Genomic DNA, 57,671 nt, shown 5'->3' with positions numbered 1-57,671 from the left:
CGTGACAAAATGTTGTTGTTGCGCCGTGAGCAACGTATCCGCCAGCAAGTGATTCATGCCGATGACCGCGTTCATCGGGGTACGGATCTCGTGACTCATATTGGCCAGGAACTGCCCCTTGAGTTGGTTGGCCTGGTTGGCCATATCCCGGGCGCCCTGCAGTTCCTGGGTGCGGACCTCCACCAGGTGCTCCAGCCCGGCCTGCTCGGCCTGCAATGCATCGAGCAAGCGGTTGTACGCCCTGGCGAAGCGTCCCAGCTCATCGGTGCGTGCCTCTGGCAAACGACGCGACAGGTCGTCGCCGCGAGCGGTCTCTTCGATTTCCCGCGCAAACCGGGCCAGCGGCTGCGCCAACTCGCGATGCAACACCCAGAGCAAACCAAGGGCCAGCAGGATAAAGCCGACAATCGCAAAAGGTACCTCGGCAAGAATCAGGCCCAACGCGCCGGCGCGCAGTTGCGCTTGCGGATACAGCGTCAACAGATACCAATCCGGTTGTGGCAGGTGAGCGACGATCATCGGCGTGTCGGCGTCGAAGCGGCCGATCTGCGGGAAGCCGACTGCGGCAGGCAAATCCGCGATCAGTTGCTTGAGCCTGTCGTGGGAAACCGCCCCCAGCGTATTGCCGGAAAGGTCGGCAATGCGCTGACCCTGTGCATCCAGCAACAGGCTGGGATAGCCATTGAGCAACTGCCCGATACGGGCCAATCGCTCATCCAGCTTCAGTTCATAGCCGGTCATGAACAATGGCTTGCCCGATGCATCCCGGGCGACCATCGCAACGCTGATCAACTGGCGGCCCAGCAACGGCTCGTAATAGGGGCCGTCCCACACAACCTCGGGCCCACCTGCCGGCAGCCCCTCGAACAGCGCCCGCAAATGGGTCGCCCGGGCCTGGGCGAAGCCCGAAGGAATATCGACTTGCGTGGAAAAAGCCGCCCCCGCGTCGGGAAAATAGAAAAACGTATCGACGGTCATCGCCTGGCCGGCCGTGCCGAATGCTTCGGCTGCGGAAGCGGCGCGGGCCAACCGCTCAGTGGCGGCGGCAGTGTCCGTGGCGCCCTGCCCGGGCGGGTTGAGCACCCAATGCAGGGTGCTGCGCTGGAAAATATTGCTGCCGAACTCGTTTACCGCGCCGCCGTTCCAGCGTGACATGAGTCGTCTGGCGCCCTCCTCCGCATCGCGAAAATCGTCATTGTCGACACTGGAGAGCAGCGCCAGGCGCTGGCTGAGATCGTCCAGCGCCTTGCCTTGCAGCTGTTCATACGTGCGCCAGGCGCTAAGCCCGGCGGCCACGCACCAACTCAACGCCAGTACCAGCGCCAACACACAGGTAATGCGCAGCGCCAGTGACGCGCGCCACCCCTTCATCACAGGTCGACCTTACTGGCGGCGGCACTGTCGAGCGTGGCGGCCACGCCCATTTTGCGCACAATATCGCGGATCGCCCGTTGCGCAGCCGCGTCGTCACGCAGCGCCACCACCAGCAACCGCGTCACCTTGTCACCCGTTATCGCCTGCGTGGCTTCGCGCCGGCTGGTCAAGCCGAGGATACGCAGCTGCTCCTCAAGGTTCTTCAAGCGCGTCTCGTTGCCATAGGTGCCAAGATCCAAGCGCAGCCCTTCACCTGCCGACAGCCCCGTTACCACGGGCCGGGGCGTCCAGCACCAGGCAATCTGGGTCGGCGGTTGAATACTCGCGACCCCCTGTTCGACGGGTGAACCGAGGGCAGCCAGCCGCACATTCGTCGCGGCCGCCTGGGTATCCATCGCCGCCAACTGTTCGGCGGTGGCACTCAAGCGTGCATCGATGAGATTGGCCTCGCGCTGCATTTGGTCGGCCTGGTCGTACTTGTCCAGCAACACCTGTTCGCCTTCCTGGCGGTACGTCAGTTGGATGCCGATGAGATTCTCACTGCCCATCAAATTGCGCTGGCCGGGGAAATCGTCGGCGCTGAAGGTGTGTTGCCCACCGTTGAACAGCCGCAGGAAGTCCACGAACGCGCGGTCTCCGGTCCAGTGCCGGGTCAGCTTGAAGTTGGCGAAGCTGATCTCCAGGGCGACATCGGCACAGGCCCCCGGCGCCCAGACGAAGCTGGCGCTGGTGGGGAAGTTGAAGTTGTCCAGTACCGTCGAACGGCCACTGCATTGCAGCGTCAGGCGCGTCTGCTGGGGCAGCGAACGGGCACCAAGGTTGACCTGCGACGGCGCGGCGGACAATTCCACCACCGCCGCGGTGGCCTGCAGTATGGCGATGCTCTGCTTGAGCTCCGCCCGTTGCGCCACAAGGCCTTTTTGCTCGGCTTCCAGTGCCTGTCGGCTTTGCTGCTCCGTGGCCTGCTGGGCCTGACTCTGTCGCTCGGCACCGAGCAGATCGTTGCGCGCATGCTGCATGCGGCTGACATAGGCGTAGAACGCACCGGTCAGCGGAATTTGCACACCCAGCGCCTCCCGTCCGCTGTAGCGCTGCACATCGCGTTGCACGAAGGTTTTCACCGCTCCGCTCATAAAGGCCGGCAGTTGACCGCGCTCGCCGTACAGCAACTCGTTGAGCATGACCGGGTCCTGCACGCCCTGAATCGAGCTGAGCAACTGCCCGCTCCAGTCGCCTTGCAGGCGGCAGGCTGCCACTTCGGCGGCGTAATGTGAGGAGAAATCCAACTGGCCGGTGGCCAACGCCCAGACCGCATCTTCACGCGGGTCCGGCCCCTTCAGCGCCTGGATCAAGGCGCTGCGCACGCTGTCGGCTTCCCAGAGCGGTGCGGACTTCACCGACGGATCGGCGCCGAAGCCCCACGTCTCCACGGCCACCTGGAACGCTTGCGCATCGCTTTTCTGCAGATCGGCCACCACACCTTTCATCAACTGCTGGAACCTGGCCAAGGCACGGGCTTGGGTCAACTCGTCGCGCAAGCCGTTGACGCCACTCTCGATCGAACCGCCACTGGCCACGCCCTTGAGCATATCGCCGCCCAGGGCATTGGTGATTTTCAGACTGCCCAGCGCCCCCGCTTCGGCATGCAGATCGTTGTTACTGGCCAGTTCAAGCAAACGATCGAGCGACACCGCGCGGCTCGCCCAAGGTGCCCGCTGCTCGGGCGGGATCAAGGCAAACCGTTCGGCACTGCGATGCAACAGCTTCAGGAACGGATCATTGGGCGTACCGACCACACTCAGGGCCAATTGCCAGTCACTGCGCGTCTTCAAGCGTGTCTGTGCACTGAGCAGGCTGCCCTGGATAAACCGATACCAGGCGTCCTGGGTATCGCTTTGGTACTGATCGAGGAATTTCACCCGCTGTGTCTTCCACAACGCGCTGTCACGGCTGGCGAGGCCGAGTTCATCCATGAACGCAAAAATCGCGCTGTGCCCTTGCAACGTATAGGCACCGGAAAGACTCAACCCCGGGTTATCGCTATCGCTCCAGTATTCCGTCAGCCGGATCGGTTGCAGATTGCCCTGCAGTTCCGCCCAGGCTTTCAGCCACGTCAGGGGGCGCCCTTCAAGCCCCATGCTCTCCAGCTGGCCCAGCAAGGCGGCGCGTTGGCCCTGCATCTGCGCCATATCGGTTTGCCACTCCAGATAGGAGCGATAGCTGCTCCCCAGGGTGACCAGTTGCCCGGCGCTGGTCGCTTCCTTGGAACCGTAGGTCAGGTTCAGGAAACCCACCTCGGAACCCGGCAGCGGCAAGTTATCCATCGACTGGTTATTCAGGCGGGCATCGAGCAGGTTGATCCGGCGCACGAGGAATTCGGCATACGCGGCAATCAGCCGTGGATCGCCGCTGTTCAACGCGCCGCGCAGGTTCTGCGAAATGAAACCATCGAATACCGGCGTGCGTATTTCGCTGTCGAACAACCTCACGTAGTCAGAGCGGTAGTGCTCCTGGACCTGTTCGATATGGCGTGAGAACGGCAGCAAACCATGCCATCCGCCCTGCTGCTGGTCAGATAAGCTGATCAACGCTTGGCGAAACCGACGCAGCGCATCCAGGTCGCTCTCCAGCCCACCGTTGAAGTCCTCGGCCGCTGGCGGCTCGTCCAGCGCGTCGGTGAGCACGGCTTGAGTGTGGTGGTCGGCATACACCAGCAATGCGCCAAAGCCGATACACAGCCCCAGCCAGCCGATGACTGCGGCGTGGGCCAACAGCCTGCGCCAGCGATGCCAGCTATCGATGGGCTGATAGGCGTGGCGTTGCGCAGGCAAAAGCCTGCCCAGCAACTCATGACTGAACCAGCCTTCGCTTGTGCCGTCTGCCTCTTGCCCTTGCGCGGTCAGGAACAGCCCGCAGAGCAGCGGCAACTCACTGTAGGGGTTGGCGTCAAACGCGGGTAACAGCAGATGCTGGAGACGCGAGCGCAGTTCAACGATGCGCTCCGGCAGGCTGAAAGCCTCTTCATCCGGCAGGCCACGCACGCCCAACTCGATGCGCAGGTCGAACAGACGCTGGCCAAGCCCGCTGAACATCTCTTCGAGAAACACCTGCGCCGCCCCCGTGCGCTGTTGGCTGAGCAGGCCAAACGGTTGCTCGCGTTGTGGCGGCGTGAGAGCGCAAGCCCACTGGGTGAAACCCGGCAAGGCTTCGGCACCGGTAATGATGAAATACACCGGCAGACGGGCACCAAAGACCTTCACCAGATCATCCAGGCGGCGGCGCAGATTGTGTCCCTGCTCGGCCAGGCGCGCATCGGAGTCGCTCAACAAGCGCTGGCAGTCGATCACCAGCAGTACACCGTTGAGGGGTTCGCGGCGCCGCGAACGCAGCAGCCAGTACAGCAACCGTCGCCATTCCGGGCCGGCGTCGCTGTTGCCCTCCGCCATGCGGCCGGCGGGGTCAATGATCACGCCACGCTCAAGGAACCACCAATCCAGAGTGCCAGTCGAGGCCGCCGGCTTTCCACCGCGGGTCGAACGCAAGGCCGAGGTCAGCCCGCTGTTGCCCAGCAACCGCCGGGTGCCGCTGCCACTCTCGCCCAGCGTCAGGAACCAGGGCAGCACATACAACGGTGAACCCAATCGACTCAGGCGCGACTGGCGCAACATCTGCACGCCGCTGTTCCAGTCCTGATCAAGCGCCGGCGCTTCATCGCGACGACTCTGGGGCAACTCGCTGTTCATCCGGCGACGCAAGCGCCAGGCATACCAGCGTCGCCCGACCCCGCGCAGGCAAAAAACCACCAACAGCGTCACGATGCAAATCAGCGGCACGTACCACAATGGCCAGCTTTTGTAGAGCGCCAGGCCCCAGAGCAATAGCACGATGCACGCCAGCAGCAGCACCCAGAGCAACAACACCCCTGCTTTCTTCAACATCAGCGCATCTCCAGCAATTGGCTGACTTGTCGACCCAGCGAGAGATCGAAACTGATGTAAAGCACGGTCAACAGAATCAACGGCACCCCGATCAGCAACAGCAGCGAAAGACCGGGCAAGCCCCGGCGCACCACACGCAGGCGCGTTGGCAGGTGGTCCTCGGGTTGTTCGAAGAGATGGCTGTTGGCGTCCAGCGGCACCATCTGCCGATCGAGAATGATCCGCTCCAGGCAAAGCCGACGGTATTGCATCAGTTCACCACCCGGGCGGGTCGCGTAACGCCCCTGGAAACCGCCGAGCAAGGCCAGGCCGAAGACCTCGCGGGCACCGACCGCCGCCTCGGGCAAAGCCTCCAGGCGTTGGAAGAACTCGACACCGGCACGACTGGTGGAAAAATAGTGGCGCTGCAACGGCGCCCGCCGCCATTCGGCCGCCCCGGGCCATTCGCCGGACATGGCCGCTTCGTCGATCCAGGCGACCACTGCGAACAGCGCCTCGCGCACTTCGGCTTCGGCAAAGTGCAGCTCGCGGGCCCGATTCGCGGCGCCATCGAGCTGCACGATGAGCGCCGGCGCAAGCGTCTCATAGGACTGTGCCGGATCAACGAAGCCGCGCTTGGCAGCCTCGAAACTCGACATCCAGCAGTCAGCCAGGCGGGGATTGATCATGTGCGAACCACCACCAGGTCGATACTCAGGTCAGCCGGCGGCTGGGGCAGGAAGAACGCCGCCTGACGCTCCTGCTGCAGCGTTTCCCAACCCTCGCTCAGCGTTTCCAGGCGGAAGTACAACGCGCCGGCCACCCGCGGCAAGCCCTGGGGCGGAACCTGCAGATAGATCAACTCAACCCCGGGCAACGCGCGGTTGACCAGGCCTTGCATGACGCTGAGAGCTCCCAGCTTGCCATCCAACGGCAGGCACTCGGCCAGCCACACCGGATCGACCAGACTGCGCGCCACCAGATAGTAACGATGCCGCGCGCCGAAAAACGCGTCCGGCAATGGAGCCTGATAAAACCCGTCCTGCAGTTGCAGGTGGACCAGCAACTCTGAGCCGATGCTGATCTCATTGAGCTGCTGGCCGATCAGGGCCACCAGTGCGATCGTCGCCGCGCCCGCGTCCTCATGCTTGTAGGCCGGCACCAACAGACGGCCATCCGGGGTTTCGCCGAGCATGTCGCAGACATCGGAAAACAGACTCAACTCACCAACAAGTTGGCGCAGGGTGCCGTAAAGCTGCCATGGCGACACCTGCGGGGTTTCCAGCAAATGCGTCAGCAACGGGCCATAGCGATTCAGTACCGCCAGGGCCATCAGGTGGTTGACCTGGGCCGCGTCGAGATCGCCCCGCCGCGACTCCCCCGGCTGCTTGTACACCGACAACTGCCGCGCCCGGCCGACCAGTTCGTCGCGGACTTCGCGCAAGGTTTGCAGGAGCATCGGCGATGCCGCCAGATTGACCGACGGCGGCACGTAGCGTTGGGCCGGCCGGAGGCGATCACCGTCTAGCTCAAGCCGTGCAATCGGCAGCAGCTCGTAGGCGCTCAGATGCTCCAACTCATCGTCCCAGAACAGCCGCAACACATAGGACATGGGGCGCACCCGCGCTTCCGGGGAGTCGCCGAGACGGTCACCGATCACTTCCGGATCGGCCGCCACGATAAAGCGCGCTTCGGCCCGGGACCCCGCCGACAGTGTCTCGAACACCTGCGCGTTGGCGTCCCCCGGCAGCAAGCGGCGTAGCCCCACAAACAGCGTGCGGCCGCCACTGAATTCGCCGAGGTCAAGTGTGCGCGACTCCAGCATCGCATTGCCCGGATATTCGGCCAGCGTGCCTTCGGCAAAGCGCACCGACAATTGCTCCAGCAGGCACTGTTTGGCAACCAGCGCGGGCTCGTTGATCTTCAGCGAGATCAAACCCCACGGGTACGGATGGTTCAACTCTGTGGTCCGGGTCAGACGATGCTCGATACGCGCATCGTTCTGTTGAAAATGCTGAGGCTGGAGGAACAAGCCCTGGTGCCAATACAACAACTGATCGATATTCATAGGGCTCGGTTTCAGGCAAAAAATTGAAAAAGCGTGGCCACTGCAACGCTCACGGCAAGCAGCTCAGTCCTGTGCGCCGGGCAGGCGCACCTCACCCTCTCGGGGCTGCACCGGCTTGGGCAACGCCAGGCGACTCTCCTTGCCACGCAACAGCGCATCGGGCCCGACGAGCAGGTCAATGGCGATGGGGCGCGGGGTGGCGGTCCAGGTCTTGCTGAAAAACCCTGTCGACGTCACGTCGACGCCGATCTGATAGAGCTTGACGCTGCGCGTCGGGTCCAGGTGCGCGTAACCGGCGGCGATACCGACCATCTTCGCGCCCTCCAGTCGCGGCAGGCTCAACTGGCGGGTCTGGCCCGGCTCGATAAACAGCCGCGTCAGCCCGATCATCCCGGGCGGCGCGCTGTTCATCAGCAGCAGGCTGCTCAGTTGCTGGGAGCTGCCGGTGTAGGCGGAAAACGCACTGATCTGATCGAACTGCGTGACCACCACCAACAGGTTATGCGCCTGGCCGTCGTACTGATTGAGGTCGTTGTCGGCGGTGAAGCTCAGCTCGATGGCGTTTTCGGTGTAGTCCCATTTGAGCGCGGTGAGGGCCTTTTGCTCGGGGGTGAGGTCCTGGCTGCTGCAGGCGGCGAGCAGGATGCACAGGGCCAGTCCGCCCATGGAAAACTTGATGGAGGGCGCACGCCCCGCGCTGCTCACGCCATCACCAGCACAGCAGTCTGGCTCGGCTGCGAAACCGTCCCCATGGTGTTATTGGCGTTGTGCATGGTCTGGCAGGTGACACGCACGGCGGGCTTACCGGCGACCATCACTTTGGTGCTGCCATCGATGAAGATCATTTCACCCTTGACCTTGCCGCTGGTGACGCCACCGGCCACCCCAGCTTCATCGCCACTGGTCATCAACACCTTGCTCGACATATTCATCGCTGGCATGCCGTCCACCAGCACGTCCATCACCAACCCACCCGGGTCCGCGGCGCTGGTATCGGCAGCGTTGGGATAAGGCAATGGCACTGGCCCGGCGGGCGGAACGGGCGTCTTGCAGATATCGGGCACCGTGGACAGCGCCATCGCACCGCCATTATTGAGCATATACATAATCGATCTCACCCCAGCTTGATGCTGTCGCCATCAATGGCAACGCTACGTTGTGCATTCAGGTCCAGCGTGTCGGCCTGCACGCTCCAGTCATCGCGCACACGCTGGCGCAAGGAGCCGGAATAAAGTTCTTCATGGCCTTCGACGCGACGGCGGCTGTCAGCAAAATCCGCCTCGTGGCGCACGGCCTTTTCGCGGTGATAAACGCTGCTGTCGTGGCGCTCGACCCAGTGGTTCTGAAGATGCTCGCCACTCATGGCCAGGGTGCCGACAGTCAGATGGGCACGCTGCATCTGCACACTGCCCTGCTCGGCGCACACCCGTAATGCGAGACCGGCGTCAAGGCTCACACCGTCGCGGGCCTGAATGCTCAACGCGCCGGCGGGCAGGCTCAAATGCAGGTCACCCTCCAGATGCATACGCGCCGGTTGAGCGATGGCGCGTTCCAGCACGCTAAGGATGTAACCGCCTTGCGCGTCCAGGCTGACCAACACCTTGTCCCCCACTGCCGGACGCACCAGGCAACCGAATGCGGGTTTTAGCCAATAGCGGCGGCCATCGCTGCTGACCACGCCGAAACGCTCGCCATCCAGTGCGTTGACCTGCGCATGACGCAATTGAGCAGCGGCATCGCAATACTGCGGGGCTTCATTCATCTCGATTTTCCTAAAGAGGCAGGCTGCCATTGCTCGGCGGCGAGGCGTTCGGTATCTACGGGCTGGATGGCCTGGGGGTTGCTCTGCTGCCAGTCGGCCTGGGTGAAATCAGCGGCATGGGCATTCATGCCGGTCACGTCGGCGGCGACGAACGAGGCGCGTGGCGCAAGCAACGCGGTGCAGTCGGCATAACGCAACAGGGCGCGGTCAAAGCGTGCGCCTGGCATCTGGGCGTCGATCAGGATGGCCATCTCCAGAACGGCATCACTGAAATCGACCGAGTCAAAATGGCTGGCATTGAACAGAGCGCCCTTGAGATGGGCACCGGCAAACATCGGCGCGGTTCCCTTGCTACGGTAGAACGACGCGCCCTCGGCCTGCGCGGCATGAAAATCGGCCCCGCTCAACGACGATTCGTCGAAGGCACACTGCTGCAACGACGCCAGACCGAAGCGCGCCTGATCGAGTTGGCAATCGATCAATCGTGCCTTCGCAAAATGCGCCGACTGGGCATCAAGGCCCGTCAGATCGCAGCGGTTCCATTGGGATTTGCTCAACTGGGCGGCTGCCAGCCTGATACGCGGTACCCGGCACTCCGCGAGTGTAAACGCCTGTAGCTGTGCGCCCGACAGATCCAGATCCTCGCCGTGGCATTGCGCCCAGCTGGTCTTGTTCCAACGCACATTCGTGAACAATGCGCCCTGCAATGAACACCCGTTCATGTACAACGAGTCCGCGGTGCTGTCGGAAAAATCGGCGCCGTCCAGGCGGCAGTCTTTCCAGTGGCTTTGGGTCAGCATGGCGCCATTGAATTGCGCGCCACGCGCATCCACTTGTTCCAGCCGCGCGTTGCTCAAATCGACACCGCGGTAGTCGCCACCGGCCAGATTCAACGCGCGCAAGGGCTGCCAATCAGCCAGCAATGCCCTTAGACGCTCAGCACTTAATACCTCAAGCATGAGTCAGGCTCTCCTTGAGTCGGCAGCGCGTCATCAATGCCTGCTCCAGGCGCACATCGCTGCCGTGCACAGCGTCACTGGCCAAGCCATGCAAGTTGCTGCCACTGAGGTTGGCCTGCTCCAGGCATACCTTGCGCAAGCGGCCGTTAAGCAGGTTGGCGCCAGACCAATCAGCGCGACTCAAGTCACATCCCGACAGGTAGGCACCTTGCGCGACCAGCCCGACACCGTCGGAATCACTCAGGTCGCAACCGCTCAGCAGCGCGTCGTTAAGCCGTGCGCCGCGCAGGCTGGCGTGATTCAGATCGGCGTCTTGAAAACTGGCAGCGGTCAGGTCGGCATCGTCCAGGCGCACACCCGGCAAAACGCAGTGAGCGGCCAGGCGCAGGTTCTGCAGGTTGCACTCGCGCAAGTCCAGGTCGCGGCCCACCACCTTGGCGAAATCGGCTTTGCTGAGGTTGGCGCGGCGCATGTCCGTCGCGTCCAGTGTGCAGTCGTAGAGCTTGGCTTTGTGCAGGTTGCTGTCGGTGAGTCGTGCGCCGCTCAGGTCGCACTTATTGAGGCGTAGTTTGCTTAGATTGGCGTTGCTCAGTTGAGCCTTGTCGAGGCTGCATTCGTTGAGTTGGGCTTGTTGCAGGTTGGCTTCGGTGAAATCAGCAGCGGAGAAATCACAGTTCTGAGCGCGGATATCGATCAAGCTGGTGCCGCAGAACGAAGCGCCTTGGCATAGAACCCTATGAAACATTGCGTCCTGCAAGCGCGCCTTGCTCAGATCCGAAGCACCCAAGTCGCAGTCGATGAACTGACAGTGGCTCAGATCGGCGTTCTGCAGTCGAGTGCCATTGAGCTTGCAGCTCATAAAAGTGGTATTTCTCAGGTCAGCGCTGCTCAGATCGATTTCGCAAAGATCAAGGCTCTCCAAACTGAGGTCTTGCAGCGTCTTACCTGCCGCGTGCAATGCCAGCAGCCGCTCACGGGTCAGACTGCAGTATTCAGGAAGCGGGAGAATGGGGGCGAATTGGATTCGATCAGCCGCCAGCGCTTTGTTCATGGCGCTTAAAACACGGCCTATCTCAGCCTCCACGGCTTGAGACTCTGCTATGGCGGCAGTCAGTTTTTCCTTGGCTTGCGCCTGCTGGTCTGGAGGCAGCTCCAGGCGCTCAAGCATGTCCATGATATCGACCTTCGGTGCTGGCTGTTTAGCACGCGCCAACGCTTGCTCTGCATCTATGCCCAGCCGGGTCATCATCTGCTGGGCATACTCCATGCCTTGGGCCTTAGCCTTGGCGATTTCCGAATCAATTTCCAGCGCCAATGCCTCGGGGTCAAAGGGCTTGAGGGGGCGCATCGGTTCGCGCATCAGAACCGTAAAGTCCGTTTTCGCTGATGGTGGGTAATCGGTGGGGTTGAAAGGCAGGTTCATGCGAGTCGCCATCATCTGAGCGTATTGCATGCACTGCTCATGAGTTGCGCTTAACGCTGCATATTGCGCATCCGCAGCGGCCTGCAAACTGGCGATTATCGGCCCGGAGTCGAACGGGGTTGGTTCGACAGGCGCAACCTTGACCGACTCGACGGGAGGGCGTGGCCAAAGCCGCTCAATCCAGACTTGCGCGTCCAGCACGGGGTCACCCGCTCGCTCGAGGGCCATAGCCAATTTGACGATATCTTGCGCATCTATATCGAGTACCGGTACTTCGACGCGGTACAGCAGAAGAGCACTTTGCGCATCAGGGAACAGCCATACCGTATCCAGGTCCATCGACATTTCGGTAACGGGTACACGCTTATCCGCACGCTCAATAAACAGCCGTGGCCGCAGGCCCGGCAATCGCCCGGCGACCCGGGCCTCGGTAGGGTGCATGCCTGAGATCGACCAGGCTTCGTCGCCACGCCAAAAACCGGCGTTGCATTGGTCCTGCGCCACTTCATCGAACCAGCGCGCATCAGTATCCATCGGTAAGAATGGGGCGCGATAAGCAGTCCAATGCTCGTCAAGGGTGCCCATATACTGGCGGCGCTCAGCGCTTTGTACTGGCAATGGCAAAAAACTCGCCAGGGCTGGCCGATCATCGGGGTCAACAACTGTGGCATTCGCCACTTCCAGTTGTGCCAACGGCATTCCTTGCGCGGCGTCCACCTCCGGATAATGGCCTTTGCCTGTCGGATTATCTGGCCACTTATTACCGCCATAAGCGCTTTCAAAGTCCAACGGCAGGTTATCCAGTTGACCGGTCACAACGGACGTCCAACCCAGAGGCCCTTTGCGCCATTGCCGCGGCGCGAGTACATGCAATGTTTTTTCTATATCCCCCAGACGCACCCGCACCGCCATGCCACCCCGTTGCACATCGGTCAACGGATAAGCCTTACCTTGTACGGCAAATGTGCCTCGACTTTTCTTTAAACCCCGATCAAGCATCTGCTTGCCAAGTCGCTCGGTTAACCAGGCCCAAGTTTCCCCAGCGGCCATTACCTGATCTTCAGCGTCCACCAGCAGACCCAGGGTGACGACCACGCAATGAAGGTCCAGTGGTTTGGCATTGGCGAGCAATAAAAGGCTGGCCTGTTCACATTTGAGCTGCATCGGACTCTCCGAATAGGAAACTTACGCCTCTTTTTTTCCGTATCACGGCGCGGCAGCGGGCGGCGCAGCTGCATCGCCCGCTGCCGCGACCGCATCGGCGGCGCCATCAAGCAGGCCAACGGCGCCGTTTACAACCGCATTGGCTCCGCCCGCGGCCACTTTCACTGCAGCAAGACTTGGGCGTGATGCTAGCTTCAGACTTAACAGGCTGGGGCTGGGGGCTAGTTCAAAACACGGAAATTCCTGTACTTGATCCGAAGTGATCGTTGCACCCACTATAGTGCCGCTGACTCTCATGAACTTATTAAAAAAGGCGTTACCGCAAACTTCTAAGTCCCCATCCACAAGAACATCACCAGTAACATGCACCTGGCCTTCAAGATGTATAATCTTGTCCGACTTTATGACAACCCCTGCCGCATTGATAAGTATGCTATTCCCACCCAGCTTGATCTCATATGAAGTTACATTTTCATGGCAGTAAATATCCGTATTCTTCAACTCCATCTTTGAGTTGGATGCTCGAACTATATGCATTCCTTTCAGGTATTCTGAATTTTTAATACTCGCCTTATGATACTCCCAGGCACTGTTGCCAACGCTTTTCTTATACAAGCTGTAGTCAGCTGAAAGCGAAACCAATCCAAGTTTCACTGACACGCCAACCCCGTAGAGAGAGAGACTTCCGCTGGCTATATTTACGTCACCCTTCAATTGAAGCATTGAAGTTGTAACGTCTAATTTTGTGCTCAGCTTTGGGTTGGTTATTGCGTCTTTGAAATTATCAAATCCGCTTTTCTCTGATGCGCTATTTGTTGTGCTTGGCGCGGAGGCAAGCTTGCTGCTACTTGCGGGAGTGGGAGGCCGATCTTTAAAGTTGGCACCCATCAAACTCTCTGAAGAGCTCGTCCCCGCCACCGGGGCCGGCGCATGCCCTCCCCCTATGGATTGCCAATAAACACCTGGCACCTGATGCTTATACGAACTGGACGCCAGCTGCATATGCTTGTCCGTGCGCAAATGTGCTCCACTGACATCGCCCTCACCCAAGGTAAAACTACAACCGGTGGACGCCCCCATCTTCATCATCGGCCCGGACGGGCTGTCTTCCATCGCAAACAAATGCCCACCGGGAGTGCTCAAGCCACTTTGGGTCGCGTTTTCGCCGGTGACCACATTGGGATTCTCGGAGTTGGGCACACTACCGGTGATCACCGGACGGTCCGGGTCGCCGCCCAAGAACGAAACCAGCACTTCCGTGCCTTTGAGCAGTGGGAAATTCATGCCGTGGCTCGAACCACTGGACAGCGTGGCCATACGCAACCAGGCCGAACCACGCGTCGCATTCTTCTCGCCGCGAATGAACGGGAAACTCACCCTGTAGCAACCATGCTCATTGAGCAGCGGCCGACCGGTATCTTCATCACCATCCACCACCGCACTGAGCACGCCCTGCACATAAGGCCGCGGTGTCACACAGGGTGCGCGGAACTGCACGTCGCCGGGCAAGGCGATAAACCGCGTGTTGATCCCCTGCCCCGGCCCTTCCCCCTCCGAGCCGAGGCCCGGCAACGGCTGATAACCGTCGTGGTGAACTTCAATCACCTGATAACCGGCATTGAACAGCGGACGCGGGTGGCCGACTAACAGCATCGGATAACCGGCGCGCAACCCCGTGGCTCGACCGCTGCCATGAAACTCCCGTTGACGGCAACCGATGGCCTGGGCGCGGCGATTGGCCAACCATTGCCCCTGTTCGAGCGAACCGAAGTGCTCGCCATACAACCCTTGCCCGCCGATAAATACAGACGAACCGGAGACGGCCTCTCGTTGTGCGGTTGAGGCATCTGCGCCAAGGCTGGCAGCTGCCACCGAAGCATTGACCTCTAACTTCAACTGCGCGTTACTCGCGGAAAAGTCCTGGAGCGTGACCCCCGCCGCTTGCCGCACGAGTTTGCGCTCGAAGGTCCGCGCCACCGCCAGGACCCGGCCTACATCCAGTTCCGAATCTTGGCGGCGATAGGTCAGCAGGCTGGGGAGTTGCGGCTGGTACAGTCGGTCGCCACAGAACACCAGCGCCTCGCCGTCAGGCCCCTGCTCAAAGAAGTAATACACGCCGAAATATTCAAGAAGACGTGAAATAAAGGCGAAACTGGTTTCTTCGAACTGGCAGGTAAACGTCGCCTGAGTCAGCGGATCATCGGCCAGCGGCAGGCGGATATCGAAGTCATACGCCGCCCCGGGCAAACCGTTCATACCCGGCCCTTCGACAGTCAGGTCGGCCAACTTGAGCACGTCGCGAATCAGCTCCGGCAGACTTTTGTCCAGCCAGATTTCGGAAAAGCGGAAATGCCGCAACTGCACGAAGCGCGGTTCCAGCACCACGCGGTAGTAGTAATACAAGGAATCGGCGTCGAGATAATCCACCTCCGTGACCACACCCTGATAGGGATGCGGCTGCCCCAACGCATCGCTCAGGGTCAATACCGCCCGGTTGCCCAGCAGCGCTTCGTCGTCGAACAATGGATTGATCGTGGCCAGCCGAACCTCGAAGCGATAGGGCTGAGAGAGCTTTTCCTCGCCCTGCCACTGCTGCACCCATAATGTTTCGAGCAGCAGCGAGGGTGCCAGGCTGGCGAAAGTACAGAGCGCATGATCATTGAGAGCCATCAATCAATCCTTGTTCTTCAGTCGGTAAACGAGCGGTCACTCTAGGGGTTCAAGCAGCGCTTCACGCTCGGGTAAAGACCTGATCGCATCGACGCCTTGCGTGGTAATGACCCACTCGCCGCGCGCATCCACCGCCACATGCAACCCAGCCAGCGGCCGCTGATCGGCAATCGCCCCGAGCAAGACGTCAGACAGGCGCGGTGTCAGGCTTTTACGCAAAATAAAGTCGATATTGCGCGCCCCGCTCTCCACTTCCGTGCAGCGCGCGGCGATGGCGTCGGCGACCTCTTCTGCAAACGTCAGACGGACTTTCGACGACGCCAGCAGACGCTCGCTGAGCCGGCCCAGCTTGAGGCGCACGATGCCCGCCAGTTGCGCGCCACCCAGGGTGAAGAACGGCACGATGGTCATGCGCGCCAGCAGCGCCGGTTTGAAATGCCGGGACAGAGTCGGGCGGATTTTTTCCGCGAGGGTGTCTGGGTCGGGCCGCCCGTCGACGCACAGGTTCTGGATTTCTTCGGTGGCCAGGTTGCTGGTCAGCAGCACCACGGTGTTGGAGAAATCGATCTGCCGCCCTTCGCCGTCGGACAGGCTGCCCTTGTCGAAGACCTGATAGAAAATGTTCACCACGTCCAGGTGGGCTTTTTCCACTTCATCGAGCAACACCACCGAATACGGACGCTTGCGCACCGCCTCGGTCAACATGCCGCCCTCGCCGAAGCCGACATAGCCGGCGGGTGAACCCACCAAGCGGCTGACGGTGTGCTTCTCCTGATACTCGCTCATGTTCACCGAGATCATCGCCTGTTCGCCGCCGAACAGATGTTCGGCCACAGCCAGAGCGGTTTCGGTCTTGCCGACCCCCGACGGCCCGACCAGCAGGAACACACCCAACGGCTGTTGCGGATCGCGCAGGCCGGATTGCGCGGCCTTGAGGATTTCCGCGATCTGCTCGACGGCGGTGTCCTGACCGCGAATGCGCGTCTTGAGGTTGTCGGCCAGGGCCAATACGCCGCCCGCCGCATCGCGCAGCACTTTGCCCAGCGGCACGCCGGTCCAGTCGGAAACCACCTGGGCAATCGCATCGGGGCTGACTTCGGTGAACAGCAACGGCGCGTCGCCTTGCAGTGCGGCCAGGGTTTCACGGGCCTGATCCAGCTCGGCCTGACGTTCCTCCAGCGAGGCCAGTACCTGCACAACCTCGCCTTCGGCCGGAACCGGCAGGTCCTGTGCTTGCAGGGTCAGTTGCTTGCGTGCTTCAAGGACGCGCAGCGCCGCGTCGCGCTCGGCCAGCCAGCGAACTTCCAGCGCAACCCGACGCTCGTCAATCTCAGCCTGTTCGTCGGCGATATCCGTCAGGCGCTGGTCTTCTACGGGGAAACCATTGCCACGGTCGCGCTCCAGCGCGCTCTGTTCACGCGCCAGACCGGACAACTGCCGCTCCATGCGCTCCAACTCGGCAGGCTTGATGCCCAGGCCGATGCGTACCCGGGCGCTGGCGGTGTCGAGCAAGTCGACGGCCTTGTCCGGCAGCAAGCGCCCGGTGATGTAGCGATCGGACAATTCGGCGGCGGCGACGATGGCGTCGTCACGCACGCTGACCCCGTGGACTTTCTCGTAGTGCCCCTTGAGCCCGCGCAGGATCAACACCGCGGTTTTGACACTCGGCTCGTCCAGCTTGACCAGTTGGAAACGACGCGCCAGGGCCGGGTCTTTCTCGAAGTACTTCTTGTACTCCGACCAGGTCGTGGCGGCGATGGTGCGCAACTCGCCACGGGCCAATGCGGGTTTGAGCAGGTTGGCCGCATCCGAGCCACCCGCCGCGCCGCCGGCGCCGATCAGCATGTGCGCTTCGTCGATGAACAGGATCACCGGCGTGGTGGAGGCCTTGATCTCTTCGATGACGCCACGCAGGCGGTTTTCGAACTCGCCCTTGACGCTGGCACCCGCTTCCAGCGCACCGAGATCCAGGCTGAGCAGGCGCGTGTTTTTGAGGAAGTCGGGGACTTCGTCCTGGCTGATCAACAACGCCAGCCCCTCCACCACGGCGGACTTGCCCACACCCGGTTCGCCCACGGCGATGGGGTTGTTTTTACGCCGCCGGGCGAGGATGTCGATCATCTGGCGAATCTCATCATCGCGCCCGAAAATCGGGTCGATGCGCCCCGCCGCTGCCTTGGCGGTCAGGTCTTCGCAAAAGCGCGCGATATTGTCTTCGGCTGCGGGCGCACTGCCGCCGGCGTCGGCCAACGAAGCAGAGGCCGCGCCGGTCTGCAGGCTGTCCAGCGGACCTTCGCTGGAGCCGCCCAACAGTTGAGCGAACTCTGCGGTCAGGGCATCGGTGGAAATCGGCTTGAGCAGTTCGCCGTAACGCGTGCCAGCGCTGTAGTAGCCCAGGCGCGATACCAGCGCCAGCAGCAGCGAACCGCCACGGATCCGCCCGCTGCCGACCACCAGCGAGGCAATCAGCCAGGCGTCCTGAATCCATTCGGTGAGCAGGCCAGCGAACACCGGACGTCCCGGGTTGCCGTTTTTCAACTGCGCCAGGCCCTCATCCAGCAGCGCACGCAAGCGCATCGGATCAATCTCGAAGCGCGCGAGAATGCGCGTCGTATCGGCATCCGGATCTTCCAGCAACTGGCGCAGCAGGTGCTCCAGGGAAATCTCGTAGTGAGCGCGCGCCAGGGTCTGGCCCGCCGCGTTCTCCAGGGCCTTGGTGCTGTACACATTGAGCCGTGCGAACAGCGGTTTGAGTTCTACCTGAATCATCTAGCGAGCCCTCTCTTCGAGCATTGGTCCGTGTTCGGCCGTCAGCATGAATACAACGTCGTCCTGTGTGTCTCCGTCACCGAGCCAGGTATCCAGGCCCAGCCGCTGCCAGCCGCCGCCCAGCGAAGCGCACTGCTGCTTATCTGCCGCAAGACGCATGACCAGACGGCTGCGTAGCGGTGTCTGCAAATACAATCCCACCAAGCGTTCGAGCTTTTGATACAGCGCCTGCCCCGGCAATAACCCGTGAAAACGCTCGGTACTCAGTGACGTCAGACGGATATCCAGGGTGCCGCTGCGGTCCATGACTTCACGACCGAGCAGGCTGTTTTCGCCCAACACCCCGCACTGCATGCCCAGGTAAGTGCGTGCCGTGCGGTCGATCCGCAGGCGCGTCTCGACACACGGCACGACTTCCACCGTCACATCGCTGAGTACCGCCTTGACCAACTGCTGCAGCCCCAGGGCCGAGCGCGGGTACTGGTTGAACAACCCGGCATACCGCAGCAAATCGGTGGATTGATCGCGCTGCTCCGGACGCGCATCCGCAATGCCGATCAGCGCCTGCAACTGACGCAGGCTCTTGACGTCGCGCCGCTCGGTAATGTCGATCCAGATCCGGTGCTTTTCCCAGGCACGGAACAGCAACGGATAGAGCGAGGCATGCAGGATGTCGAGAAAGTCACGTCCCGCCGAATGGCCCAGCAGTTGCTCGTCGATCAGGTCTTCGGTGTAAAACGTCGGCAACGGCGAAGTGACGCCATACAGCCCGAAGAAGTTGGCCTCGATCCGATAACGACCGTCGTCGTCCTGCTCGATCCCTTCGATATCCCGCAGCGGAAACCCGAGCCCCAGCCGCGGCCGGACCCGCACGTTGTCGACGAAGTGTTTTTCGCTCGGAAAACGTAGGCGCAACAGGCGCAAGGCCTGGAAAAACCCGAACTCGCCGCCGTCATCGAGCAGCGGATCGATCACAACAGGCGTTGGTGCCCGATCTTCGCTGGCCATTTCAAGGTCTCGTGGTTGACGCTGTCGAACAGCGTGAAGGCGGTAAAGCTGTTGATGGCCGTACAGCCGGCGAAAAACTCATCCAGCACACAACCGAACAGGTAGAAATTGCCGGGGCTGAGGAAATAGTCGCCCCGGCACTCGACCCGGACCACACTGCCTTCGATCGGCAGCCCGCGAATAAAACGCCGCTCGTGGCTGACGGTGACTTTTTCGATGGCATCGATGCGCCGCTGGTTGGCGTCCTGGGCCCCTTCGCCGACGCTCGGCAGATACAGCGCGAGCAGCCCGCGCAGGTAGTCGCGATCGGCCAGGCGGAAGTGGTTGGCATTGAGCTGCGAGAGCATGCGCCACAGCAACTTGTCGTCGAACTTGGGCGGCTGGCACGGTGTGATGCCACGGATGCTCTTGAACTCGACCCTGGGCGGCGTGTTGTCGGTGGGCTGGTTCAAATCCCCCAGGCGCAGGCTTTCCGGCAGCTTGCCATTGGTGCAGAGCAAGCCGATGGACAAGGTCATCTCGCCCGGCACTTTGCCTTCGCTGTAGGGCAGGCTCAGATAGTGGTCATAACCTTGGGCATCGATGCTCGAGGCGCGGATGCGCAGGTTATAGGTGTCGCGCTGCGAGAAGGTATTGAACGGCTCCAGCAGCCGCTCCCCGCCTCCAGCGGAATAAGCACTGACCTTGAGCACCGAATGAATCCGCATGCTCATGCGTTGGCCATGGTCGGCAGGCTGGATGCGATAGTCGACTTGCTTGTGGTCGATGCGCAGCGGGTGCGCGTCCTGGGCGAACAGATTGATCGCCGGCGTCACCCCCAGCAAAAAACTGTTGACCGACAGGTTCGGTGTCCAGTCCGGCAGATTCTCGAACATCAGGCGCACGCTGAAGCGCCCGTCGGCGCCTCTGGCTCGCCACTGTTTGAAGCCGCGAAGCTCGATAAACAGGAATTTCTCGGGCAGCGCGAAGTATTCCTGCAGGCACCGATAGGCCGGGTGCGCGGTATCGGGAAACGGCAGCAAGGTGTTGCTCGCATCGAATCCCAGGCCACGCAAATGGCTGGCCGGCAATACCGTCATGGGCTGCTCTTGCGCAGAGATGCGAATCTCGCGCAGGTTGAGCTGCAACAGACGCAATAACTTGGAGCCATCGACCAGGCCATCCCCCAGATAGAAACGCAGGCTGTCGGCCAGCCAGCTATTCGGGTCGGCGGTGGTAAAAGCGAAGTCCAGGACCAGGCTGCGCTCTTCACCGGCGCCGCCGTCCCAGCGGCTGCCGAGCAGTTGCAACGGTTCCAGGTCGACCGCCGCGGTGCTGCTGAAGCGCACGCGCTGGCCATCGACCGGCACCGAGGCAATTTCGCAGCCGGGCTCGATACGCGTAACCTCCTGCAATGCCGTGCGCGGCTGAAATTGCAGCAGCGTCAGGCAGGGCAACGGTTGCAGGTAATGGGGATAGAGCAGCTGCGCCAACTCTTGAATGAACTCGGGAAACTCGTCGTCCAACCGTTGGCGAACCATCCCGGTGAGAAACGCCACGCCTTCGAGCAAGCGTTCGACGTCCGGGTCATTGGCCGAGTCCACCCCCAGCAGCGGCGCCAGGGCCGGGTTGCGGCGGGCAAACTCATCGGCCAGACGCCGCAGTTGGTTGAGTTCACTTTGATAATGGCTGTTGAGCATGACTTAGTGCATCGCCAGGGACACGCGACCGTCCGAAGACACGCGCGTTGCCAGGTGAATAGGAATGTCCCGATCGTCGATCGACACCACGCCCTCAAGACTGAAACTCAGCGACAACACTTCCTGGGCACCTTCGGCGACCAGGATGCGCGGCGATTTCAAGCGAGGCTCGTAGCGGGCGATCATGCGCGTCATGTTCTCGATTATTTGCGTGGTCTCGCCGGTCGCAAACGAACCGGCCAGATTGGTGAAGTCGGGTACGCCAAACTCGGCGTCGATCGGCACGCTGCCGCGCCGGGTATTCAAAATGCGTTGCAGATGCTGGACGATCGACTGCGTCAACACTTCAGCCTGGGTCAGGTGCGTGCGACCGGTTTCGGCCTGCAGGCTTGTGATGCGCTCCAGCAATCGCTTTTCTCTCAACGCGGTGTACCTTCTGCAATAACAAGAACACCGCCCTGGACCAGGGCGGCATTGAACTGTCGAGCCTGGCTTACGCTTTTGGCGCCAACCACGAGTCTTCGGCTTCGATACCGTCCGGCACCCAGGTCCAGACGATTTTTTCGTAGGTGATGCCGATGTCTTCCATATGGCCCATTTGCTTGAACTCAGGGCTCAACACGTTCGGCACCCAGGTGCGGGCCGAAACGAGCACGGCATTGCTCAGGGTGATGGTGTAGTACTTTTCTTCGGTGCCTTTAGGCGAGATCCGATAGAACTCCAACACAACAGACTTGAGCTGCTCGCCGGAAGTCAGGGCTTGCAGCAGCTTTGGAGAAGACTTATCGATTTCCTTGGTCAGGGTCATGCCCTGGTGGACACGCTTGCCGGCAGGCAGTCCGGTCTGCGGGTTCTTGGGAATATCGATCAGGTGTTCGACGGCCTGAACAAGGATCTTTCCTTCATGACCGGTAACCGTGCTGGAACCTTCGATCTTGCCTTGGTTCTGGCCTTCGATACTCAAGTAGCATGGCATTGGCATAACGTGTACTCCGGGTTTAATCAGTGAGTTTTCAGGCATCGATCAGCGCCTCTGGCCCTGTCTCGCTGCGTTGAATCCATCTTATGGAAACGCCGAGGCAATGACCCTCGGGTGAACACCTGAATGGGCAACGGCGGCGTTGCCCATTCGCGCTACCGATCAGCTCTTGTCGAGCTTGCCCACCAGCGACAGCGTGAAAGACGCGCCCATGTACTTGAAGTGCGGACGGACTTTCAAACCGACGCGGTACCAGCCTGGATCGCCTTCGACGTCGCTGACGGTAATCTCCGCCTGACGCAGTGGGCGACGGCTACGCACACCGGCGGCGGGGTTATCCATGTCGGCCACGTACTGGCGAATCCAGGTGTTGAGTTCGGACTCCAGGTCGCCACGCTCTTTCCAGGTGCCGATGTTTTCGCGCTGGATGACCTTGATGTAATGGGCCAGGCGACTGACCACAAAGATGTACGGCAGTTGGGTGCCCAGCTTGTAGTTCAGCTCGGCTTCCTTGCCTTCTTTGTCATTGCCGAAGAACTTGGGCTTCTGGCACGAGTTGGCGGAGAAGAACGCCGCGTTATCGGTGTTCTTGCGCATGGTCAGCGCGATAAACCCCTGCTCGGCCAGCTCGAACTCGCGGCGCTCGGAAATAAGCACTTCGGTCGGGATCTTGGTCTGGGTTTCGCCCATGGCCTCGTAGTTGTAGATCGGCAAATCACCGACGGTGCCGCCGCCCTGTGGACCAATGACGTTGGCGCACCAGCGGTACTGGGCAAAGCTGTCGGACAGGCGACTGGCAAAGGCAAACGCAGCGTTGCCCCACAGGAAGTCCTGGTTGCCGCCACCGACGTTCTCGTTGTAGCGGAACGTCTTGGCGGGGACCGTGTCTTCGCCATAGGGCGTGCGCAGCAGGAAGTGCGGCAATGTCAGGCCAACGAAACGCGCGTCGTCGCTTTCACGAAAGGCATTCCATTTGGTGAACTGCGGCCCCTCGAAGACGGCTTGCAGATCCTTGAGGTTGGGCAGGTCGGCAAAGCTGTCGATGCCGAAGAACTGTGGTCCGGCCGCGGCGATGAAGGGCGTGTGGGACATCGCCGAAATCGCGGCGACCGACTGCAGCAACTTCATGTCCTGCGGGCCGGGGTTGAACTCGTAGTTACCGATGATCGAGCCGAACGGCTGGCCGCCGAACTGGCCGAACTCGGCGGTGTACACCGCCTTGTACAGACCCGAACGGGTGATCTCCGGCGCATCCTCGAAATCTTCGAGCAGCTTCTCTTTGGACACGCTGAGGATTTCCAGCTTGTTGTTCTCGCGAAAATCCGTGCGGTCGACCAGAAACTTCAGCGAGCGCCAGGACGACTCCAGCTTCTGGAACTGCTGGTGGTGAATGATCGCGTCGACCTGCCGGCACAGCTTGGCATCCAGCGTGGCGATCATGTCGTCGATCAACCCGGCGCTGACCTTCTCGGCCTGCCGGGCCGGCTCGAGCAGTTCGGTGACAAACGCTTCGAGGCCCTGACGGGTGACGGCATACGCCTCGTCGCCCGGCTTGACGCGCGTCGCTTCCACCAACTGATCCAACAGGGAAACCGACTCGACCGCCTGGCCGGTCGTGCTCGCTGCCTGACTCTTTTCTTCGCTCATGGGTTATTCCTTGTCCTTTACGCCAAGTTCCGAGAGCAAACGCTCGCGGGCCCCGTCATCGTTCATCAGGGCCTGCAGCTGCTTGCGAAACTCCGGCAAGTTACCCATCGGCCCTTTCAAGGCCTTGAGCGAATCCCGCAGGGCGATCAGTTGCTGCAACTCGGGAACCTGGGCCACGATGGCATCCGGCTCAAAATCGCGAATGGACTGGAAGGTCAGCGAGACCGGGATCTGCTCGTCCTCCGGCGCGTTTTCCGCCAGATGATTGGGCACCGCCAACTGCAGGCTCAGGTTCTGGCCCTTGAGCACATCGGTGAAGTTGTCTTTGTCGACGCGGATCGGTTTGAGGTCTTCAACCGGCGTGTCGTCTTCACGCAAGGTGAAGTCGCCGATCACCAGTTGCTTGAGCGGCAGCTCGACCTGTTCCTGCGCGCCGCCGGTGTCAGAGCTGTAAACAATATTGACGCGCTCTTTAGGCGCGACCGAACCTTCACTAGCCATTAAATCTCACTCCTGTTTACCGGACTCGCTCAACGCAGCCGTTAGAAAACTCATGGCATGGATATGCACACGCCTGCCAGGTATTGCCTGTTGCCCATTCAACTTGCCGGCGGGCTGGCCAAACGCCAGAACGCCGGCAAATCCATTGCCGCCAACTGTTGCGCCCACAGCGCTCTCGAACCGCCGTCGTCATGTGCCAGTGCCAACTCCAACAACGGCCGGACCAGCTCCGGCTCCCAACGATCGAGGCCCTGCTCCGTCGCTTCCTGGAGCAACACATCCAAGGCAACACCCAACTGCGCGCGCGGGTCGAAACGCTGTAGCAGATGGCATTGGGCAGCGCGCAGGCGAAACCGCTCGCGGCCGCTGCCGGCCTCTCGCACGGCGACCTGCAAACGCGCCAACGCTTCGTTCAAACGGCCTTCGGCGGCATCACGCGCGACTTCATCGATCAGCGTTTGCAGCCCATCCGTGGCGCCGCTGCCGGCCGCCGGAGCCAAACCTTCGAGCCAACTGCGGGTCGCGCCGTCGGCGAACGGCTGGCCGTCGGCGAATGTCAACTCGACCAGCGCCGGCAGGCGCGCCAGAAAATGACGGGTTTCCAGGGCCAGGCTGGCAGCACCGGCCTGCGCCGCCGAACCGAGCCTCAAGAGCGCGGCATGACTGGCCCGATTGAGGTCCAGCCAGCACGGATAACTTGGTAACCGACCTTCGCAAAAACGCACGATGTCCAGCGGCTCGCCAACACTCTGCAAGCGGCTGAAACTTTCGAGTTCCGCGTCCGAAGGCGGCGGCACGCGTGTCGTGTAGCCTTGCGCAGGAGGGACCTGCTCCAGGGTCGTCCACGCCAATTGGCGATTGAGGCGAAACAGCAACGGCAAGGTCGCCCGAGACTCCAGGCAAAACCCCAGCAGCGGTGCAAGCGAGGCAAACACGCTATTGACCGCGTTCTCGATGGCTTCATCGCTCTCAAGACGGCCCAATGGCGGAGCCGGCACAAGGGCCGGGAGCGGCGCCGAAGGGGCGTGCGCAACCGGCGTCGGGAGCGCTGTAGGCGCATCGACTGCCGCTGGAATCTCTTCCGCCGTCACCGCTATTGGCTCGACACCCGCTTGCACAGGCAACTGCGATAGGCGACGACGCAACGCAAAAAAACTCGGGCCGTCGGCGTCCCGGTCGCGCCAATGGCGATCGATGGCGTCCCAGTCTTCGAGCAACTGCGCCAATTGTTCCCCGGGCACCGCTTCGAAGTTGGCTTCAAGTTTTACGGCGAGCCACTCGAGCATCCACTCGGCCTGGTTGCGCCGGGCACGCAATCGAGCCGGCGGCGGGGTCAGGGTCTCCCAATACAACTCGAGCATTTCGCGCACTATATGCACGCCGGTCGCCAGGCCGGAAATGCCTTGCAGGGTGGTCCAGGCACATAACAACCAGACCGCGGCGTTAAAGTCCTTGCCCTCTTCTCGCAGCACTTTTACACAGGCATCGGCGACTTTCTGCCAATCCACTCCGGACTCGGCGTGGATATTGTTCAATTTATCCACTTCGATTTGCGCGAGGGAAAAAGCCAGCCCTTCCCGAGGATTAACGCCAGCAGGATGAGTCAAACTGATCGCAAACGAACCGACTTCCCGGTCGAGGCAACTCATCCGTTACTCCTTACTTCAATAGGTTGTTTGATACATCGTTGCCGCGTAAAAAAAATCGCCGCCGATGCCGGGTTGATTTATGCAGCGGTGACGATCTTCATTGATTGATCCAGGGCCTGATATTCCGCCCACCGCGGCTGTAATCCGCCAAGCCAAAGCCCCGCGCGTTGAACCGTCGGACAAGCATGTGTCAGCCAAGGCGCCGGGGCCATCGGGTGAACACCTGAAGTACTCGCCGGTTTAACGTACCCGTTCAGATCATCGCGCCGAAAATAACAAGGCCAATACCCAGCGCACTTTGCTTGAGAAACAAGCGCACGCGTTCACAGCGTGGAAACACATAAACGCTGTCAAATTCGAATTCGCGTCAATCTATCAAGCGCCTTGCAGATGGCTTGACCCTGCGTTGCAACTTTTCAATTATTTTCAGGCGCCCTGCCCGGCTCTTGCCGCCGCCAGAAAGTGCGCAACAAGTTGGATACAAGAGGGATTGTCATTACTTTCATGGAGAAACCGGTTATAAGGAGCACAACAACCCATTCTGACTGGCTGCCGCTAGGCAGCACGGACGTACAGTGGGAAGATGCAACGCCTGTTCACGGGGCGTGAACATAGGCTTTCCGGGTTGTAGTGAATCCATGAACAAACCAGCCTCACTCATATGCGCCCCTAAACACGTCGGCTCCAGGCACGCCCATGATCACTTCGAGGTCAGCGCCGAGCCGGTTGCCAACCAACTGCTGGCCTGGCGTGATCGGGTCGGACACGTCATCGACGTCCTGCCTACATCCCACGCAACCACCACGCCCTTCAACGCGAGCATTGACCGCTACAAATTGGCTGATCGCGTCTTCACCGACTGCTCAAGCGACGCCTTGTTGCTCGACCGTTCGATTGCGCGCATCTCTACCGACAAGGTCCGGGACTATGTTTTCCAGGTCTTCACCCAGGGCGCAATGGAGTCCATTCGAGGCGGCCCCCAGGAACATGGCGCGTCCGCCAGGGCGAGCATCGTTGCCATGGACATGAACCAGCCGATCAAAATGAGCCGGGGGCGTTGCCGCGTATTGACCTTCTTTGTCTCGCGCCCGGTGGTGGAAGCGGCGCTGCCGCATGCCGAGTCGATCCACGGGCGTGTCTTCGAGAATACGACGCCTATGACCCAATTGATGATCGAGCACGTCGAGGCGTTTTCCAGAAAACTGCCGGTTATCAGCAGCGCCGAGGCCGCGTCGACATTCGATACTGCCGTTCAACTCATGCTCGCGGCCTTCTCGAAACAGGCCAAGCTGGGTGGGCACGTGCGGGCGGCGGCGCGCAGTGCGATGTTCGATAAAGCCAGGCGTTATGTGCAAAACAACCTGTATCAACCCTGGCTGACGCCAGAGTACGTGCTGATGGCCATGCAGCTGCCTCGCGCCACGCTCTACCGTCTGTTCCAGCATGAGGGAGGGTTGGGTCGCTACATCCTCAACTGCCGCCTGCGTGAAGCCGCGGACGAACTGGTGCGCTATCCGGACCGCCAGGTGATTGAGATCGCCTACAGCCTGGGCTTTAACAGCGCATCGGCGTTTACCCGCGCGTTTCGTCGTCGCTATGACCTGGCGCCGCAGGACCATCGCCTGATGGCTGCACAGCGAATGGGCAACGCTATGCCGGGGCACCGTAACGTCGCTGGCCGAATCGATCAGTGAGCCGGCTGGCGCGCTGGAAATTTCACCAGTGCGAACAGGCTGACCAATAGCGCGCCCAGCAGATACCAGGAAGGCGCCATTGCGTTCTGGGTAACACCGATCAACCACGTCACAAAAAACGGGCAGAAGGCCCCGAAGATCGTCACGCCGAAACTGTAGACCATTGACATCCCCGTGGCGCGGTGATGCGCCGGAAAAGCCTCCATGATCATGACGGTAGCGACGCCGTTGTTGCCCATCGCGACAGCCGAATAGATGCCGATGATCAGCAAGGAAGCCAGCTCGCCGACCCCATGGGTCAAGGCCAGGAACACCGGATAGACCAACAGGATGCTGAGGATCATCGTCACGTATTGGGTCGGCTTGCGTCGCGGCAGCCGGTCGGCGAACCGCGCAAACAATGGCGCGGCAATGAACAGCATCGCGCTGGAAAAGCACGCCGAAAGCAAGCTCATGCTCGGCGACAGGCCTAACGTGCGGACCAGATAGGTCGGCATGTAGAGCACCATCAGGTAGATGCTTGCGGTGGGGGTTGCCATCATCAAGATCCCCAGCAATAGCTGGGGGCGATGGTTTTTCAGCAAGACACGCAGCGACGGCGACTGGATACCACGCCGTGTTGTCTCCACCATATTGCGCCGAATGAACCACCCAAACGGGGCAATCAAAAGCCCAAGCACGAAAGGAATACGCCAGCCCCAGGCCAGCAACTGTTCGGGGGTCAGCAATGCGGTCGTGGTGGCACCGACAACCGCCCCCACCAAAACCGCGGCCGCCTGGCTGGCAGAACGCCAACTGACCAGATAGCAGCGTTGATTGCGCGCCGCCAACTCCATCAGCACCACGGACGACACGCCGATCTCCCCTCCGGTCGCGAACCCTTGCAGCAACCGCGAGAGCACCAGCAACACCGTTGCGGTGACGCCGATCGATGCATGCGTCGGCATGAACGCGATCAAGGCGGTACCGGCTGCCATCAATAGATTGGTGACATTCAAGCCGGCTTTTCGCCCTTTGCGGTCGGCGAGGTTGCCGATCACGATTGCGCCCAGCGGGCGCATCGCGAAACCGATGCCAAACGTCAACAATGCCATCAGCAACGAGGCGAACGAACTGTCCGATGGGAAAAACAGCTTGCCGATGATCACGGCAGAAAAGCTGTATACCGTGAAGTCGTAGATCACCAGGCCATTGCCAACGACTGTCGCCAGTATCACCTTCTTCGATTGCCTGAAGGTCACCGGACAATCGCCAGATTCAAGATAAGACATTTAGGCCGAGGTCCCGTCGAGTCAATCAAAGCGCGCTGGGTAGCGAACACGTGGGCCCAAAAGGCCCCTCATGGGCACGTTGGGCGCTAACAGCTCGATCGACGGGCTATTGATTTGTAGTAGCGTCCTGGCGGGAGCATCCTACGGAACAATATCAGGCTTGTATGTATCCCCTTTATAACGCGGGCAGGCGCACATGCTTGAATCAAGTCCGGCGCAGGCCTACCCTGCACACGGAAAATTCACCCTCTGAGTCAGGAAGACCTTACATGTGGGATGGCAACGTTACCTTTGGTGATTCATGGGCCGGCTACATTGGCCGCGCGGATCAGAACACTGCCCACTCCCATGTTGCCATTCAGCTGTGCATCGGCGTACACCAGCCCGTCACCCTGGAGTTGCCAGGCCAGTCGATCCGCGCGGCCGGCGTGATCATTGGGCCCAATGTCGAGCACCGTGCCGTGCCCGACATTCATCCGGTGGCCTTTGTCTACGTCAACCCGGATACCCCGTTGGGGCGTGCGCTCAACGCGTTGCTGCAAGACAATGGCATCGCCCTGGCCAGTGACGAACTGCTCGAGTGCTTTCGCCACTCCAGCTCCCTGTCTCAGTTTGTGGAAGCGCTGGGGCGCTTGCTGGCGATTACGTCGCCCATCGACCAACGCCTCTACAAGGCCTTGAACATTCTGCGCCTGGACCGCGACGGTCCGGGCTCCGTCAGCCGCGCCGCGAGTGCGGTCGGCCTGTCCAGCCCGCGCTTGCGCTATGTCGCCACGCACCAGATGGGCGTGTCGCTGTCCCAATGGATCATCTGGAACAAACTCGAGCGCGCGTCCAAATCCCTCGCTGACGGTTCCACCTTGTCGGATGCCGCCGCCGACGGCGGCTTTTCCGACCAGGCGCACTTGGCCCGCATCATGCGCCGCATGATTGGCATGACGCCCCGCACCGCTGCCAGGGTTTTGCGAAAGACAAGCGTTTCGTTCAAGACGCATTGATATCAAAAAGCCAATATCGATCGCATCTTATTCGCGAAAACGATAAGCGCTGATTGCCGGCCTCACACAGCACCTCAGCGCTACCGACAGTGAATGCAAGAGTGTTCGCCAGGGGTATCCGTGCCCGGGATTTGGCGGAACGCACCGTTAATTCTTTCGATGAGTCCGCAGGAAGCGTCCTACATGTCAGAACAGCAAAAATTAACCGTCCTTCTCACGGGTGGCTCAGGCGTACTCGGTGAATCACTGATCGACTGCCTGGCAGAGGACTTTGACCTGGTATGCCTGGCGCGTAAAAGCCGCATTCGCCACCCGCGCGTGGAGGTGCTCAAGGGCGATATATGCAGCCCGCGACTGGGGCTGGACGTCGGCGCTTATGAAGCGCTGCTCAAGCGTGTCGATTGGGTGATCCACGCCGCAGCGGTGACCCGCATGGATGGCGATATCGACCAGATCTTTTCGGTGAACTACCTCGGCACCGAAAACGTCGTGAACTTTGTCCAGCAAGCCAACGTGCCGCTTTACCACATCAGCACCGCCTTCACCCATCCGTGCGACTACTACGAAGGCGTGCAAGCAGAAACGCCTTACGAAGTCGCCAAGCGCCAGGCTGAAACGCTGGTGCGCTCGGCAGGTATCGATGTTTCGATCTTTCGTCCCTCCATCATCATCGGCGACTCGGACAGCGGGCACATGCCCAACTTCCAGGGGTTTCATATGACCATGGGGCTGATGATGTCCGGCGTGCTGCCTATCGTGCCCTGCCCGCCTGCCGGGTATATCGACTTGATCGCCCGTGACGTGGCGGCGCGGGCGATTGCCAACGCGTTGCGCCAGCGCTTGATCGGCGCAGACTACTTTCTCACCAGTGGCCCGCAGGCGCTTGATCTCAACGGCCTGTTGGACCTGATGTGCCAATCCATGGAAGCCCAGGCCCAAGCCTTCACCCGGCCGCGCTGCATGGCGCCGGATATTTATGAGCGGCTGATCCGCCCAGTGTTCCTCCCGGCACTGACCGGCAATATCCAGGCCGCGCTGGGCCGCGCCAACCAGCTGTGTCGCTATGCCTGCCTGCGTACACCGCTGCCCACGTCACTCCCTGAGTTGCTCGGCGAACCGGCGTTCAGCGCACGGGATGTCAGCCGTGAGTTACTGCTCTCGCTCAACCACTTGGCGCCCAAGCTGGGCGCGTTGACGCGCATGCTCAAGCAGCCGATGCCAACCGTCGCACAGGCGTCAGTCGCATGAACCCGCTTCTTACCGAACCCGCAGCCGACGCCGCACAGGTCGACCAGTACTTCCGCCAGCACGTGAATTCAGGGTACGCGCGCCTTGCGTCGTTGATGAATTTGCCGATCGAACAGTCCAGCCATGGCGTTTATATCTACGACAGCCAAGGCCGCAAGTACCTGGACGCCGGCGGCTATGGCGTATTTTTCCTCGGCCACGGCCACCCGGTGGTGGTGGCGGCCGTCACCCGGCAGCTGCAGCAAAACGCCCTGGCCAGCAAGCTGTTGCTCAACCCGCAACAGGCTTTCGCCGCGCAAGCCCTGGCTGCGCATTGCCCTGGCAACCTGGACTATGTGTTCTTTTGCAACTCAGGTGCCGAGGCCACCGAAGCCGGCCTGAAACTAGCCCGGCTCAACGGCTGCCGCCGCACGCTGTCGACCCTCGGCGGCTTCCACGGCAAGACCCTCGGCGCACTCGCCGTCACCGGCCGCGAAAGCTACCGCGAGCCGTTCAGCGGCTTGCTCAGTGAAAGCACGTTCGTCCCCTTCGGCGACAGCGCCGCGCTGGAACAGCAATTGCGCGCTTCGCCGGACAAGGCCTGTGTGATTCTCGAACCGATCCAGGCCGAAGCGGGTGTGATCCTCGCGCCGCCAGGCTACCTGACACGTGTCCGCGCACTGTGCGACCAGTACGGCGCCGTGCTGATCATCGACGAAATCCAGTCCGGCATGGGCCGTACCGGCCATTGGTGGGCATGCGACCAGGAACAGGTGGTGCCCGACATCATGCTGGTGGGCAAAAGCCTGTCCGGTGGCTGCGTGCCGGTCAGTGCCATGGTCGCCAGCGCGGCGATTTACGCGCCGTTCAACCGCAACCCCACGGTGCATACCTCGACCTTCGGCGCCAACCCGCTGGCCATGGCGGCCGTACAGGCCACATTGCAAGTGATGGTGCAGGAAGACCTCGTGGAACGTGCCCGGCTGATGGGCCAGGACCTGCACGCCCGCTTCAGCGCGCTGTTGCAGCAGAGGGGACTGGCCGAGCGCGTCAAGTTGCGCAGTGCCGGCTTGTTGCTGGGCTTTGAATTCAGCGACGCCTCGGTCGCCGCGAACATGGTCATGGCCCTGATCGAACAGCAAATCATTGTGTGCCACTCGCTCAATGACCACCGGGTCGTCAGGCTCACGCCTTCCCCGCTGCTGACAGCCCAGGATTGCAATCGGTTGATCGAGGGGTTCGCCCACGCGCTGACCACCTCAATACCATCCCTTTGATTGGAGTTTCCCCCATGCAAGAAGTCAACGTACTGGCCCATATCCCCAGTGCCTGCGCTGATGAAGTCTTTGCCGTGATCAGCGACTTCAGCAACTACGTCGAGCTGTGCGAGTCGGTGCGCAATATCACGATCAATAAGGTCAGCGACCAGGTGTCGTTCACCTCCTGGGAAGTCAATTTCCACAGCGGCATTCTCAAGTGGCAGGAGCGTGACACGTTCAATACCCAGACCCGGGAAATCCACTTCGAGCAAATGAGCGGCGATGTCGATCACTTCTCCGGCACCTGGCAAGTACTGCCGGACGGCAAAGACGCGGTCATCACCTTCGCCTCGCGCTTTGACCTGGGCCTGCCGATGCTCGCCGACATGCTCGACCCCGTGGCCCACAAAGCCATCCGCGACAACATTCACTCGATCATCACCGGTCTGTTCCCGGCGAGTTACTTGAAGGCCTGAACCATGTCCCTTTCACTGTTGAATCGCTCGCGTGCCTTGCTGCACAGCTACGCCCCAGGTTTTGACGAACGCCTGGCGAGCATCGCATTCGCCGAACGCGAAGCGCCGCCTAGCGAAGTCATCGCCCTGTTCAAGCAACAAGGGCCGGTCGGCCTGTTGGTCAACCGTGCCGCGGGCGGGTTGGGCGCGGGCATCCTTGATGCTGTGCATGTGCAGATCGCCCTGGGCGCACGTTCACCCTCGCTGGCGGTGGCCAGCACCATGCATCAGTTTTCCGTGGCGAGCCTGTTGGCCCTCACCCAGAACGGCGGCGGCGCCGAAGGTTTGTTGTTGGCGGCGGTCGCACAAAAGCGCTTGCTGCTGTCCTCGGGGTTTGCCGAAGGCAACTCGGGCGCCGGCATTCTCGATTCGAACATGCAGGCGCTGCAAACCCCTGAAGGTGTATTGCTCAGTGGCAGCAAAAAGCCCTGCTGCCTGGGGCAGTCGATGGACTTGCTCACCGCCAGCTACACCCGCCAGACCGCCGAGGGCGAAGAGCTGATGGTCGCACTGATTCCGGCGAATGCACCGGGCATCACGCGGTCGCCGTTCTGGCAGAACAGCGCACTGGCCGCCGCCGAAAGCATCGAGGTGCGCCTCAACGAAGTCTTCGTGCCCGAACGCATGTTGTTTTCCGCCGGCTACAAACACCTGTTGGGCGACGTGCAAACCGTCGGTTTCATCTGGTTCGAGCTGTTGATTTGCGCGTCCTACGTGGGGGTCTGCGCCGGTTTGGTCGAGTCTGTGATCGAGGCCGGGCGCTGGACGCCCCATCACCGCGTGGAGCTGGCGGCTCAGCTGCAACTGGCGATCAGTGCGCTGGAAGGCGCGGCGCTGGATATCGAACGCAACCCGCAGGACCTGCCGAACGTGCTGGCCCGCCTGCTGCTGGTGCGCTACGGCATCGAACAACTGCTCACCGAACTTTCGGACCAGGCCCACGCCATGCTCGGTGGGATGGCGTTTATCACCAGCAACCAGAGTTCGAACTGGCTGATGGCTTGCCGTGGCCTGCAGTTTCACCCGCCGGCGAAGATCTCGATGGCGAGCAACCTCGACACCTACTTGTCCCACTCAACCTTCAGCATCGCCGGAGCGCACCCATGAACCTGCTCGGAAAAATCGTCGTGATCACCGGAACCGCGCGCGGCCTCGGTTACGCGGCGGCCTGCACATTGAAAAAACAGGGCGCCACCGTGATCGGCCTGGACATTCTTGCGCCACAAGAGCCCGGGTTGCTGGATGGGTTTTATCAAGTCGACCTGTGTGACCGAACGGCGCTGGCGCAGGTGATTGGCGCCATCAGCACCGACTTCGGCGACATCGATATCCTGGTGAATAACGCCGGCACCCTGACCCTGGAACGCGGTGAAACCGGCGTCACCGACGCAGTCACCCGCGCGGTGGATGTGAACCTGTTCGCGCCATGGCAATTGGTGGCCGGGTTCCTGCCGGGGTTGCTGCGCAAGCGCGGCAAAGTGGTCAACGTGTCGTCGCTGTTTGCCCTGGTGAACGCGCCTTATGTAGCCGCATACGCTGCCAGCAAACGCGCGCTGAGTGCTTATTCGGACGTGCTGCGCATGCAATATCGCGGGCAGCTCGACGTGGTCACCGTGTACCCGGGCTTTATCGACACCGCCATTCACTTGCCCGCCCAGCGCGTGGGTTTGTCGGTCAAGCGCCTGGTGACGTTCATGTGGGGTGACAGGACCCTGCTGTCTCTCGAAGAGAAACTCGATGCCGCCGCCGATGGCCTGGTTCGCGCCTGCCAAAAAGACGGCCTGCGCAACCGCGGGCTGACCTTTATGGGCACGCTGGCCATGTACACCGCGCGTATCGCACCAAGTGTGGTCGACGCCTTTATCGCCCTGCGCCTGCGCACGCTGACCCGCGGCGGGCACCTCGCGCTCAAACCTGAACTGATCGAGTAACGCGTTGCCAATGGCCAGACAACTCCACAGCAAGCCTCAGGTCCGCCTCGATCGCGCCTTGTTCAAGGCCCGGTCGGGTGAGTCCCTGTTGATCATCGGTTACGCCTTGTGCCTCTTCCTGCTGCCCCTCGCGCTGTTTGTGTGGGTGGCGAACACGGCCGCCACCCTGTGGGTGTTGCTGTGCTCGCCCCTTTGGGTGCTGGCCGGGTACGGGTGGTTTCTGCAAGCGATCCTCGGGCATGAAGGTTTCCACTTCAACCTGAGCAGCAGGCCTATGCACAGTTGCTACCTGGGCATTTTCACCAGTTCGTTGCTGCCTGGATTCTGCGTGACCGGTTACTTCGTCGACCATTGGCAACACCATCGCTACAGCAACAGCGAACAGGACCCGGACTATCGGCACTTCTCGCGTTATCGGAGCCTGTTTAGCCGCCTTGCGCTGTCACGGTTGATGGCCACCTCGAACTATCTGCAGGCGACGTTGCGCCTGGCTTTCGGCCCGCCGGTCAGCCCATCGCCCTTGCCTTCGCCTTTGAGCGCAGCCCAGGTGCGACGACTGGCGCGCTGCAATATCGCGTGCCAGGTCGGCTGGTTGAGTGTCTACGCGGTCGCCCTGTGGCAGATCGACGGGCTGCTGCTTGGGTTTGCCTTGAGCCTGGCGGTTGCGTTCCTGCTCTCGGCAGTCAATGCCTATCAGGAACATGCCTTCAGCGAGGGCCATGACCAGCCCCCTGCCCGCTCGCGTACCTCGCGCCTGAGCACCTGGCTGCACGCCGGCGCGAACTTTCACCTGGAACATCACTTTTATCCAGCGGTGCCGTGCTGGCGCCTGCCCAAGGTCCATCGCCAACTGCTGGACGCGGGGTGGTATGCAGACCGGCAATACCTGCTGGAAACACGCTTCATACCGTCCTTCAAGTACGCCTCCGGTCGCCATCCTTACCGGGGCGAGACGCTGAACGACTGAACGGTCCCCTTACTTTCCCCATGGATTTTGGCCTGAACCATCAGGCCGCAGGAGCTGCTATGCCTTTTGATATCGACCGCCACATTGAAACCGAGCGCGCCCAGTTATTCGGCCACCCGCTTTTCGCCAATATCCGCACCGTTGAAGATGTACGCACACTGATGGAATTTCATGTGTTTGCCGTATGGGACTTCATGACCCTGCTCAAGCGCATCCAGCGCGACCTCACCTGTGTGGAGTTGCCGTGGGTACCGCCAACGCATATCACGGCGGCGCGCTTGATCAATGAAATCGTGGTCGGCGAAGAAACCGACGAACACCCCGACGGCGGCTTTATCAGCCACCTGGACCTGTACCTGACCGCCATGGATGAAATCGGCGCCGACAGCTCGGTATTCCGCCGCTTCCTCGCGGCCATCCAGGCCAAGGAACCGCTGGCCAAGGCCCTCAGCGACCGCGATATCCCATTGGCGGCCAAAGTGTTCATGTGCCAGACGCTCGATGTGGCGCAACACGGCACCACCGAAGCGGTGTTGGCGTACTTCTTCTTTGGCCGTGAAGACATCATCCCCGACATGTTCGGACGCCTGCTGTCGCAATGGTCGGTCAGCGAAACCGAGGTGCCGATGCTCACCTATTACTTGAAGCGCCACATCGAAATGGATGGCGACGATCACGGCCCGGCGGCTAAACGCATCATCGCTGAAATCGTCACCACCCCTGTGCAACACCAGCACATGGTCGAAAGCGCCAAGACCGCGATCAAATCGCGCATCGATTTGTGGGATGGCGTGCATCACTTCCTGCAGCACAAAGCGCAACACGCCACGGACCGCCCTGAGTGCCTAAGCCTCGCATGACCACAGGGAGCAGGACATGACCAAAGGTAAATTGATAAAACTGACACTGTGCGGCGTTGTGGTCGGTGGGTTACTGCTGCTCGGCTGGCAGCGTTGGCAGTATTCCAACGCTTACGTGAGTACCGATAACGCCGAGCTCGATGGCGTGATCATTCCGGTGCGCGCCAAGCTCTCGGGCGTGGTGATGAGCGTGCCGGTGACAGACAACCTCACGGTGCAAAGCGGTGATCTGCTGTTTCAGATCCGCGACAGCGAATATCAATACCAGGTCGAGCAGCGTGAGGCGCAATGGCAGGCGTTGCTTGCCGCCGCAGGGCGCGGCGGCGGTCCGGGTGCGTTGGACAGCCAGGTCCTCGGCGCGGTCGCAATGCGCCAGGCGGCGCAAGCGGCGCTGGCACAATCCAGCGCCAATCTGGAGCAGGCGCGCAACGACTACGGGCGCGCCCGCCGCCTGGGCGCCCAAGGTGTGTTGAGCACCCAGGATCTCGAGGTGGCCAAGGCGCGTTTCGACGCCCTGAGCCACGCCCAGGAAGTGGCACGCGGCAATGCCCAGGCTGCCGCGCAAAGCACCTTGGCCAACAAAGCCGAACTGAAAGTGCAGGACTACCGGATCGCGGCGGCGCAAGCCGAACTGGAACAGGCCCGGATCAAGCTGCACGACACTCGTCAGACCGCGCCGGTGCGCAGCATCGTCTCGAAAAAAGAAGTCGAGCCGGGCCAATTCGTGGTCGCCGGGCAGAAGCTATTGAGCCTGATTGCCACCGACCCGCTGTGGATTACCGCCAACTTCAAGGAAACCCAGGTCGGGCGCGTGCGGGTCGGCCAGCTGGCCAAGGTCACTGTGGATGCGTTTCCCGGGCAGGCTTTCGACGGGGTGGTCGAGAGCCTCGCACCGGCTACCGGCGCAAAGTTTTCACTGCTGCCCCAAGAGAACGCCACCGGCAATTTCACCAAGGTGGTGCAACGCGTGCAGGTCAGGATTGCCCTCAAAGACGTGCCGGATGACTACAAAGCCTTGTTGAGCCCCGGCATGAGCGCCTTCGTCGAAGTCGCCACGCAACAGCACGGCAGCCACACGTTATGAAGTCGCCGTATCTGATTGCGCTGACCGTGACGCTGGTGTCGATGATGGAGCTGCTCGACGTGACCATCGTCAACGTGGCGATTCCCAGCCTGATGGGCACCTACGGGGCGTCGGTCGATGAAATCTCCTGGGTGTCCACCGGCTACGTGGTGGCCAACGTAGTGATCCTGCCGGTCAGCGGCTGGCTGTCGGCCTGGTTCGGGCGGCGCACTTATTACCTGGTCTCCACCGCGGTGTTCGTGCTGGCATCCGTGGGCTGCGCCTTTTCCGCCGAACTCTGGCAACTGGTGGCGTTCCGCGTACTGCAAGGCTTGGCGGGCGGCGGGTTGCTGGGGATTTCCCAGGCAATCATTTACGACGTATTCCCCAAGGAGAAGGTCAGCAGCGGCATGGCGTTGTACGGCGTTGGCGTGATGATGGGGCCGACGTTGGGCCCCACCGTCGGCGGCTATCTGATCGACACCTTGTCCTGGCACTGGATATTCCTGATCAATCTGCCCATCGGTGCCGTGGCCCTGCTGCTGTGCTGGCTGTGCATCGGCGATTCCGCCAATGAAAGCAAACCCAGCAGCGTCGACTACAGCGGCTTCTGCCTGCTGGCTCTGGGCGTCGGCAGCCTGCAGATCCTGCTGGAGCGCGGCGAGCATTGGGACTGGATGGAATCGAACTGGACGGTTGCCTGCCTGTTGCTCAGCAGCTTCAGCCTGGTGGGGTTCTTCTGGTGGGAACGGCGCGCGACCAACCCGATCGTCAATGTGGCGTTGTTTCAGAACCGCGAGTTTTTGATGGGCTGCATCTGCGCGTTTTGCGTGGGCTTCGGGCTGTACAGCACGTTATTCATGGTGCCGCTGTTTTTGCAGACGTTGCTGGCACAGAGCGCGTACCAGAGCGGGCTGGTGATTTTCCCCGGAGCGGTGGCCAGTGCCATCAGCACCTTGGTGATCGGCAAGCTGTCCCAGGAAAACAAGATCGACGAGCGCGTGTTCGTAACCTTGGGCATCGTCATGTACTGCTACGCGATGTTCCTGCACACCCAGTTCACCCTCGACAGCAACCCGGACACGCTCTATTGGCCCCTGGTGATTCGCGGCCTGGGCCTGGGCATGATCTTCGTACCGCTGACCAACCTGGCCATGCGCCGTCTGCCGCTGACGTTGATCTCGGGCGCCTCGGGCGTGCTCAACCTGATGCGCCAGTTGGGCGGCAGCGTCGGCATCGCCATTGCCGCGACCCTGCTCACGCGGTTTTCGTGGGAGCGCTATCGCCTGCTGTCCGAGCATGTGACCGAGTCCAGCCTGGTTGCCAGCGGCTGGGGCGGCGTGGAATCCAACCCGCTGTTTCTGTCCCTGAACCTTGCAAGCCATCAACAAGCCTTGGCCCTGATGCCTTACCTGCAAGCGCGTGAACAAGCGCAAATGCTGGCGTTCAGCATGCTGTTCGGCACATTGGGCGCGGTCATGGCCATCGGCATTCCCATGGTGCTGATGATGCGCAGAAGCACCCTCAGCCGATAACTTCTCCAGTGGAGCACATCCCCTTGCGTATTCCAGGGCTGCATCTCGACCCGATCACACTGCTCACTTTCCTGTGCGGCCTCAGCCTCGCCTGCTGCCCGGCCAATGCGGCGGCGGAAGACTTGTACCAGCTGTACCAGAAGGCGCTGACCCACGACATGAAGTTCGCCGCCGCACAGGCGCAACAATTGGCCACCGCGGAAAAAGAACCGCAAAGCCGTGCCAACCTGTTACCGGACCTGTCGGTCACCGGCGGCGCGGCGTGGGTCGATGCCGAGGATTCGTCCGACTACCATCGCAACCGCAATAACACCAACGCCTATGCCGTGGTTCTCACCCAACCGCTGTTGCGCTGGCAGAGTGTGGTTGCCCACGACCAAAGCAAACTGATGATCAGCGCCAGCGAGGTGCAGACCGAACAGGCGCGCCAAGACCTGATGCTGCGTGTCGCCCGCGCCTACTTCGACGTACTGCTTAACCAGGAACTGCTGAACACCCGCACGCAACAGTTGCAAACCCTGCAGGAGAGCCAGGACCGCACCCGGCGTTTGTTGGCCGACGGCGCCAGCACCCACAACGCGCTCGAACAGGTTCAGGCCAAATACGACCAGGCCTTCGCCGAGCAAATCGCCGCACGCGGCGCGCTGGATATCGCCACCGAAGCCCTCACCCAATTGACCGCCGCCCAGGCGCGCCCATGGTCGGGCAAGGAGCCACCATTCAGCGCTCCGGTGCCCGCCGCGATCGGCGCCTGGGCCACCACCGCGCAACAAGGCAACCTCGCCGTGCAGCGGGCGCAGATTGCCCAGCGCCTGGCCGAAATGGACATCGACAAGGAACAAGCCGGCCACTTGCCGACCCTTGACCTGATCGCCGCCCATGGTCGTTTTGCCTCGGTCGGCGGCGATGTGTACGACGTCACCCTGCCGGAGAATCGTTATAACCAGACGGTGGTCGGGGTCAAACTGAGCGTGCCACTGTATGGCGGCGGCCGTACCAGCAGCCGCGTGCGCGAAGCCCATGCGTTGCAGAGCAAAGCCCTGGATGAACTCGAAGATGCGCGCCGCAGCGCCGGGCTGATGGCCCGCCAGGCCTACCTGCAAGTGACCAGCGGCATGAGCCAATACCAGGCGCTCAAGCAGGCGCTGAAATCCAGCCAGGTCAACCTCACGTCGGTGACCCACGGCTTCGAGGCCGGTGCGCGCATCAACACGGAGGTGCTGGACGCACAGCAGAAAGTCACGGACACCCAGCAACGTTTGGCCCAGCAACGCTACGCGATTCTGCTCGCGCAGCTCAACCTGCTGGCGTCGACGGGGAACCTGAACGATGCGCGTCTGCGTGAGGTCAGTCGCCTGCTCGATTGAACCCGGTGCGCGCCCCATTCAGCCCATGTACCTGAGCCATTGAATTCAGGGTTCGATAATCGAACGGGTTCCCACTTCTGCCGTTCAAGTTCACTGCGTGAATGCGGATAGCACGATCACTATTACTTAAGTGGTCTGCGGAGTATGCCCATGTTTGCCCATCTGAAAATTCGCACCGGGATGATCGGGGTGCTGCTGCTGTTCGTTATTGCACTGTTGTTCTCTACCCTGAACGGCTGGCGGTCGGCGGTACGCAGTCACGAGCACATTGACGAGTTGGGGCGTACCTCGCGACAAATCGACGGCATCAACAACGCATTGCTGCTGGCAATCCGTACCAGCGCCAACGTGTCCTCGGCGTTCATCGAGACCGTCGGCGGGCGTTTCGACGACGCGGAAGCCCGGCTGGTGCGCAGTGAGGCGATCTGGAGTGACGCCATCGCCAAGGTCAATGCCTCGACCACAGACTTGCGTGACCCGCAGTTGAAGGCCCTCGCCGAAGATCTCAAGCGTGCGTTCGCCGTATACGGCACGGCCATCGTCGGACAACGCGCCGCCACGCGCGCGCGATCCGCCGAAGAGTATTTTCAAGTCAACATCGATGCCGGCAACAGCATGACCAAGCTTCAGGAGATTCGCGTGAAGCTGGTCGGCGCGTTGGATGCCCGTGCCCAGGAGATCAACACGGAGGCGGCTGCGCGGCTGCAGACTTCGCAAACCCTGGCCATTGCCTTGATCCTGCTGACCCTGGCACTCGCTGTCGTCTGCTGGGTATTCATCTCGGGCACCGTCCTGCGCCCATTGCGCGCGGCCGGCGAGCACTTCAAGCGTATTGCCGGGGGCGATCTGACCCGCGAAGTCGTCTCGCCTGGCCGCAACGAAATTGGCGAGTTGTTCCTTGAACTGCAACGCATGCAGGCCAGTCAGCGTGAAACACTGATCCAGATCGCTGACTCAGCCACGCAGTTGGCCTCAGCCGCTGAAGAACTCAACGCCGTCACCGAAGAAAGCAACCGTGGCCTCCAGCAGCAGGACATGCAGCTGGAACAGGCCGCGACCGCGGTGAACCAGATGACCAGTGCGGTCGAAGAAGTGGCGCGCAACGCGGTGTCGACTTCGCAAGCGGCCACCGCCTCCAATACGCTGTCGGAAAAGAGCCGTCAGCAGGTACGCGAAAACATCAGCGGTACGCAATCGATGACCGCCGAAATTCACGGCAGCGCCGAGCGTATCCAGCACCTCGCCAATGAAGTGCGCAACATCGGCAAGGTGCTCGACGTGATCCGGGCCGTCTCGGAGCAGACCAACCTGCTGGCCCTCAACGCGGCGATCGAAGCGGCCCGGGCCGGTGAAGCCGGTCGGGGGTTTGCCGTCGTGGCCGACGAGGTACGCACCCTCGCCTACCGCACCCAGGAATCGACCCGCGAGATCGAACAGATGATTGCCAGCGTGCAGAGCACTGCTGAACACGCGGTGGATTCGATGCGCAGCAGCACGGCGCGGGCGCAAGGCACGCTGGAAATCACCCAGGCGTCGGGGGTGGTGCTGGAGGATATCTTCGCGGCCATCGGCCAGATCAACGAGCGCAATCTGGTGATTGCCAGTGCTGCCGAAGAACAGGCCCAGGTTGCCCGTGAGGTCGACAGCAACCTGTTGGCGATCCGCGACCTGTCGGCGCAATCCGCGGCGGGCGCCTTACAGACCAACGCAGCGAGCCATGCGCTGTCACGCTTGGCTGCGGAGCTGAGCGGGCTGGTGGGACGCTTTCGGACTTGATCCTTGGCGGCCCCTTATCTTGAGCCGCTCCCAACTCGTTCCAACCGCAGCTGTATAAATTCCAGCAACGCCCGAACCCGCGCAGTCACGGAATGCCGGTGGCTGTACGCGCCAAGCAATTGCAGCGGCGCAGGGCGCAGGTCCAGCGACACTTCCCGCAATCGGCCCGCGGCAAGATCTTCCTGGCATGGATAGGCTGCCACTATCGCGAAACCGATGCCTTGCCGCGCGCCCGCCAACGCAAGTTCTCCGCTGTTGACACGATAGCGACTACGCACAGATACCTTCACGATTTCGCCTGTGCCGTCGAGAAACAGCCAGGGCTGGCCCTTCAATGCGCTCAGTGTAGTAATGCACGGCAAGGACTCTAGTTCGCGCACTTGGCGCGGAGTTCCCGTTTTGGCTAACAGAGCGGGTGCCGCGACCACAATGCTGGGTAGCGTAGCGAGTTCGCGGGTGATGATGGTGCTGTCATCCTGGCGCCCACGATGGAAGACGATAGAGAGGTCCACGTCTTCCCGGAGTGCTTCTAAACCGGTCAGGCGCGTGTCGCACTCCAATTCGACGCCGGGATGGAGGCTACAGAATTCGGCCAGGATAGGGGCCAGTAGCCTTGGCGCTTCGCCTGGCATGCACATCCTTAAGGGTCCCCGCAGTTCACGCTGCACCGCGCCAAGTTCTTCCTCAGTGGAGAGCAAGGAATCGAGCAAAGGTTTTGCACGTTCGTAGAGAAGTCTGCCGGCTTCAGTCATGCGCAGGTGGCGAGTACTGCGCTCCAGCAAGCGGACGCCCAATCTGCGTTCCAGCGAGGCGACGTGGCGGCTGACGTTAGAGGATGGCAGGGACAGTAGGCGCGCCGCGCCGGAAAAGCTTTGTGCATCGACGACCGCCACGTATACACGGACGGTGTTCAGGTCGAGGGCATTGCGCATGATTATCCCGATTAAGGTATTAAAGTCGCCCATTTTTACATAATAGTTCTCCCCATTGACGGAATCTAAGATGCCGTCTCGTCCGATGGGTTGTCGCCGATGGCGTGTCGGGACGGATTGAATAGGAGATCCAGCGTGGAAATCGGAATACTTGGCGGCGGAATTGCGGGGTTGAGCGTGGCGCTTGCCTTGCGCAAGCGGGGACACAGTCCCCGGGTATATGAGCGCCGGACGGGGCCAGCGACCATGGGGGCTGGCGTGACGCTCTGGCCCAACGCTGGCTTTGTGCTGGAGGAACTGGACCTCCTCCAAGACATCGCGGCAACGGGTGGCCGGCCAGTGGTAGTGCGCCGCCAGGACGCTGCGGGCAATTCGTTGGGGGGCATCGATATCGCGCTGCTGGACCAGACAATGGGATATCCGACTCATACCATTTTGCGGAGGGACTTGCAGGCAGTGCTGCTCAAGCATGCGGCACAGAGCGGAATCCCGGTGGAGTTCGGGCATCGGGCGGTGGGGATCGATCTGGAGGCTAATGGCAAAGCGGTAGCGCGCTTTGAGAACGGGGTGAGTATCCGTCCAGATCTGCTTATCGGCGCAGATGGCCGTATGGGGTCGGTGGCACGCGGGTTCGTTGCGGGGGACAACATGCCGGTTTATCAGGGATTTGTGAACTGGATAGGTGTGGCGCAGGGGGAAAGTGCGTTGGTGAGCGATATAGCGATTCAGGATTATTGGGGGTCGGGCAATCGCTTCGGATGCGTGCCGGTCCGGCCGGAGTTGGTCTACTGGGCAGCGGCACAGGCGCGGCCATTGTCAGGGGCGACGCCCGCAGCCGATATGCGCAAGGAGATCGAGGATCTGTTCGCGGGATGGCCGGAGCCTATCGCCCGTATCATCCAGGCGACGCCGGCGCACGCCATCCGGATGATTGCCGTGCACGACTTGGAGCCGCTGCACACGTGGAGCCGGGCTAATGTGCTGCTTGTGGGAGATGCGGCGCACGCGCCGTTGCCGACATCGGGCCAGGGCGCTTGTCAGGCGTTGGAAGACGCTTGGCACCTTGCTAGATGCCTGGAAGGAACGAACGGCCTTGATGAAGCCTTGCAGCGTTTCGCGGAGATCCGCGGGCCGAAGACCGCCAAGCTGGCCGAGCAGGGTCGAGTCTTCGCTCGCGGTCTGTTTGCCACTGATCCTGAAACCTGCCGCATTCGCAATGAACGCGCCAAGGCGTCCGATCCCTTGCGTGATGTGCAGGCCTTGGCGGCAGGATGGTCACAGGGTTTGCCGATGACAGGCTGCACGGACAGCACGCCGATGGATGGCGCTGACTTCGGCAGTCTGTACCGCCTCTGAAAGACGGTGGCAATCTGGACACCGCATGGCGTCTCCGGCCCCGAGACGCCTCACTGTAAACCGAGCCCCATGACTTTACCCACCGCGCTGGAGCGCCAGGTCTAGCAGCTCACACTGATGCTCTTCAGATGTCGGCTTCTGGCCGATTCTGTTGAAAATGTAGCGCCCCTATCTGGCCTGCGGCAAAGTATCTGCATTGACCAGCAGGGAAGGATTTGGAATAGGAACGGCGTGTTGGCTGCATGAAATATCCGCTTAAAAGGTTAGAACTGGTGCCCACTTAAATGTAAGTGCACACCATGTCCTGGCTCTTCGGGGCTGGGCAGATGACTTGGCTTGGCCGGACGGATACACGTTAGCTGCAAATTTGATGCTGAATTAACATAGAGACCTCGCCCAATACATTGCCACGTCCATGCAGACTCTCGAAAATACCTTGTTTTTATATGCCAGACAGCACCTGCCAACACTTCCGAAGATCTACATGTGGACGCTTGATACCACCCTTGTTCACCATTCATTCAAATGGGTCATTGGCCACGCATGAAGGCTCAGGCGATCTAACAAAGCTGGATTCGAATTGCAACGACCAGTGTCTACTCAACCTACATCGAGTTACTCATGAGCGTCTCCCGAAAACTTGACGTCGAGATAGGTGATCTGGAAATGCTGCTCTTTGCGAAAGCAGAAGACCTTGCACAAACGTTCAACACGACCTCCCCCTCTGCTTGAACGAGAAAAAGCTCACAGAGCTTGATCTACACCCGTATGTTTTTTTGAAAGATGGCCGACGCAGAGAGCGAGTGAGATTGACCAGTTGCTTGCGCACCAGTGGGTACTCGCTTGAGTAATACACCGTGACTTTGGCGCTCAGCGCTCTTCAATCACGCAGCGGCTTTGTCGGAACCTGGACTTTTCACGACGACTGTCCGCAACGCACGTCCCGAATACTCGATAGAAATTGCCTGGTTTGACGGTTGGATCGCAGACAGACGACGCGACATGTTGAGGGCGCCGTTGCCGCAAGCTGCCTCATCTTGGCACGCGCCGATTTACGGGTAGTCCACATGAAGTTGAAAAGATCTAGAAGGTTCTTTAGCTGCTCTGGGCAATCCTCTGGAAGGTCGGGGCGAGTGCTACCACGCTGGGTCAAAGTTCTAAGAAACACACGCCAAAACCGAAGTACCGGCGACCGATCAATCCATATTAAGAGGTCGGCTCTGGCAATACGGTTATCCCAGGTGGCCGAATGGCCACCTTCAAAAATCCACTGATCGCGAGCCTCGGCCTCGTGACAAAGGCGAGTCTTCTCATCAGCGTTTCGCTCAACCCATCCCGGTTGCCAATGGATCGTGTCGATATGGATGACCGGAAGACCTGTGTGCTTGCCCATCGCCCGAGCCAGCGTACTTTTTCCTGACCCTGGTTGGCCAATAATCATGACACGCTGCATAGGAGCCCCTGCGCATTGAACATCCTGATAATACTGAGCGACGCTGCTCCTCATTGGAACACTTCACAATCGAATCGTGTTGATTAGTGCTACGCGACGACGGGTGAAGTTCCAGGCAATAGGCGAAAGTAGAAGAACCGCGACAAGAAACGCCACCTGGGACAGGTAGAACGGCTCCAGCCACTGCTGGTTCAATGCAACGTAATAGGTGTTATGGGCGACGTCAGCCAGAATGATTGCTGCTGTAAGGATGATGCCCACCCTTGGTTTTATGAAAAGGAGCAGTGCCGCCAGCGGGTCAAAAAACGTAAGCGCCCCCCAGAAAATACGGCTAGCCCAATAGGCGCTGGCCCCGTATCCGTAGTCCCAGAGCAACCCATGCTGAAAATCTGCTCGAATGTGATTGGTGGTTGCGACCAAAAGGCAACAGGCAAACAAAACTCGGATGGCGAATGACGACCTTGGCATAGCTGGATCTGCTCTCGCGAAGTAATCCTATGATAACGGGATCAACCAACGTCGCAGCAATGTAAGCGTATGGCAAACCCGTCTTGACCAGACGACTTTGGGCCGTGCGACAATTGGTTGCATATCGTTGGGCAAGAAATGTAGGTTGTACCGTCAACATAAATACATCGTTTAACTGGAGCTACATGGACGAGCTAAGAGTTTTCAGCAACACCCACTGGATAGTAACTCATCGGCGAGATTCACGTTACGACGGGTATTTGATAATTTCATCTGAAGAGACGGCTTCAGATCTCAGCGATTTGAGCGACGAAGCCATGTCATCTCTCGGTTTAGTGATGAAAACCTCGGAGCGTCTGCTGGCAAAGGTGTATTCCCCTTACAAAGTAATGTTCTACAAATTGGGATTTTCTCCTGACTTCAGCGCACATTTTCATGTCGTTCCAGTCTCGGAAGACTTGCTCGCAGAGATATCAAAACACCCCGGTTATTCCGACAATCCTGACGGTAATGACGCAATTGTTTTTCTAAGTCGAGAGTACTGTGAAAGACCTCTTACCGCTGGCGAAGCAGAAAAACAGCTCTCGGCGGTTCATTTGCTCAGGGCCTTTCTGTGACTAAGATACTTTCGCGTGGTTAAGCGGATACCCACTTGTGCGGTGGCAGTTCTTCAATCTCACTCGCCCGCTGCGTCGGCAGGCGCGTTAGAATATCCCTCAAATACGCGTATGGACCATGCCCATTCAACCGCGCAGTAAGCGTTTGGCCAACGCTCCTGGAGTAGTTGGGGTATTGCGCAGACTCTCCCATCCAATTGCATGGAATTGACATAAGTGTCCATTCAACACGCATGTTGCGTGGTTAAACGCGCGCCCACTTAACTGTTGACTCTGATAGGAATAGGCAATGCTCTAAGACAAACCGGCATAGGTGACCGAGTTTTCGATAGATATCATGGCCTCGTCCCTATTTATTGGAAGTCGCCATGAACAGCAGAAAAACCATATTCATCACGGGGGTGAGCAGTGGCTTCGGCAACGCGCTGGCGCAAGAAGCTCTTGCAGCGGGCCACCGTGTCATAGGTACCGTGCGTAGTGAAGCCGCCTTGCGCGCCTTTCAGGCGCTCTCGGTGGATCATGCTCATGGGGTGATTCTGGATATCACTGACTTCGCCCGGATCGACAGCGTAGTAGCTGCTATTGAAGCAACCCACGGCCCAGTCGACGTGTTGGTCAACAACGCCGGCTACGGTCATGAGGGCATCTTTGAAGAGTCGCCGCTGGAGGAAATGCGTCGCCAATTCGACGTCAACGTGTTCGGCGCGGTAGCGGTGACCAAGGCTTTCGTGCCTTATTTTCGCAAGCGTCGCACTGGTCATATTCTTAATATCACTTCTATGGGCGGCACCATCACGATGCCGGGCATCGCGTACTACTGCGGGAGCAAGTTTGCTCTCGAAGGTATCTCCGATACGCTGAGCAAAGAACTGCTACCTTTCAACATCTTCGTGACCGCCGTGGCACCTGGCTCGTTTCGCACTGACTGGGCCGGTCGTTCGATGCAGCGCACCCCACGAAGCATTGCTGACTATGACGCCAGTTTCGACCCGGTACGTAAGGCCCGCGAAGAAAAGAGCGGCAAACAGCTTGGCGACCCGCGAAAAGCGGCGCAAGCGATGTTGCAGGTTATTGCCAGCCCGACACCACCGGCACACTTATTATTGGGCAGTGACGCGTTGGGACTGGTACGTGACAAGCTGAATCGCACGGCCAGGGAGATTGATCAATGGGAAGCGCTGACTCTTACCACCGACGGTTGAGCGGCCAGCAGAGGGGACATCAATGAATCGGGCCGACTCACGCACCTCGCGCATGGTGCATTTGATGGAAACCCTCGCGCCGGTCGAGGGCTACAACCTCAGCACGCTAGAGGATATCCGCTTTTTGCGTTCGAATCGGCCACTGACTCGCACTCCGGTGCTGTATGACCCGGGTATCGTGATCCTGTGCCAAGGGCGCAAACGTGGCTATCTGGGCGATGACGTATACGTTTATGACGCCCAGCACTATCTAGTGGTGTCCGTCCCAGTTCCTTTCACCATGGAGACCGATGCCAGCGAGGCGCAGCCAATGCTGGCGGTCTACATGCGCCTCGACTTACAAATGGCCAGCGAGTTGATACTGCAAATGGATGAAGCTCTCGGGCCAAGTGATGCCCAGCCCAAGGGCATGTATGCCTCGCCAATGGACGATTTGCTGCGCGCCTCGACGCTACGCTTTCTTGAGGCGATGAGCAGTCCGGGCGAAGCGCAAATACTTGGGCCGTCGCTGGTGCGGGAGATCTACTACCGCATCCTAACCGGCGAGCAAGGTGGCTCGATGCGCGCCGCGCTCAATCGCCAGGGTCACTTTGGTAAGGTCACTCGTGCGATCCGCAAGATCCATAGTTGCTACCAGGAGCGCCTGGATGTGGTGTCCCTTGCCCAAGAAGCGAGCATGAGCGTGCCCAATTTTCATCTGCACTTTCGCAGCGTGACGGACTCGTCGCCGATGCAATACCTGAAGTCGACGCGCTTGCACCAGGCGCGATTACTGATGCTACGCAACGCTATGACCGCTTCGACGGCGGCGTTCAATGTAGGCTACGAAAGCGCCTCGCAATTCAGCCGCGAATTCAAACGTTTCTTTGGGCGCACGCCCCAGGCAGAGATCGAATGGATGAAGGCGACCTACGCACTGCCTGCGCCGTCCACGCCATCTATGTACGTCTCGTCACATTAGCGATGAGCCGACCCGCTGCTCCGGCAACCCCAGTACCAGCGCTGTCCGCACCTGCCCAACATACTTTGGGCGGTTGAACGGGCGCCCATTTATGCGGCAGCAACTCGGTAATCTCACTTGCCCGCTGCGTCGGCAGCCGCGTCAGCACATCTTTGAGATAAGCATACGGGTCATGCCCGTTGAGCCGCGCCGACTGGATCAAGCTCATGATCGCTGCCGCCCGTTTGCCACGGCGTAAAGACCCTGCGAAGAGCCAGCTCTTGCGCCCAAGAGCCCATGGCCTGATTTTCTTCTTCAGGTGCTTGTTAACGTCAATGTTGTTGAAGTCCTCTGCCCCAGTACTGCCCACGCTTTTTGTAGCGCTTGATGGGGGACCGAAAGGTGATCGATAGCGCAAAAAAAGCAAGGTGTCTTGGGCAGACGCATATGTGGCAGAGGTAACACGCGTAACTGGATGAACAGGCGCGCCTCACGCCCGCCAGGCCCGTGAGATAATCACGCGCTACGAGCGGACGACTCCGCCGAATAGATGACGGTTTGCGCGCTGTTCGCCGCAACGGTTTGCCGGGTGAAGTAGGTGTCGCCTTCGTCGGTCAGAATCTCATAGTCGACTTTTTGCGTGCTGCTGGCGTGTTTGATGATTTTCAGCACGCGCTGGAATTTCACGCTTTGCGTGCCGTTCTGGTTGGGCCCGGTCAGCACATTCACGCTTTGAAACCAGCCGGCGTGTTTCTTGTTGCTCACCAGCGCGTTGGTCATCGCCTCGAACCGCTCCAGGCGGGTGAAGCCCCACAGCGTCTGCTCCTCGACGGTTGCGTCGGGGGTGGCGGCGCCGGTAAACACGAAGATATTGATCGTCGGGCTGTCTTCACAAAAGAAGTCATACGGGACCAGGCCATCAACCATTTTCCTGCCGGGCACAAAGCCCTTTTTATGCACCTGAAACATCGCCACCTCCGCTCAAACAATGGCGACAAGTCTAATGAGCGGCGACGTACAGGGCGGTCAAGCCAATGTAATGTCGTGTAAAGATCGCGCGTTGTGCAGGTTGACCTCAACGGTCAGCCCACCGCCTGACTCATTGCGAGCCACGATGCTGCCGCCGTGCATCTGCACTGCCCGCGCGGCGATGGCCAAGCCCAGGCCAAAGCCGACGCTGGCATCCCCCGCGCCACGCTCGAACGGTTGGAAGATGCTGTGCAATCGATCGTTGTCGACGCCCGGCCCGTGGTCGCTGATCGCCACAGTGAGGCGGCTCGCGTCGGGATTGATACGCGCTGAAACCAGCACCGTGGTGTCCGGCCGCGTGTAGCGCACGGCGTTGCGGATCACGTTCTCAAAGCAGCGGTACAGCAACTCACCGTTGACACAGGCGATAAACGGCGGGCAAGCCTGTAGGTGTACGCGGCAGCCTTTGATGCCGGCTTCGAACTGCGCATCTTCGACAATCATCGCCAGCAACTCGATGATGTCCACGGGTTCGCGCTCGATGCTTTCGGGCCGGCCTTGCAGGCGAGCCAGGGTCAGCAGCGCTTCGATCAGGGTGTCCATGCGTTCGGATTCATGCTCGATGCGTTCGAGCATTTCCATGCGTGCAGGGTCTTGGCGCAACAGGCCGATGGCCGCTTGCATGCGCGTCAGCGGCGAGCGCAATTCATGGGAGATGTCGTGCAGCAGATGCTGCTGGGCTTGCACCAGCACCTTGAGCTGGTTGGCCATGCGGTCGCAGTCTTCGGCCAGGTCGACGATTTCATCGCGGCGCTTGCCCATGGCGGGTTTGACCCGGGTTTCGAAGCGTCCTTGGGCCACATCGCTCATCGCCCGACGCAAGTAGGCCAGCGGCCAGGCCAGGTAGTACGCCATGTAGCCGCTGAACAGCGCACTCATCAACGTGCCGATGAGCAGCGGGATCTGGTGCCAGGGCCGGCCGGGGACGTTGCCGGGGGCGTGGGTGGACCTGATCGAAAGCGCCAGGCCTTCCTTGCTGGTGACCGCTCGTTCATAGGCCGGTTGTTCAACGGGCGACCCCACGAGCAAGTGACCGTTGCTGTCATAGACGCCGATGTTCTCATCCGGCGGACGTTCCCAGACCGTGAGGAGCTGGCCTGCCGCGTCGACACCGACGCGCTCGAGCAGCCCGGTTTCCGCTGCCAGAATGGCTTCCACATACGGGTCGCTCGGGCGAAAACGGCTCAGTTCAAGCACGCCGATCCCGACCAGAAACGTCAGGGTGGTCGCCAGCCAGAAGGCCAGGAACAGTTTCCAGAACAGCAGGCTGGGCCGGGTCATTCGGCGATCAACAGGTAGCCAAGGCCGCGCACGCTCTGGATCCAGGCCTTGGTGTCCAGGCGCGGCCCCAACTTCTGCCGGATGCTGCTGATATGTACGTCGATGCGCCGGTCGTAGCGGGTCAGCGGGCAGCCCAGGGCGTTGAGGGACAGGTCCTTTTTACTCACCACTTGGCCGGCGTTGCGGGCCAGTTCTTCGAGCAGGCTGAATTCGGTGCTGGTCAGGCCCAGCTCGACACCGCTCCATAGGGCCTGGCGCTTGCCGGGCCACAACACCAGCGCGCCGGTCTTGATCACTTCGGTGAGCGGCTGGCCCACTGGCTGCACCCTGCGCATGATCGCGCGCAACCGTGCCACCAGCTCGCCCGGGGAGCTGGGCTTGGGCACGTAATCGTCGGCGCCGAGTTCCAGGCCCGTGATGCGGTCGATGTTGTCGCCGCGGGCGGTCAGCAGCACCACGGGCACTTGGCTGACCGCGCGGATGCGCCGCAGCACCTCGATACCCGAACGCTGGGGCAGCATGACGTCCAGCACCACAATACTGTAGCGCCCCGACAGCGCTTCGACCTCGCCCTCCTCGCCCGTATGCACGGCCGTGGCCTCAAAACCTTCGCGCGCCAAGTATTGGCTGAGCATTTCCGTCAATTCCTGGTCGTCGTCGACCAACAGTACGCAGATCATCGTGGGCTCGTCAGTGTGGGGTTGTCCATTATCAGCCTTTGCGCAGGTTATCAGGCCCACCTTTACCTAACTTGACATTCGGTTAACCGCACCAAACGCCGCGCACTCTTATGCTGGCTGTTCACCGGTCGGCGAGTGAACCCAGCACGCCGGCGCTGCTTGTCGATGTGTTCTGGAAAAGATCTTGATGAATTTTTCGCGCCTGCTCTGCTCGGTTGCGCTGCTGCTCAATACCTCACTGGCACTCGCCCAAGGCTTCAAAATCTCGGATATTCGAATCAATGGCCTGCAACGCGTCTCGGCGGGCAGCGTATTCAGCGCATTGCCGCTGAACGTCGGCGATGAAGCGGATGACCGGCGCCTGGTGGATTCCACTCGCGCGTTGTTCAAGACCGGGTTCTTCCAGGATATCCAGCTGAGTCGCGAAGGTGATGTGCTGATTATCAATGTCGTCGAGCGTCCTTCGGTTGCCAGCATCGAGTTCGAGGGCAACAAGGCGATCTCCACCGAAGACTTGATGAAAGGCATGAAGCAATCGGGCCTTGCCGAAGGCGAGATATTCCAGCGCGCCACCCTTGAGGGCGTGCGCAACGAGTTGCAGCGTCAATACGTTGCCCAGGGCCGTTACTCGGCCTCGGTCGACACCGAGGTCGTGGCCCAGCCGCGCAATCGGGTCGGCCTGAAGATCAAGATCGATGAAGGCGAAGTGGCGTCGATCCAGCACATCAACGTGGTGGGCAATACCGTGTTCCCCGACGACGCGTTGATCGACCAATTCACGCTCAAGACCAGCAACTGGCTGTCATTTTTCAAGAACGACGATAAATACGCACGGGAGAAACTCTCCGGCGACCTCGAACGGCTGCGCTCCTATTACCTGGACCGTGGCTATATCAACATGGATATCACCTCGACCCAGGTCTCCATGACCCCGGATAAAAAGCACGTCTATATCACCGTGAACATCCAGGAAGGCCAGAAATACACGGTGCGTGAAGTCAAGCTGAGCGGCGAGCTGAAAGTCCCGCAAGAGCAGGTCCAGTCATTATTGCTGGTGCAAAAGGGCCAGGTGTTTTCGCGCAAGTTGATGACCACCACCTCGGAACTGATCACCCGCCGCCTGGGCAACGAAGGCTATACGTTCGCCAACGTCAACGGTACGCCTCAGGTGCATGAAGAAGACCACACGGTAGACATCACTTTCAGCATCGACCCCGGCAAGCGGGCTTACGTCAATCGCATCAACTTCCGAGGCAATACCAAGACCGACGACAAAGTGTTGCGTCGCGAAATGCGGCAGATGGAAGGCGGCTGGGCGTCGACCTACCTGATCGACCAATCCAAGGTGCGCCTGGAACGCCTGGGGTTCTTCAAGGAAGTGAACGTCGAGACGCCGGCCGTGGCCGGGCTGGATGACCAGCTGGATGTGAACTACGCCGTGGAAGAACAAGCCTCCGGCTCGATCACGGCCAGCGTCGGCTTCGCCCAGAGTTCGGGCCTGATCCTTGGCGGGTCGATTACCCAGAACAACTTTCTTGGCACGGGCAATTACGCCAGCCTGGGGCTGACCCGTTCGTCCTACCAGAGCAAGTACAACATCGGTTTCACCGACCCCTACTTCACCACCGATGGGGTTAGCTTGGGCTACAACGCGTTCTACAGCAAAACCGACTACAACAAATACTACGATGACGGGGTGTCCTATTACGCCATCAACAGTTTTGGCCTGGGTGCCAGCCTCGGTTACCCGATCAACGAGACCTCGCGCCTGACGTTCGGCCTGACCGCACAACACGACAGCATCGAGCCGGGCACCTACAGCGCCGACGAGATCTACGATTTCATCGAGCGCGAAGGCAAGGAATTCACCAACTTCAAGGCCAGCGCAGGCTGGTCGGAGTCGACCTTGAACAAAGGCGTACTGGCCACGCGCGGGCACGCGCAGAACCTCAACCTGACGGTGACGGTGCCCGGCAGTGACCTGAGTTTCTACAAAATCGACTATACGGGGCAAACCTTCCTGCCGGTCAGCAATACCACCGCCCTGCGCTTCCATACCAAGCTCGGTTACGGCAACGGTTATGGCTCCACGGACGGGTTGCCGTTCTATGAGAGCTATACGGCCGGCGGCGAAGGCACGGTACGTGGTTTTGAAAGCGGCACGCTCGGCCCGCGCAATACCCCGGCGACCGGGACCTATGCCAGCGCAGGTCAAGCGTACTACTCGGACCGGACTACGGAGGCGCTGGGCGGTAATATTCTGATTACCGGGGGCACGGAGTACTTGTTCCCTGTGCCGTTCATCAAAGACAACAAATCCGTGCGGACCTCCTTGTTCTGGGATGTGGGCACGGTGTATTCGGACAAGTGTTACCTCAGCACCACCCAAGGCTGCGGTGGTGTGGACCTGAGTCAGATGGCCAGTTCGGTGGGGGTTGGCGTGACCTGGTACAGCCCGCTGGGGCCGTTGAGTGTCAACCTGGCTTATCCGATTCGCACGCCGGAGAACGCGGATAAACAGGTGTTCCAGTTTTCCATGGGCCAGACGTTCTGAGCGTTTCAGCGGGTTAACGCGTTGCTCGCCGTCGCGGGATACCGGCGTTATGTTTTATCGCCTGGCTCCGATGGGGCCTCGGCGACCGTTGCAGATTCGCGAGGCACGTACTGTTCTGGAATAGAGGGTGCGAGTGGGCGCCGTGTGAGGGCTGACCGGGACTTGCCGCGAACCTTCTCTTCCCACGATGAACCGGGCTTCGCCGAGGCCGACGACAGAGGGGCGCGACGCAACCCGACCGACGCGCTGAAGACGCGTAGGCCGGCGCGTCCAGGCATTAAAACCAGGTTTCCATCTGTATCCCGTATTGCCATACACCGCCGGCCTTGAAGTCGGTCTTGCCGAAGGCGTCAGAGGTCGCGTAGTTATCCAGATCGGAAGACCAGTTCATCACGCTTGCGAACACTCGCAACTCGGGCCGCGTGAGAAGGTCGCCAACGTCAAGCTTGAATGTTGGCGCGACAGTGAACTTCCAGAAGTTACCGTCGACTGCATTACGTTGTAGATAGCCCTTCGGGTCGAGGTTCATGGTTTGCCAGCTCAATTCGTAGGCCATCTCAAAATTGCTGTTGATTTCATTGGCCAAACGCATGTTGAGGGTCATCCAGCGGTAGTCGTCACCCTTGACGTATCTATCCTTGCTCTGCTCGGCCAACAAGCTCGGGCCGATGCGCCAACCAGGCGCGATGGGCGTCTCGCCATACAGTGCCAGACGCAGAGCGCGGGCGTCGTCAATCAACTCACCGTCCGAGCCGACGTTCTTGACCTCCGCGCCCAGGCCTTGCCCATAGAGCAGCGCGGTTTTGAAGAAGCCTTCCCTGCCGAAAAAGTTTTTCTGGTGGTTGGCCAGCATGGTGTGTACACCGGAATTCGCAGGCCTGAACCCCGCTTCGTTGGTGCGGGTGGCGAAATCGTTTTTCTTGGCGCCAATGCCATTGAACATCCACTGCCACTGACCATTATCGAAGAACTGGTTGGAGGTCAGGATGTAGCTTTCCACATCGGCATTAACCCCGTCTCGACTGAAATCGCCGTAGGTACGCCCGATCAACGAGTAATTCGAGCGCCAATTCTTGTTCATCTGCACATCGTAAATGCCACCCCCGGTGCCGGCCAGATAGACAACGTCCGAATCCATCCAGTGGATATCGAAGTTATCGCGATCAAATCGCTTACCGGCCCACAAGGTCGCGTTCTCGAACACTGAGTTGCCCTTGAACGCGGCGAGATGGTCGAGTTCCGTGAAGACCTGGCGCACGTTCAACTTGCTTTCTTCGGCGGTCCAGTCATTGGAACTTTCCACGCCGTCGGCGATGGAGACCGTGAATTTCGCGCGGGTACCGTTCTGCGCATAGATCTCTTTCGACAGGTCTATACGCATGTAGGTGTCGTCTTCGTTACCGAGGCGCCCAACCGCGCCACCGACCGAGCCGGCCGGTGTCGTATACGGCCCGCCGCGGCCACCGCCGAGTCCCTGGTCAATCAGCAATCCCGAGCGGGCATAGCCTTTGAAGCTGAAGCCGTCTGTGAGGTGTCCGGTACCGCCCGGTTTTTCCAGGCTTTCTTGGCGGGCTTCGAGCTTTGCCAGCCGGGTATCCAGGGTCGGTGCCGCCGTTGCTTGCGCAGTGGCGGCAGCGGGCTGCAAGGGCGGCGTGGCGAGTTTGATCTGTTGCAATTCTCTGGCGAGTGCCTGGGTTTGCTGCTCGGCTGCGGCGGCACGTTTCTCGGCGGCGCTGGCGCGGGCTTCGAACGCGGCCATGCGTTCTTCCAGAGTCGCGGCCTGGGACGTCGCCGCCGAGGTGCTGAGCACGCCTGCGAGCAGCCATTGTGATGCTTTCTGCATGTGGATTTCCCTGTTTTGTTTTTATTGTTTTGTCCCAGCGACAGACGTGTTTTTCCGTGAGGTGTGAATTGCCAGAGTCGGCAAAAAAAAGGATGCCTCATCGAAAATACGCTGATACATTGAGCGTGTTAACGTTAACTTCTCTAAAAACAAAAATAAAGAGGGCTTTATGAAACAACTGAAATCGCTCCTTCCCGCAGCGCTGCTTACCCTCTGTGCCGGGCTTCCTGGCGTCTCGAGCGCAGCCGATCTGACGATCTCGTGCGGTGCAGTGGGTGCCGAGTTACAACTGTGCAAGGAGGCTGTCGAGGCATGGTCGAAACAGACCGGCAACAACGTCGAGGTGGTTTCCACGCCTAACTCGGCAACCGAGAGGCTGTCGTTCTACCAACAGATCCTCAGTGCGCAGTCCAGCGACATCGACATCATTCAAATCGACATGGTGTGGCCGGGAATGCTGGCCAAACACCTGATGGATCTGCGCGAGGTGCTTGCGCCGGACGCGACCCAAGGCTACTTCCAGGCCCAGATCGATAACGCCACGGTGAACGGACGGCTGGTGACGATGCCGTGGTTCACCGATTCGGGCCTGCTGTATTACCGCAAGGACTGGCTCGAGAAGTACAACAAGCCGGTGCCCCAGACGTGGGAGGAAATGACCGCTACCGCCAAGGAAGTTCAACAGGCCGAACGCAACGCCGGTAACCCCAATGTGTGGGGCTACATATTTCAGGGGCGCGCCTACGAAGGTCTGACGTGCAATGCACTGGAGTGGATCAGCAGCCAACCGGAAGGCGGACTGGTCACCCCGCAAGGCGACATCGTGGTCAACAGCCCGGCTTCAAGAGCGGCTTTGACCCTGGCGAAAAGCTGGGTCGGCGACATCTCCCCGCGTGGCGTACTCAATTACACCGAGGAAGAAGGACGTGGTGTCTTCCAGTCGGGCAATGCGCTGTTCATGCGTAACTGGCCTTATGTCTGGGCCCTGGTGCAAAGCCCGGACAGTGCCGTCAAAGACAAGGTGGGCGTCGCTCCCCTGCCCCGCGGCGGCAACGCCGGCAGCCACGCGTCCACCCTTGGTGGGTGGGGTCTGGCGGTTTCGCGTTACAGCGCCCATCCGAAGCTTGCCGCAGAGCTGGTGAGTTACCTGACCAGCGCTCAAGAGCAAAAACGGCGTGCGCTGATAGGCGCCTATAACCCGGTGATCGAGGCGCTGTATCAAGACCCCGAACTGCTCGCAGCAATGCCTTACTACCGTCAGCTCCACAGCATCCTCAACGACGG

45 protein-coding genes and 2 pseudogenes (2 of these 47 only partly in view) are annotated in these 57,671 nt (G+C 60.5%); 19 read left to right on the top strand and 28 right to left on the bottom strand.

Features of this window, described 5'->3' with window-relative positions:
• From TU80_RS07155 to tssA, 18 genes are all read right to left on the bottom strand, one after another.
• Positions 1-1,371, bottom strand: the beginning of a protein-coding gene (locus TU80_RS07155; protein ID WP_186355013.1) for a response regulator. It extends 1,809 nt beyond the left edge of the window; 1,371 of the gene's 3,180 nt are visible here — the first part of the coding sequence; the start codon lies at positions 1,369-1,371; its stop codon lies off the left edge, out of view.
• Complete coding sequence (locus TU80_RS07150) at positions 1,371-5,312, bottom strand: type VI secretion protein IcmF/TssM N-terminal domain-containing protein (RefSeq protein WP_046383452.1); 3,942 nt, start codon at positions 5,310-5,312, stop codon at positions 1,371-1,373. The genes TU80_RS07155 and TU80_RS07150 overlap by 1 nt, the downstream gene beginning before the upstream one ends.
• On the bottom strand, positions 5,312-5,980 hold the full coding sequence (locus TU80_RS07145; RefSeq protein ID WP_046383451.1) for a DotU family type IV/VI secretion system protein: 669 nt from the start codon (positions 5,978-5,980) through the stop codon (positions 5,312-5,314). The genes TU80_RS07150 and TU80_RS07145 overlap by 1 nt, the downstream gene beginning before the upstream one ends.
• On the bottom strand, positions 5,977-7,359 hold the full coding sequence (gene tssK, locus TU80_RS07140) for a type VI secretion system baseplate subunit TssK (protein ID WP_046489506.1): 1,383 nt from the start codon (positions 7,357-7,359) through the stop codon (positions 5,977-5,979). Before tssK ends, TU80_RS07145 begins: the two co-directional genes overlap by 4 nt.
• Before the next feature lie 63 nt (positions 7,360-7,422).
• Complete coding sequence (tssJ, locus tag TU80_RS07135) at positions 7,423-8,025, bottom strand: type VI secretion system lipoprotein TssJ (RefSeq protein ID WP_032804928.1); 603 nt, start codon at positions 8,023-8,025, stop codon at positions 7,423-7,425.
• A 35-nt stretch (positions 8,026-8,060) separates the two neighbouring features.
• Positions 8,061-8,465 (bottom strand): DUF4150 domain-containing protein, encoded by a 405-nt coding sequence (locus TU80_RS07130; RefSeq protein ID WP_026140301.1) that lies wholly within the window; start codon positions 8,463-8,465, stop codon positions 8,061-8,063.
• 8 nt (positions 8,466-8,473) lie between these two features.
• Positions 8,474-9,121: a DUF3540 domain-containing protein gene (locus tag TU80_RS07125; protein WP_057004122.1), complete on the bottom strand. Its 648-nt coding sequence runs from the start codon at positions 9,119-9,121 to the stop codon at positions 8,474-8,476.
• On the bottom strand, positions 9,118-10,080 hold the full coding sequence (locus TU80_RS07120) for a pentapeptide repeat-containing protein (protein ID WP_057004121.1): 963 nt from the start codon (positions 10,078-10,080) through the stop codon (positions 9,118-9,120). Before TU80_RS07120 ends, TU80_RS07125 begins: the two co-directional genes overlap by 4 nt.
• A complete protein-coding gene (locus TU80_RS07115; protein WP_057004120.1) occupies positions 10,073-12,667 on the bottom strand; it encodes a DUF2169 family type VI secretion system accessory protein in 2,595 nt (864 codons plus the stop codon). Before TU80_RS07115 ends, TU80_RS07120 begins: the two co-directional genes overlap by 8 nt.
• Positions 12,668-12,709: 42 nt before the next feature.
• A complete protein-coding gene (locus tag TU80_RS07110) occupies positions 12,710-15,337 on the bottom strand; it encodes a type VI secretion system Vgr family protein (protein WP_057004119.1) in 2,628 nt (875 codons plus the stop codon).
• A 36-nt stretch (positions 15,338-15,373) separates the two neighbouring features.
• On the bottom strand, positions 15,374-18,106 hold the full coding sequence (tssH, locus tag TU80_RS07105; RefSeq protein WP_057004118.1) for a type VI secretion system ATPase TssH: 2,733 nt from the start codon (positions 18,104-18,106) through the stop codon (positions 15,374-15,376).
• Positions 18,107-19,114 carry a type VI secretion system baseplate subunit TssG gene (tssG, locus tag TU80_RS07100; protein WP_046383443.1) on the bottom strand — a complete coding sequence of 336 codons (1,008 nt, stop codon included), beginning with the start codon at positions 19,112-19,114 and terminating at the stop codon, positions 18,107-18,109. It abuts the gene before it with no gap.
• Positions 19,078-20,793 (bottom strand): type VI secretion system baseplate subunit TssF, encoded by a 1,716-nt coding sequence (gene tssF / locus TU80_RS07095; protein ID WP_046383442.1) that lies wholly within the window; start codon positions 20,791-20,793, stop codon positions 19,078-19,080. The genes tssG and tssF overlap by 37 nt, the downstream gene beginning before the upstream one ends.
• A 3-nt stretch (positions 20,794-20,796) precedes the next feature.
• Positions 20,797-21,216 carry a type VI secretion system baseplate subunit TssE gene (gene tssE, locus TU80_RS07090; RefSeq protein ID WP_226926231.1) on the bottom strand — a complete coding sequence of 140 codons (420 nt, stop codon included), beginning with the start codon at positions 21,214-21,216 and terminating at the stop codon, positions 20,797-20,799.
• 70 nt (positions 21,217-21,286) lie between these two features.
• Entirely contained in the window at positions 21,287-21,775 is a 489-nt protein-coding gene (locus tag TU80_RS07085; protein WP_017849099.1) for an Hcp family type VI secretion system effector, read from the bottom strand.
• Between the two features lie 159 nt (positions 21,776-21,934).
• Entirely contained in the window at positions 21,935-23,419 is a 1,485-nt protein-coding gene (gene tssC / locus TU80_RS07080) for a type VI secretion system contractile sheath large subunit (protein ID WP_017849098.1), read from the bottom strand.
• 3 nt (positions 23,420-23,422) lie between these two features.
• Positions 23,423-23,920: a type VI secretion system contractile sheath small subunit gene (tssB, locus tag TU80_RS07075; RefSeq protein ID WP_017849097.1), complete on the bottom strand. Its 498-nt coding sequence runs from the start codon at positions 23,918-23,920 to the stop codon at positions 23,423-23,425.
• A gap of 98 nt (positions 23,921-24,018) precedes the next feature.
• On the bottom strand, positions 24,019-25,569 hold the full coding sequence (tssA, locus tag TU80_RS07070; protein WP_057004117.1) for a type VI secretion system protein TssA: 1,551 nt from the start codon (positions 25,567-25,569) through the stop codon (positions 24,019-24,021).
• A 638-nt stretch (positions 25,570-26,207) separates the two neighbouring features.
• On the opposite strand from tssA, the gene TU80_RS07065 reads away from it, so the two are divergent.
• Positions 26,208-27,263 (top strand): helix-turn-helix domain-containing protein, encoded by a 1,056-nt coding sequence (locus tag TU80_RS07065; RefSeq protein WP_046383440.1) that lies wholly within the window; start codon positions 26,208-26,210, stop codon positions 27,261-27,263.
• Here TU80_RS07065 and TU80_RS07060 read toward each other — a convergent pair.
• Entirely contained in the window at positions 27,257-28,534 is a 1,278-nt protein-coding gene (locus tag TU80_RS07060) for an MFS transporter (protein ID WP_046383439.1), read from the bottom strand. The genes TU80_RS07065 and TU80_RS07060 overlap by 7 nt on opposite strands.
• Positions 28,535-28,803: 269 nt before the next feature.
• Here TU80_RS07060 and TU80_RS07055 point away from each other — a divergent pair, with 269 nt between their 5' ends.
• The 12 genes from TU80_RS07055 (at position 28,804) to TU80_RS07000 (ending at position 42,032) form a co-directional block, all read left to right on the top strand.
• A complete protein-coding gene (locus TU80_RS07055) occupies positions 28,804-29,532 on the top strand; it encodes a helix-turn-helix domain-containing protein (RefSeq protein ID WP_017849079.1) in 729 nt (242 codons plus the stop codon).
• A 183-nt stretch (positions 29,533-29,715) separates the two neighbouring features.
• Positions 29,716-30,780 carry an SDR family oxidoreductase gene (locus TU80_RS07050; protein ID WP_017849078.1) on the top strand — a complete coding sequence of 355 codons (1,065 nt, stop codon included), beginning with the start codon at positions 29,716-29,718 and terminating at the stop codon, positions 30,778-30,780.
• Positions 30,777-32,036, top strand: coding sequence for an aspartate aminotransferase family protein (locus tag TU80_RS07045; protein ID WP_017849077.1), 1,260 nt, complete (start codon positions 30,777-30,779; stop codon positions 32,034-32,036). The genes TU80_RS07050 and TU80_RS07045 overlap by 4 nt, the downstream gene beginning before the upstream one ends.
• 14 nt (positions 32,037-32,050) lie before the next feature.
• Positions 32,051-32,494 (top strand): type II toxin-antitoxin system RatA family toxin, encoded by a 444-nt coding sequence (locus TU80_RS07040; protein ID WP_046383430.1) that lies wholly within the window; start codon positions 32,051-32,053, stop codon positions 32,492-32,494.
• Between the two features lie 3 nt (positions 32,495-32,497).
• Positions 32,498-33,640, top strand: coding sequence for an acyl-CoA dehydrogenase family protein (locus tag TU80_RS07035; RefSeq protein WP_034113710.1), 1,143 nt, complete (start codon positions 32,498-32,500; stop codon positions 33,638-33,640).
• A complete protein-coding gene (locus TU80_RS07030; protein ID WP_017849074.1) occupies positions 33,637-34,464 on the top strand; it encodes an SDR family NAD(P)-dependent oxidoreductase in 828 nt (275 codons plus the stop codon). The genes TU80_RS07035 and TU80_RS07030 overlap by 4 nt, the downstream gene beginning before the upstream one ends.
• A 10-nt stretch (positions 34,465-34,474) precedes the next feature.
• Positions 34,475-35,431, top strand: coding sequence for a fatty acid desaturase (locus TU80_RS07025; RefSeq protein WP_057004116.1), 957 nt, complete (start codon positions 34,475-34,477; stop codon positions 35,429-35,431).
• 59 nt (positions 35,432-35,490) lie between these two features.
• Positions 35,491-36,291, top strand: a complete 801-nt coding sequence (locus TU80_RS07020) for a DUF3050 domain-containing protein (RefSeq protein ID WP_017849072.1) — start codon at positions 35,491-35,493, stop codon at positions 36,289-36,291.
• Positions 36,292-36,307: 16 nt separating this feature from the next.
• The gene (locus TU80_RS07015) at positions 36,308-37,375 is read left to right on the top strand and encodes an HlyD family secretion protein (RefSeq protein WP_046489549.1); all 1,068 of its coding nucleotides are present in this window, start codon (positions 36,308-36,310) and stop codon (positions 37,373-37,375) included.
• Positions 37,372-38,889: a DHA2 family efflux MFS transporter permease subunit gene (locus TU80_RS07010; RefSeq protein ID WP_046489551.1), complete on the top strand. Its 1,518-nt coding sequence runs from the start codon at positions 37,372-37,374 to the stop codon at positions 38,887-38,889. The genes TU80_RS07015 and TU80_RS07010 overlap by 4 nt, the downstream gene beginning before the upstream one ends.
• Before the next feature lie 23 nt (positions 38,890-38,912).
• Complete coding sequence (locus tag TU80_RS07005; protein ID WP_057004115.1) at positions 38,913-40,256, top strand: TolC family outer membrane protein; 1,344 nt, start codon at positions 38,913-38,915, stop codon at positions 40,254-40,256.
• 150 nt (positions 40,257-40,406) lie between these two features.
• Entirely contained in the window at positions 40,407-42,032 is a 1,626-nt protein-coding gene (locus tag TU80_RS07000) for a methyl-accepting chemotaxis protein (protein ID WP_057004114.1), read from the top strand.
• Between the two features lie 14 nt (positions 42,033-42,046).
• On the opposite strand, the gene TU80_RS06995 is transcribed toward TU80_RS07000, so the two are convergent.
• Positions 42,047-42,997 carry a LysR family transcriptional regulator gene (locus TU80_RS06995; RefSeq protein ID WP_248843150.1) on the bottom strand — a complete coding sequence of 317 codons (951 nt, stop codon included), beginning with the start codon at positions 42,995-42,997 and terminating at the stop codon, positions 42,047-42,049.
• A gap of 66 nt (positions 42,998-43,063) precedes the next feature.
• On the opposite strand from TU80_RS06995, the gene TU80_RS06990 reads away from it, so the two are divergent.
• The gene (locus TU80_RS06990; RefSeq protein ID WP_186352093.1) at positions 43,064-44,320 is read left to right on the top strand and encodes an FAD-dependent monooxygenase; all 1,257 of its coding nucleotides are present in this window, start codon (positions 43,064-43,066) and stop codon (positions 44,318-44,320) included.
• A 916-nt stretch (positions 44,321-45,236) separates the two neighbouring features.
• Here the strand turns inward: TU80_RS06990 and TU80_RS33335 are convergent.
• Both TU80_RS33335 and TU80_RS06985 read right to left on the bottom strand, forming a co-directional pair.
• Positions 45,237-45,773 (bottom strand): AAA family ATPase, encoded by a 537-nt coding sequence (locus tag TU80_RS33335; protein ID WP_082643811.1) that lies wholly within the window; start codon positions 45,771-45,773, stop codon positions 45,237-45,239.
• Between the two features lie 63 nt (positions 45,774-45,836).
• On the bottom strand, positions 45,837-46,241 hold the full coding sequence (locus TU80_RS06985; protein ID WP_057004112.1) for a hypothetical protein: 405 nt from the start codon (positions 46,239-46,241) through the stop codon (positions 45,837-45,839).
• 185 nt (positions 46,242-46,426) lie between these two features.
• Here TU80_RS06985 and TU80_RS06980 point away from each other — a divergent pair, with 185 nt between their 5' ends.
• On the top strand, positions 46,427-46,858 hold the full coding sequence (locus TU80_RS06980) for an HIT family protein (protein ID WP_046383424.1): 432 nt from the start codon (positions 46,427-46,429) through the stop codon (positions 46,856-46,858).
• A 19-nt stretch (positions 46,859-46,877) separates the two neighbouring features.
• Here the strand turns inward: TU80_RS06980 and TU80_RS31375 are convergent.
• Positions 46,878-46,997 (bottom strand): annotated as a pseudogene (locus TU80_RS31375) (transposase domain-containing protein); the annotation flags it as partial.
• A gap of 229 nt (positions 46,998-47,226) precedes the next feature.
• Between TU80_RS31375 and TU80_RS06975 the strand changes: the two are divergent.
• Both TU80_RS06975 and TU80_RS06970 read left to right on the top strand, forming a co-directional pair.
• Entirely contained in the window at positions 47,227-48,060 is an 834-nt protein-coding gene (locus TU80_RS06975; protein WP_017849065.1) for an oxidoreductase, read from the top strand.
• A gap of 22 nt (positions 48,061-48,082) precedes the next feature.
• Positions 48,083-49,021, top strand: coding sequence for an AraC family transcriptional regulator (locus TU80_RS06970; RefSeq protein WP_046383423.1), 939 nt, complete (start codon positions 48,083-48,085; stop codon positions 49,019-49,021).
• 76 nt (positions 49,022-49,097) lie between these two features.
• On the opposite strand, the pseudogene TU80_RS31370 reads toward TU80_RS06970, so the two are convergent.
• The 4 genes and pseudogenes from TU80_RS31370 to TU80_RS06955 form a co-directional block, all read right to left on the bottom strand.
• Positions 49,098-49,310 (bottom strand): annotated as a pseudogene (locus TU80_RS31370) (transposase domain-containing protein); the annotation flags it as partial.
• 206 nt (positions 49,311-49,516) lie between these two features.
• Positions 49,517-49,969, bottom strand: a complete 453-nt coding sequence (locus TU80_RS06965; protein WP_046383422.1) for a hypothetical protein — start codon at positions 49,967-49,969, stop codon at positions 49,517-49,519.
• A 57-nt stretch (positions 49,970-50,026) separates the two neighbouring features.
• Positions 50,027-51,310: a HAMP domain-containing sensor histidine kinase gene (locus TU80_RS06960; protein ID WP_057004111.1), complete on the bottom strand. Its 1,284-nt coding sequence runs from the start codon at positions 51,308-51,310 to the stop codon at positions 50,027-50,029.
• The gene (locus tag TU80_RS06955) at positions 51,307-51,990 is read right to left on the bottom strand and encodes a response regulator transcription factor (protein ID WP_046383420.1); all 684 of its coding nucleotides are present in this window, start codon (positions 51,988-51,990) and stop codon (positions 51,307-51,309) included. The genes TU80_RS06960 and TU80_RS06955 overlap by 4 nt, the downstream gene beginning before the upstream one ends.
• 187 nt (positions 51,991-52,177) lie before the next feature.
• On the opposite strand from TU80_RS06955, the gene bamA reads away from it, so the two are divergent.
• Positions 52,178-54,544 (top strand): outer membrane protein assembly factor BamA, encoded by a 2,367-nt coding sequence (gene bamA, locus TU80_RS06950; protein ID WP_057004110.1) that lies wholly within the window; start codon positions 52,178-52,180, stop codon positions 54,542-54,544.
• Between the two features lie 277 nt (positions 54,545-54,821).
• Here bamA and TU80_RS06945 read toward each other — a convergent pair whose 3' ends face one another.
• A complete protein-coding gene (locus TU80_RS06945) occupies positions 54,822-56,387 on the bottom strand; it encodes a carbohydrate porin (protein ID WP_046383413.1) in 1,566 nt (521 codons plus the stop codon).
• A gap of 169 nt (positions 56,388-56,556) precedes the next feature.
• On the opposite strand from TU80_RS06945, the gene TU80_RS06940 reads away from it, so the two are divergent.
• Positions 56,557-57,671, top strand: partial view of an ABC transporter substrate-binding protein gene (locus TU80_RS06940; RefSeq protein ID WP_057004109.1) — the 5' portion only. Its footprint extends 160 nt past the window's final position; 1,115 of the gene's 1,275 nt are visible here — the first part of the coding sequence; its start codon is at positions 56,557-56,559; its stop codon lies beyond the right edge, outside the window.

Origin of the sequence: Pseudomonas veronii (assembly GCF_001439695.1) — a bacterium.
GTDB lineage: Bacteria > Pseudomonadota > Gammaproteobacteria > Pseudomonadales > Pseudomonadaceae > Aquipseudomonas > Aquipseudomonas veronii.
Note: the sequence above shows the minus strand (reverse complement) of the source record. Positions and strands in the feature narration are given on the sequence as shown.

Bases quoted from the DNA above. Each gene is read 5' to 3' on its own strand.
- TU80_RS07020 (WP_017849072.1), top strand. From the start codon at position 35,491: ATGCCTTTTGATATCGACCGCCACATTGAAACCGAGCGCGCCCAGTTA.
- TU80_RS07000 (WP_057004114.1), top strand. From the start codon at position 40,407: ATGTTTGCCCATCTGAAAATTCGCACCGGGATGATCGGGGTGCTGCTG.
- tssJ (WP_032804928.1), bottom strand. From the start codon at position 8,025: ATGGGCGGACTGGCCCTGTGCATCCTGCTCGCCGCCTGCAGCAGCCAG.
- TU80_RS07030 (WP_017849074.1), top strand. From the start codon at position 33,637: ATGAACCTGCTCGGAAAAATCGTCGTGATCACCGGAACCGCGCGCGGC.
- TU80_RS07045 (WP_017849077.1), top strand. From the start codon at position 30,777: ATGAACCCGCTTCTTACCGAACCCGCAGCCGACGCCGCACAGGTCGAC.
- tssC (WP_017849098.1), bottom strand. From the start codon at position 23,419: ATGAGCGAAGAAAAGAGTCAGGCAGCGAGCACGACCGGCCAGGCGGTC.
- tssA (WP_057004117.1), bottom strand. From the start codon at position 25,569: ATGAGTTGCCTCGACCGGGAAGTCGGTTCGTTTGCGATCAGTTTGACT.
- TU80_RS06985 (WP_057004112.1), bottom strand. From the start codon at position 46,241: ATGCCAAGGTCGTCATTCGCCATCCGAGTTTTGTTTGCCTGTTGCCTT.
- TU80_RS07060 (WP_046383439.1), bottom strand. From the start codon at position 28,534: ATGTCTTATCTTGAATCTGGCGATTGTCCGGTGACCTTCAGGCAATCG.
- TU80_RS06975 (WP_017849065.1), top strand. From the start codon at position 47,227: ATGAACAGCAGAAAAACCATATTCATCACGGGGGTGAGCAGTGGCTTC.
- TU80_RS07120 (WP_057004121.1), bottom strand. From the start codon at position 10,080: ATGCTTGAGGTATTAAGTGCTGAGCGTCTAAGGGCATTGCTGGCTGAT.
- TU80_RS07040 (WP_046383430.1), top strand. From the start codon at position 32,051: ATGCAAGAAGTCAACGTACTGGCCCATATCCCCAGTGCCTGCGCTGAT.
- TU80_RS07050 (WP_017849078.1), top strand. From the start codon at position 29,716: ATGTCAGAACAGCAAAAATTAACCGTCCTTCTCACGGGTGGCTCAGGC.
- TU80_RS06955 (WP_046383420.1), bottom strand. From the start codon at position 51,990: ATGATCTGCGTACTGTTGGTCGACGACGACCAGGAATTGACGGAAATG.
- TU80_RS07125 (WP_057004122.1), bottom strand. From the start codon at position 9,121: ATGAATGAAGCCCCGCAGTATTGCGATGCCGCTGCTCAATTGCGTCAT.
- TU80_RS33335 (WP_082643811.1), bottom strand. From the start codon at position 45,773: ATGCAGCGTGTCATGATTATTGGCCAACCAGGGTCAGGAAAAAGTACG.
- tssK (WP_046489506.1), bottom strand. From the start codon at position 7,359: ATGAATATCGATCAGTTGTTGTATTGGCACCAGGGCTTGTTCCTCCAG.
- TU80_RS06945 (WP_046383413.1), bottom strand. From the start codon at position 56,387: ATGCAGAAAGCATCACAATGGCTGCTCGCAGGCGTGCTCAGCACCTCG.
- TU80_RS07085 (WP_017849099.1), bottom strand. From the start codon at position 21,775: ATGCCAATGCCATGCTACTTGAGTATCGAAGGCCAGAACCAAGGCAAG.
- TU80_RS07055 (WP_017849079.1), top strand. From the start codon at position 28,804: ATGTGGGATGGCAACGTTACCTTTGGTGATTCATGGGCCGGCTACATT.
- TU80_RS06960 (WP_057004111.1), bottom strand. From the start codon at position 51,310: ATGACCCGGCCCAGCCTGCTGTTCTGGAAACTGTTCCTGGCCTTCTGG.
- tssB (WP_017849097.1), bottom strand. From the start codon at position 23,920: ATGGCTAGTGAAGGTTCGGTCGCGCCTAAAGAGCGCGTCAATATTGTT.
- TU80_RS07115 (WP_057004120.1), bottom strand. From the start codon at position 12,667: ATGCAGCTCAAATGTGAACAGGCCAGCCTTTTATTGCTCGCCAATGCC.
- TU80_RS06995 (WP_248843150.1), bottom strand. From the start codon at position 42,997: ATGGGCGACTTTAATACCTTAATCGGGATAATCATGCGCAATGCCCTC.
- TU80_RS07110 (WP_057004119.1), bottom strand. From the start codon at position 15,337: ATGGCTCTCAATGATCATGCGCTCTGTACTTTCGCCAGCCTGGCACCC.
- bamA (WP_057004110.1), top strand. From the start codon at position 52,178: ATGAATTTTTCGCGCCTGCTCTGCTCGGTTGCGCTGCTGCTCAATACC.
- TU80_RS06990 (WP_186352093.1), top strand. From the start codon at position 43,064: ATGGCGTGTCGGGACGGATTGAATAGGAGATCCAGCGTGGAAATCGGA.
- tssH (WP_057004118.1), bottom strand. From the start codon at position 18,106: ATGATTCAGGTAGAACTCAAACCGCTGTTCGCACGGCTCAATGTGTAC.
- TU80_RS07130 (WP_026140301.1), bottom strand. From the start codon at position 8,465: ATGTATATGCTCAATAATGGCGGTGCGATGGCGCTGTCCACGGTGCCC.
- TU80_RS06980 (WP_046383424.1), top strand. From the start codon at position 46,427: ATGGACGAGCTAAGAGTTTTCAGCAACACCCACTGGATAGTAACTCAT.
- TU80_RS07025 (WP_057004116.1), top strand. From the start codon at position 34,475: ATGGCCAGACAACTCCACAGCAAGCCTCAGGTCCGCCTCGATCGCGCC.
- TU80_RS07035 (WP_034113710.1), top strand. From the start codon at position 32,498: ATGTCCCTTTCACTGTTGAATCGCTCGCGTGCCTTGCTGCACAGCTAC.
- tssF (WP_046383442.1), bottom strand. From the start codon at position 20,793: ATGCTCAACAGCCATTATCAAAGTGAACTCAACCAACTGCGGCGTCTG.
- tssG (WP_046383443.1), bottom strand. From the start codon at position 19,114: ATGGCCAGCGAAGATCGGGCACCAACGCCTGTTGTGATCGATCCGCTG.
- TU80_RS07015 (WP_046489549.1), top strand. From the start codon at position 36,308: ATGACCAAAGGTAAATTGATAAAACTGACACTGTGCGGCGTTGTGGTC.
- TU80_RS07065 (WP_046383440.1), top strand. From the start codon at position 26,208: ATGAACAAACCAGCCTCACTCATATGCGCCCCTAAACACGTCGGCTCC.
- TU80_RS07010 (WP_046489551.1), top strand. From the start codon at position 37,372: ATGAAGTCGCCGTATCTGATTGCGCTGACCGTGACGCTGGTGTCGATG.
- TU80_RS06970 (WP_046383423.1), top strand. From the start codon at position 48,083: ATGAATCGGGCCGACTCACGCACCTCGCGCATGGTGCATTTGATGGAA.
- TU80_RS07145 (WP_046383451.1), bottom strand. From the start codon at position 5,980: ATGATCAATCCCCGCCTGGCTGACTGCTGGATGTCGAGTTTCGAGGCT.
- TU80_RS07150 (WP_046383452.1), bottom strand. From the start codon at position 5,312: ATGTTGAAGAAAGCAGGGGTGTTGTTGCTCTGGGTGCTGCTGCTGGCG.
- TU80_RS06965 (WP_046383422.1), bottom strand. From the start codon at position 49,969: ATGTTTCAGGTGCATAAAAAGGGCTTTGTGCCCGGCAGGAAAATGGTT.